At 72.9% G+C, this 56,208-nt stretch carries 54 protein-coding genes; 32 read left to right on the forward strand and 22 right to left on the reverse strand.

The genetic code is table 11. The features are described from left to right. Positions 1–166 precede the first annotated feature (166 nt). Positions 167–538: a DsrE family protein gene (locus ABD335_RS04005; RefSeq protein ID WP_344320633.1), complete on the reverse strand. Its 372-nt coding sequence runs from the start codon at positions 536–538 to the stop codon at positions 167–169. A gap of 320 nt (positions 539–858) precedes the next feature. Here ABD335_RS04005 and ABD335_RS04010 point away from each other — a divergent pair, with 320 nt between their 5' ends. From ABD335_RS04010 to ABD335_RS04045, 8 genes are all read left to right on the forward strand, one after another. Next, a complete protein-coding gene (locus ABD335_RS04010) occupies positions 859–1,167 on the forward strand; it encodes a hypothetical protein (RefSeq protein ID WP_344320634.1) in 309 nt (102 codons plus the stop codon). A gap of 310 nt (positions 1,168–1,477) precedes the next feature. Further along, positions 1,478–2,047, forward strand: a complete 570-nt coding sequence (locus tag ABD335_RS04015) for a heme-binding beta-barrel domain-containing protein (protein ID WP_344320635.1) — start codon at positions 1,478–1,480, stop codon at positions 2,045–2,047. A 494-nt stretch (positions 2,048–2,541) separates the two neighbouring features. After that, positions 2,542–3,186 carry a hypothetical protein gene (locus ABD335_RS04020; protein ID WP_344320636.1) on the forward strand — a complete coding sequence of 215 codons (645 nt, stop codon included), beginning with the start codon at positions 2,542–2,544 and terminating at the stop codon, positions 3,184–3,186. A gap of 16 nt (positions 3,187–3,202) precedes the next feature. After that, positions 3,203–4,873, forward strand: a complete 1,671-nt coding sequence (locus ABD335_RS04025) for an N-6 DNA methylase (protein ID WP_344320637.1) — start codon at positions 3,203–3,205, stop codon at positions 4,871–4,873. Beyond that, positions 4,870–5,502: a restriction endonuclease subunit S gene (locus ABD335_RS04030; protein ID WP_344320638.1), complete on the forward strand. Its 633-nt coding sequence runs from the start codon at positions 4,870–4,872 to the stop codon at positions 5,500–5,502. Before ABD335_RS04025 ends, ABD335_RS04030 begins: the two co-directional genes overlap by 4 nt. 44 nt (positions 5,503–5,546) lie before the next feature. Beyond that, positions 5,547–6,059: a Fur family transcriptional regulator gene (locus tag ABD335_RS04035; RefSeq protein ID WP_344320639.1), complete on the forward strand. Its 513-nt coding sequence runs from the start codon at positions 5,547–5,549 to the stop codon at positions 6,057–6,059. 9 nt (positions 6,060–6,068) lie between these two features. Beyond that, entirely contained in the window at positions 6,069–7,040 is a 972-nt protein-coding gene (gene ygfZ, locus ABD335_RS04040; protein WP_344320640.1) for a CAF17-like 4Fe-4S cluster assembly/insertion protein YgfZ, read from the forward strand. A 1,171-nt stretch (positions 7,041–8,211) separates the two neighbouring features. Next, positions 8,212–8,925 (forward strand): S1 family peptidase, encoded by a 714-nt coding sequence (locus ABD335_RS04045; RefSeq protein WP_344320641.1) that lies wholly within the window; start codon positions 8,212–8,214, stop codon positions 8,923–8,925. Between the two features lie 146 nt (positions 8,926–9,071). Here ABD335_RS04045 and ABD335_RS04050 read toward each other — a convergent pair whose 3' ends face one another. Genes ABD335_RS04050 through ABD335_RS04060 form a run of 3 tightly spaced genes read right to left on the reverse strand, consistent with a single transcriptional unit; the run spans position 9,072 to position 12,730 of the window. Next, complete coding sequence (locus ABD335_RS04050; RefSeq protein ID WP_344320642.1) at positions 9,072–11,405, reverse strand: ABC transporter permease; 2,334 nt, start codon at positions 11,403–11,405, stop codon at positions 9,072–9,074. A 6-nt stretch (positions 11,406–11,411) separates the two neighbouring features. Further along, a complete protein-coding gene (locus ABD335_RS04055; protein ID WP_344320643.1) occupies positions 11,412–12,227 on the reverse strand; it encodes an ABC transporter ATP-binding protein in 816 nt (271 codons plus the stop codon). Further along, complete coding sequence (locus tag ABD335_RS04060) at positions 12,224–12,730, reverse strand: PadR family transcriptional regulator (RefSeq protein ID WP_344320644.1); 507 nt, start codon at positions 12,728–12,730, stop codon at positions 12,224–12,226. Before ABD335_RS04060 ends, ABD335_RS04055 begins: the two co-directional genes overlap by 4 nt. 157 nt (positions 12,731–12,887) lie before the next feature. Here ABD335_RS04060 and ABD335_RS04065 point away from each other — a divergent pair, with 157 nt between their 5' ends. The 5 genes from ABD335_RS04065 to ABD335_RS04085 all read left to right on the forward strand — a co-directional run bounded on the left by ABD335_RS04065 (position 12,888) and on the right by ABD335_RS04085 (position 19,972). Then, positions 12,888–14,165 (forward strand): ABC transporter substrate-binding protein, encoded by a 1,278-nt coding sequence (locus tag ABD335_RS04065; RefSeq protein ID WP_344320645.1) that lies wholly within the window; start codon positions 12,888–12,890, stop codon positions 14,163–14,165. 320 nt (positions 14,166–14,485) lie between these two features. Then, positions 14,486–16,192, forward strand: a complete 1,707-nt coding sequence (locus ABD335_RS04070) for a glycoside hydrolase family 13 protein (RefSeq protein WP_344320646.1) — start codon at positions 14,486–14,488, stop codon at positions 16,190–16,192. 63 nt (positions 16,193–16,255) lie between these two features. Next, on the forward strand, positions 16,256–17,590 hold the full coding sequence (locus ABD335_RS04075; protein ID WP_344320647.1) for an ABC transporter substrate-binding protein: 1,335 nt from the start codon (positions 16,256–16,258) through the stop codon (positions 17,588–17,590). Positions 17,591–17,603: 13 nt separating this feature from the next. After that, positions 17,604–19,004 carry an ABC transporter permease gene (locus tag ABD335_RS04080; RefSeq protein ID WP_344320648.1) on the forward strand — a complete coding sequence of 467 codons (1,401 nt, stop codon included), beginning with the start codon at positions 17,604–17,606 and terminating at the stop codon, positions 19,002–19,004. Further along, positions 19,001–19,972 carry a carbohydrate ABC transporter permease gene (locus ABD335_RS04085; protein WP_344320649.1) on the forward strand — a complete coding sequence of 324 codons (972 nt, stop codon included), beginning with the start codon at positions 19,001–19,003 and terminating at the stop codon, positions 19,970–19,972. Before ABD335_RS04080 ends, ABD335_RS04085 begins: the two co-directional genes overlap by 4 nt. 66 nt (positions 19,973–20,038) lie before the next feature. Here the strand turns inward: ABD335_RS04085 and dtd are convergent, their stop codons facing one another. Next, a complete protein-coding gene (gene dtd, locus ABD335_RS04090; protein WP_344320650.1) occupies positions 20,039–20,464 on the reverse strand; it encodes a D-aminoacyl-tRNA deacylase in 426 nt (141 codons plus the stop codon). A gap of 202 nt (positions 20,465–20,666) precedes the next feature. Between dtd and ABD335_RS04095 the strand changes: the two genes are divergently transcribed. From ABD335_RS04095 to ABD335_RS04105, 3 genes are read left to right on the forward strand one after another with little or no spacing between them, the layout of a single operon-like run. Then, the gene (locus ABD335_RS04095; RefSeq protein ID WP_344320651.1) at positions 20,667–21,323 is read left to right on the forward strand and encodes an RsiG family protein; all 657 of its coding nucleotides are present in this window, start codon (positions 20,667–20,669) and stop codon (positions 21,321–21,323) included. A 43-nt stretch (positions 21,324–21,366) separates the two neighbouring features. Further along, on the forward strand, positions 21,367–22,353 hold the full coding sequence (locus ABD335_RS04100; protein WP_344320652.1) for an asparaginase: 987 nt from the start codon (positions 21,367–21,369) through the stop codon (positions 22,351–22,353). A 24-nt stretch (positions 22,354–22,377) separates the two neighbouring features. Continuing rightward, entirely contained in the window at positions 22,378–23,637 is a 1,260-nt protein-coding gene (locus ABD335_RS04105; RefSeq protein WP_344320653.1) for a GNAT family N-acetyltransferase, read from the forward strand. Positions 23,638–23,670: 33 nt separating this feature from the next. Here the strand turns inward: ABD335_RS04105 and ABD335_RS04110 are convergent, their stop codons facing one another. Continuing rightward, entirely contained in the window at positions 23,671–23,841 is a 171-nt protein-coding gene (locus tag ABD335_RS04110; protein WP_344320654.1) for a hypothetical protein, read from the reverse strand. 236 nt (positions 23,842–24,077) lie between these two features. On the opposite strand from ABD335_RS04110, the gene ABD335_RS04115 reads away from it, so the two are divergent. From ABD335_RS04115 to ABD335_RS04125, 3 genes are all read left to right on the forward strand, one after another. Further along, a complete protein-coding gene (locus ABD335_RS04115; RefSeq protein WP_344320655.1) occupies positions 24,078–24,965 on the forward strand; it encodes a winged helix-turn-helix domain-containing protein in 888 nt (295 codons plus the stop codon). Positions 24,966–25,098: 133 nt separating this feature from the next. Then, positions 25,099–26,262, forward strand: a complete 1,164-nt coding sequence (locus ABD335_RS04120) for a phosphotransferase family protein (protein ID WP_344320656.1) — start codon at positions 25,099–25,101, stop codon at positions 26,260–26,262. A 70-nt stretch (positions 26,263–26,332) separates the two neighbouring features. Then, entirely contained in the window at positions 26,333–27,025 is a 693-nt protein-coding gene (locus tag ABD335_RS04125; protein WP_344320657.1) for an HAD family hydrolase, read from the forward strand. Between the two features lie 30 nt (positions 27,026–27,055). On the opposite strand, the gene ABD335_RS04130 is transcribed toward ABD335_RS04125, so the two are convergent. From ABD335_RS04130 to ABD335_RS04150, 5 genes are all read right to left on the reverse strand, one after another. Then, positions 27,056–29,260 carry an MMPL family transporter gene (locus ABD335_RS04130; RefSeq protein WP_344320658.1) on the reverse strand — a complete coding sequence of 735 codons (2,205 nt, stop codon included), beginning with the start codon at positions 29,258–29,260 and terminating at the stop codon, positions 27,056–27,058. Further along, on the reverse strand, positions 29,257–29,463 hold the full coding sequence (locus ABD335_RS04135) for a DUF5957 family protein (RefSeq protein WP_344320660.1): 207 nt from the start codon (positions 29,461–29,463) through the stop codon (positions 29,257–29,259). Before ABD335_RS04135 ends, ABD335_RS04130 begins: the two co-directional genes overlap by 4 nt. A 71-nt stretch (positions 29,464–29,534) precedes the next feature. Beyond that, positions 29,535–30,308: a cytochrome d ubiquinol oxidase subunit II gene (locus ABD335_RS04140; protein WP_344320661.1), complete on the reverse strand. Its 774-nt coding sequence runs from the start codon at positions 30,306–30,308 to the stop codon at positions 29,535–29,537. A 45-nt stretch (positions 30,309–30,353) separates the two neighbouring features. Continuing rightward, positions 30,354–31,658: a cytochrome ubiquinol oxidase subunit I gene (locus tag ABD335_RS04145; RefSeq protein ID WP_344320662.1), complete on the reverse strand. Its 1,305-nt coding sequence runs from the start codon at positions 31,656–31,658 to the stop codon at positions 30,354–30,356. Positions 31,659–31,821: 163 nt separating this feature from the next. Then, positions 31,822–32,523 carry a response regulator gene (locus ABD335_RS04150; protein WP_344320663.1) on the reverse strand — a complete coding sequence of 234 codons (702 nt, stop codon included), beginning with the start codon at positions 32,521–32,523 and terminating at the stop codon, positions 31,822–31,824. A 408-nt stretch (positions 32,524–32,931) separates the two neighbouring features. Between ABD335_RS04150 and ABD335_RS04155 the strand changes: the two genes are divergently transcribed. Continuing rightward, a complete protein-coding gene (locus tag ABD335_RS04155) occupies positions 32,932–34,194 on the forward strand; it encodes a PP2C family protein-serine/threonine phosphatase (RefSeq protein ID WP_344320664.1) in 1,263 nt (420 codons plus the stop codon). A gap of 40 nt (positions 34,195–34,234) precedes the next feature. Here the strand turns inward: ABD335_RS04155 and ABD335_RS04160 are convergent, their stop codons facing one another. Then, on the reverse strand, positions 34,235–35,473 hold the full coding sequence (locus ABD335_RS04160; protein ID WP_344320665.1) for a sensor histidine kinase: 1,239 nt from the start codon (positions 35,471–35,473) through the stop codon (positions 34,235–34,237). Positions 35,474–35,654: 181 nt separating this feature from the next. On the opposite strand from ABD335_RS04160, the gene ABD335_RS04165 reads away from it, so the two are divergent. From ABD335_RS04165 to ABD335_RS04175, 3 genes are all read left to right on the forward strand, one after another. Beyond that, on the forward strand, positions 35,655–36,074 hold the full coding sequence (locus ABD335_RS04165) for an ankyrin repeat domain-containing protein (protein ID WP_344320666.1): 420 nt from the start codon (positions 35,655–35,657) through the stop codon (positions 36,072–36,074). Between the two features lie 306 nt (positions 36,075–36,380). Beyond that, positions 36,381–36,623, forward strand: a complete 243-nt coding sequence (locus ABD335_RS04170) for a hypothetical protein (RefSeq protein ID WP_344320667.1) — start codon at positions 36,381–36,383, stop codon at positions 36,621–36,623. After that, positions 36,620–36,871, forward strand: coding sequence for a hypothetical protein (locus tag ABD335_RS04175; RefSeq protein ID WP_344320668.1), 252 nt, complete (start codon positions 36,620–36,622; stop codon positions 36,869–36,871). Before ABD335_RS04170 ends, ABD335_RS04175 begins: the two co-directional genes overlap by 4 nt. Positions 36,872–37,045: 174 nt before the next feature. Here the strand turns inward: ABD335_RS04175 and ABD335_RS04180 are convergent, their stop codons facing one another. Next, on the reverse strand, positions 37,046–38,032 hold the full coding sequence (locus ABD335_RS04180; protein ID WP_344320669.1) for a CU044_5270 family protein: 987 nt from the start codon (positions 38,030–38,032) through the stop codon (positions 37,046–37,048). After that, complete coding sequence (locus ABD335_RS04185; RefSeq protein WP_344320670.1) at positions 38,029–38,679, reverse strand: RNA polymerase sigma factor; 651 nt, start codon at positions 38,677–38,679, stop codon at positions 38,029–38,031. Before ABD335_RS04185 ends, ABD335_RS04180 begins: the two co-directional genes overlap by 4 nt. A 283-nt stretch (positions 38,680–38,962) precedes the next feature. Here ABD335_RS04185 and ABD335_RS04190 point away from each other — a divergent pair, with 283 nt between their 5' ends. After that, positions 38,963–40,576: an amidohydrolase gene (locus ABD335_RS04190; protein WP_344320671.1), complete on the forward strand. Its 1,614-nt coding sequence runs from the start codon at positions 38,963–38,965 to the stop codon at positions 40,574–40,576. Between the two features lie 25 nt (positions 40,577–40,601). Here the strand turns inward: ABD335_RS04190 and ABD335_RS04195 are convergent, their stop codons facing one another. From ABD335_RS04195 to ABD335_RS04210, 4 genes are all read right to left on the reverse strand, one after another. After that, a complete protein-coding gene (locus ABD335_RS04195; protein WP_344320672.1) occupies positions 40,602–41,129 on the reverse strand; it encodes a hypothetical protein in 528 nt (175 codons plus the stop codon). A gap of 57 nt (positions 41,130–41,186) precedes the next feature. Then, positions 41,187–41,708: a P-loop nucleotide/nucleoside kinase family protein gene (locus ABD335_RS04200; RefSeq protein ID WP_344320673.1), complete on the reverse strand. Its 522-nt coding sequence runs from the start codon at positions 41,706–41,708 to the stop codon at positions 41,187–41,189. Between the two features lie 134 nt (positions 41,709–41,842). Beyond that, positions 41,843–42,772 carry a LysR family transcriptional regulator gene (locus ABD335_RS04205; protein ID WP_344320674.1) on the reverse strand — a complete coding sequence of 310 codons (930 nt, stop codon included), beginning with the start codon at positions 42,770–42,772 and terminating at the stop codon, positions 41,843–41,845. Between the two features lie 118 nt (positions 42,773–42,890). Beyond that, positions 42,891–43,433, reverse strand: coding sequence for a GNAT family N-acetyltransferase (locus ABD335_RS04210; protein ID WP_344320675.1), 543 nt, complete (start codon positions 43,431–43,433; stop codon positions 42,891–42,893). A gap of 136 nt (positions 43,434–43,569) precedes the next feature. On the opposite strand from ABD335_RS04210, the gene ABD335_RS04215 reads away from it, so the two are divergent. From ABD335_RS04215 to ABD335_RS04230, 4 genes are all read left to right on the forward strand, one after another. Next, positions 43,570–45,576: a flavin monoamine oxidase family protein gene (locus ABD335_RS04215; protein WP_344320676.1), complete on the forward strand. Its 2,007-nt coding sequence runs from the start codon at positions 43,570–43,572 to the stop codon at positions 45,574–45,576. An 88-nt stretch (positions 45,577–45,664) separates the two neighbouring features. Next, positions 45,665–46,078, forward strand: coding sequence for a helix-turn-helix domain-containing protein (locus tag ABD335_RS04220; RefSeq protein WP_344320677.1), 414 nt, complete (start codon positions 45,665–45,667; stop codon positions 46,076–46,078). A 16-nt stretch (positions 46,079–46,094) separates the two neighbouring features. Further along, positions 46,095–46,796 (forward strand): hypothetical protein, encoded by a 702-nt coding sequence (locus ABD335_RS04225; protein ID WP_344320678.1) that lies wholly within the window; start codon positions 46,095–46,097, stop codon positions 46,794–46,796. A gap of 94 nt (positions 46,797–46,890) precedes the next feature. After that, positions 46,891–47,238, forward strand: coding sequence for a DUF2516 family protein (locus ABD335_RS04230; protein WP_344320679.1), 348 nt, complete (start codon positions 46,891–46,893; stop codon positions 47,236–47,238). Between the two features lie 28 nt (positions 47,239–47,266). Here the strand turns inward: ABD335_RS04230 and ABD335_RS04235 are convergent, their stop codons facing one another. Next, positions 47,267–48,505 carry a PP2C family protein-serine/threonine phosphatase gene (locus ABD335_RS04235; RefSeq protein WP_425583544.1) on the reverse strand — a complete coding sequence of 413 codons (1,239 nt, stop codon included), beginning with the start codon at positions 48,503–48,505 and terminating at the stop codon, positions 47,267–47,269. Positions 48,506–48,656: 151 nt separating this feature from the next. Further along, positions 48,657–49,808 carry a C40 family peptidase gene (locus ABD335_RS04240; RefSeq protein WP_344320681.1) on the reverse strand — a complete coding sequence of 384 codons (1,152 nt, stop codon included), beginning with the start codon at positions 49,806–49,808 and terminating at the stop codon, positions 48,657–48,659. 332 nt (positions 49,809–50,140) lie between these two features. Between ABD335_RS04240 and pstS the strand changes: the two genes are divergently transcribed. The 4 genes from pstS (at position 50,141) to pstB (ending at position 54,276) form a co-directional block, all read left to right on the forward strand. Then, complete coding sequence (gene pstS / locus ABD335_RS04245) at positions 50,141–51,268, forward strand: phosphate ABC transporter substrate-binding protein PstS (protein WP_344320682.1); 1,128 nt, start codon at positions 50,141–50,143, stop codon at positions 51,266–51,268. Between the two features lie 141 nt (positions 51,269–51,409). Beyond that, positions 51,410–52,390: a phosphate ABC transporter permease subunit PstC gene (gene pstC, locus ABD335_RS04250; RefSeq protein ID WP_344320683.1), complete on the forward strand. Its 981-nt coding sequence runs from the start codon at positions 51,410–51,412 to the stop codon at positions 52,388–52,390. Next, the gene (gene pstA, locus ABD335_RS04255) at positions 52,390–53,466 is read left to right on the forward strand and encodes a phosphate ABC transporter permease PstA (protein WP_344320684.1); all 1,077 of its coding nucleotides are present in this window, start codon (positions 52,390–52,392) and stop codon (positions 53,464–53,466) included. The genes pstC and pstA overlap by 1 nt, the downstream gene beginning before the upstream one ends. Before the next feature lie 33 nt (positions 53,467–53,499). After that, the gene (pstB, locus tag ABD335_RS04260) at positions 53,500–54,276 is read left to right on the forward strand and encodes a phosphate ABC transporter ATP-binding protein PstB (RefSeq protein WP_344320685.1); all 777 of its coding nucleotides are present in this window, start codon (positions 53,500–53,502) and stop codon (positions 54,274–54,276) included. 161 nt (positions 54,277–54,437) lie between these two features. Here the strand turns inward: pstB and ABD335_RS04265 are convergent, their stop codons facing one another. Next, entirely contained in the window at positions 54,438–55,433 is a 996-nt protein-coding gene (locus ABD335_RS04265) for an inorganic phosphate transporter (protein ID WP_344320686.1), read from the reverse strand. A gap of 5 nt (positions 55,434–55,438) precedes the next feature. Continuing rightward, positions 55,439–56,059, reverse strand: coding sequence for a DUF47 domain-containing protein (locus tag ABD335_RS04270; protein WP_344320687.1), 621 nt, complete (start codon positions 56,057–56,059; stop codon positions 55,439–55,441). Between the last annotated feature and the right edge of the window lie 149 nt (positions 56,060–56,208).

The raw sequence follows: 56,208 nt of genomic DNA on the forward strand, positions 1-56,208 counted from the left end.
CCCGCCGCGGACACACGAAGGCCGCGCCCCCGAGGGTTGGACACCGTCGGGCGCGGCCTTCGCGCGTCGTACCGCCTCGCCGCAACGCCCCGCCGCAACGCCTTTCCGTGCCGCCCCACGGGGCGCGGGGCGGCACGGCGGCGGATCGACGGCGGATCGACGGCGATCAGTAGACGAGCGCCCGCACGTCCTCGCCCATGACCTCGCTGACGAAGACCTGCGCCCCGGCGATGCGCACGCCCTCGATCACGTCCTTCTCCTCGATGCCGCGCCGGGCCGCGCACTGGGTGCACAGCGTGATCCGCCCACCCGCCAGGATGCCGTCGACCAGCTCCGGCAGCGGCGCGGAGTGCGGCAGCTCGAACTCCGCCGCCCGGCCCGGCAGCGCGAACCACGCCGACTCCCCGGTCAGCCAGAGCGAGACCTCCACCCCGCCGGCCACGGCCACCGCGGCCACCGTGAAGGCCTGGGAGCACCGCTCGGGCGCGTCCGCCCCGGCCGTCACCTTGATCACGAGCTTCTTCGAATCGGCTGCCATGCCGACCACGGTAGTCCGCTCCACAATCCGATCGTGATCGGCGGGGGCACAACCTTCCGATCTCCCCTCTTGTCGGTGAGCCGACAAGAAGGGCGAGGAGATCCCCTGTCCGCGTTCCCGCCGCCCCCGGCGGAGCCTCCCGGGTCGCCGCCCCCGCCGCCGGTTCCGCCGCGGGCCGGGTCCCCCGTCCTCCCGGAGACCTCGGAGACCGCCCCGGCTCCCGAGCCCACCGTCCCGGCGCGCCGCCCCGGCCGTGCGGCCCTGCTGCCGGCCTGCGCCGCCCTGCTCGGCATCGTCGCCGGGGTCGCCGTCGCTACACCGTGCAGGCCGACCGCGCCCCCACCCCGCTGCCGCCGCTCTCCCGGGCGGAGCCGTCCTACCCGAAGAAGCCGCTGCCGAAGGACCGGGAGCCCGAACCGCTCACCGCGGAGGAGGACCGCCGGGTCAGGACGGACGGCGACCTGCGCGACCTGCTGCTCCCGGCCCCCGAGGGCGCGCGGGAGGACGAGGGACTGCCCGCGCTCGACGGCGGCTGGGTCCCGGTCGACGACTACACCGGGCTCTACGAGGAGGACGAGCACGACGGCCTGCGGCAGACGGTGATCCTCCAGGCCCGACTCCTGGGCTGACGGACCTCCGTCCTCGCCTCCTCCGACCGGCCCCGTGGCGGGGCGGCGCACCTCACAGCGTCGCCCCGCCACGGGCCGACTAGACTCGTCGGCGGGCCGTCCACGGCCCGTTCGTCCGTGCGTAGCGAGGAGCGCTCCCGTGCTTGAGGCATTCTTCACCGCCCTGCTGGTCCTGGTCTGTGTCGGCGTTCTGGCGTTCATGGGCCTGACCGTGAAGAAGCTCTACCAGGGCCAGCGCTGATCCGCCCCGACGACCGGCCCACCCCCCACCTCCGTCCGTCACGCCCTCGACAGATCGTCTGAGCACCCCATGATCGAGATCCCGTCCGACCTCCACCCGGACCTCGTGCCCCTCGCCTTCCTCCTCGGCAACTGGACGGGCGCGGGCGTCGCCGACTTCCCCGGGCGCGAGCAGTGCAACTTCGGGCAGGAGGTCACCTTCTCCCACGACGGCCGGGACTTCCTGGAGTACGTCTCGCACAGCTGGGAGCTGAACTCCAAGGGCGAGAAGGTCGGCCCGCTGGAGACCGAGACCGGCTACTGGCGGATCGACAAGGACCGCAAGGTCGAGGTCGTCATGATCCGCGACCGGGGCGTCGCCGAGGTCTGGTACGGCGAGATGGCCGAGAAGAAGCCCCAGATCGACCTGGTCACGGACGCCGTCGCCCGGCTCGCCTCCGCCGGGGAGTACAGCGGCGGCAAGCGCCTGTACGGCTACGTCAAGGGCGACCTGATGTGGGTCGGCGAGCTGGCCACCCCCGACCCCGAGCGACCACTGCGCCCGTACATGTCGGCCCACCTGAAGAAGGTCGTCGACCCGCGCGAGTGGGCGAAGGACCTGAAGGACCTCCCGGACGACGGGATCGCCTTCTTCAAGTAGTCGACGAACTCCGGGCACCGCTGTGCCGCCGCCTGCGCGAAGCCGTGCCCCAGGGGTTAACAGTTTCACAGCACCGAGCTCCGCAGACGGTCATGTCACCGACGGCTGCGGGGCTCCTCGTTTTCTGCCGCAGGTCTCCGCCGCCCCTTTCCACCCAGGCACGGAGAAGCCAGGTATCAGGGGAGCCATCCGTCTCCTCATGCCGACGACAAGGGGTTAACAAATAGAGAGCACTGCAATGCTCTTTGACATGCACTGTGCGCCGCCGCTAGCGTTTCCCCGTGGAGTGCTCCACCGGTCTGCGGCGGAGGGCTCTCCCGCATGCGCACAAGACGGCAAAACCCCCGGTCACCAGGCGCGACCGGGGGTTCGAAAAGCCGTGCCCCTGGCGGCTTGCAAGCAGAGGCGGACCAGGGGCGTTCTTCATCACCGTACCACGACCATCCGATTACGTACCGGACTGTGCGAAACAGTCCTGCTCTGGGGGGACCACCATGGCCGAGGAACTGCCCGACTGGACGCTGCGCGCCTTCTCCGAGCCCCGTATGGCCCGCTACCTGCGGGCATCGGGAGGGGACGCCGCCACGGCGGTACGGCTCTACTGGTGGAACGTGGAGGCGTCCGCCGCTCTCTACGGCCCTCTTCACTGCCTTGAGGTGACGTTGCGCAACGCCCTGCACGACCGACTCAAGCAGCGGTACGGAGCGGACTGGTGGGCCGCTTTCTCCCTCAACCCCAACGGCCGGCGCCTGATCGACAAGGCCAGGCGCAAGTGCGAGGAGCGCGGTCTGCGCCCCGTCCCCACGGACAGCGTGGTGGCCGAACTCTCTTTCGGCTTCTGGGCCTCGCTCCTCAGCCGCGGCTACGACCGCCGACTGTGGGTGCCCACCCTCCACCGCGCCTTTCCCCACTACTCCGGCAGGCGTGATGTGCTGTACGACAACCTTTGGTCGCTGGTGCTGCTCCGGAATCGGGTCATGCACCACGAACCCATCCACCACCGCGACCTCGCCGCCGACCATGCCAAGATCTACCGGCTCTTGGGGTACATGAGCCCCGAACTCGTGAAGGAGATCCGGGCACTCGACCGCTTCCCCTCCGTGCTCGCCCGTCGGAACGGGCCGGAGCCCCGTTTCTGACCGGAGGAGGACCGCAATGAACGACCTCGGTGACAGGTTCGTCTCGCGAGCCGAGATCGCCCGGCTCGCCGGAGTGCGCCGGCCGGCTGTCAGCAACTGGGAACGACGCCATCCCGACACCTTCCCCCGACCCGCCTCGGCCGGGGAGGACGGCACGGAACTCTTCCGTGCGGCGGAGGTCGTGGACTGGCTGGACCACCGCGCCATCCCGGCGAACGCCCGCGAGAACGGCGAGCCGGCCGGCACGACCTATGGGGACCGCTTCCGCGCCGGTCTGCAGGGGGGAGCGGAAGCGGCTCCGAAGACACCGGCCCCGGCTCCGGACACGCTGGTGCGCGGCGTGGAACAAGCGCTCGCGCAACACGGGGGCACGGTCTCTCCCGAGCACGTCGAGATGCTGCTGGCCCTCCTCTGCCTGCGTGGCTCCCGGCCCGAAGCGTGGAGGGCGCTGAGCTCGGCCGCCGCCGGCACGACGCCCCCGGAACCCACCGAGCTGTGCCGGCGGATCACATCCGACCTTCCCGTACGGCTCTCCCCCACCACGCTCCAGACCTGGCAGGAGGGCGGCCGTTCCCTCGTCGAAGCGATCCGCCTGATCGACACGCACGGCACGGGGGAGCGGAGCGAGTGCGTCGCGGCCTTCGACCACCTGATCGAGTGGGCTGCCAGGACGGGGCCCGCTCGCACAGCGGGCGAGTTCTTCACGCCACCGTCCATCACCCGCACCGTGACCAGGCTCCTGGCACCTTCCGTCGATGCGGCCGAAGTGCACGACCCTTTCTGCCGTACCGGTGAAATGTTGGCCGCCATCGTCGACACCCGGGGTGTCTCGGGGCGGACACGGCCACTGCGAGTCAGCGGAGCCGGCACTCCGGACTTCTCCCTCCGCCTCGCGCGTCTGGGTATGGACCTGCGCGGGTACGACCCAGCCGATCTGGTGCAGGGGGCGTCGACCCCGTCCGAGTACACGGCCCCACTACGGAGGAAGGTCGACCTCCTGGTGACCAACCCCCCTTTCAACACCCGTGTTCCCGAGTCCCCACGGAACACCGGGCACTGGCGATACGGCCCGCCTCCTCCTCACAGAGCCAACTTCGACTGGCTCCAATATGCGGTGGACTCGCTCTCGGCCGATGGAAGGGCGTGCGTCGTCATGGCCGCCGGCGCCACCTTCTCCAACAGCAGCCGAGAGAGGCAGATCCGGTCCGCCATGGTGACGGACGGCGCGGTGGAGTGTGTGGTCGAACTGCCACCGGGCCTCTTCTTCCCCACAGGGATCGCCGTAACGTTGTGGCTGTTGAGAGCACCGACGGGAAGCTGCGAGGAGGTCCTCTTCATCACCGCCCGCGCCATGGGCACGATGGCCACACGCGCGGTCAGGAGTCTCTCGGAGCAGGAGAGCGACGCCATCGCCCACGAGTACCACGCCTGGCGGGACTCCGGCGGAACAGGCGGAGCGTACCGAGGAAGTCCCGGGTTCAGCCGAGCGGTCGGTCTCGACGAGATACGCGCCAATGACTACGCCCTTACTCCCTCCCGGTATGTTTCCCCCGTCCCCGAGACGGACAGCGCGCCCGCTCGAAAGGACTCCCTCGGCCGCCTGAGCGCGAAACTCGTCCGGCTACACGAGGAAGCTGCCCGGATCGACGCGTTCGTGGAGTCGATATTGCGGAGGCACGACGTATGAACGACCCGGTCGACCGCTCTCCGGCGGAGTGGCGGGAGGTGCCCCTCGGGGACGTTTGCGAATTCCTTCAGGTCGGGCACTCATCGGCCACCGTACGTCCCGACCGGCACGTCACGGAGGGGGTTCCCCTGGTCAGGGCGGGGGACATCGGCAACCGGAGAATTTCCTCCGCCGCCATCAGCCGACTGCCCGGCGACCTCGCCGACGACCTCGGGCAGTACCGCCTCAGGCCCGGGGACGTCCTCTGCACCCGCGCCGGCACGGTGGGGCGTGTCGCCCTCGTTTCGGAGAAGGAGCGCGACTGGTTGTTCAGCACCCACTTGGTGCGCATCCGGACCACGGAAGAACTCCTCATTCCCGAGTACCTGGTGAGCTACCTCGCGTCCCCGATGGCCGCCGCCTGGATCGATGCCCGCTCCACGGGCTCGACCATCCGGCACATCTCCGTTCGGGTCCTGCGCGACCTCCCCGTCCCACTGCCCCCCGTCCGGATCCAGCGGGACATCGGGGAACAACTCGCCGCGCTCGACGAGAAGATCCGGGTCCACACGGAGATCGCCCGGACGACCGCCGAGATCCGCGATGTCCTGGCCGACCTGCTGTTCACCGACCTTGTCGAGCCCCGGTAGCCCGATCCCGCCGCGATTCCCGGCCCTCCTCCTACACTGGCCGTGTGGTGAGCACCGACTGGCAGAGCGACCTACGCAGACGCGGATACCGGCTGACGCCGCAGCGCCAGCTCGTGCTGGAAGCCGTGGACAAGCTGGAGCACTCCACCCCGGACGACATCCTCGCCGAGGTGCGGCGCACGGCGGGGAGCGTGAACATCTCCACCGTCTACCGCACGCTGGAGCTGTTGGAGGAGCTGGGGCTGGTCAGCCACGCCCATCTGGGCCACGGCGCTCCCACCTACCACCTCGCCGACCGGCACGACCACATGCACCTGGTGTGCCGGGACTGCGGCAAGGTGATCGAGGCCGACATCGCGCTGGCCGCCGGTTTCACCGACCGGCTGCGGGAGAAGTTCGGCTTCGACACCGACATGAAGCACTTCGCGATCTTCGGCCGGTGCCGGGAGTGCACCGCCGAGCGCTCCGCCGCGGAGGGAGCCGCCCGGACGGGCTCCGGCGGTACGGAGGGAACGGGCGGGGGAACGGGCGGGAGCGCGGACGACACGGAGCCGTAGGCTGGTCGCATGTCGTACAAGAGCCCTCTGCTGTCGCTCCCCGGAGCCGTCCCCGCCGAGGGGCCGGACGAAGGCGTCGCCGCGCACTACGGCGACCTCTTCCGTGAGCAGCGCACGCTCGCGGACGGCGGCGGACTGGTGGACCTCTCGCACCGCGGCGTGGTCACCGTCTCCGGCGCCGACCGGCTGAGCTGGCTGCACCTGCTGCTCACCCAGCACGTGAGCGAGTTGGAGCCCGGCCGCGCCACGGAGGCGCTGATCCTCTCCCCGCACGGCCACGTCGAGCACGCGCTCTACCTGGTCGACGACGGCTCCACGGTGTGGATGCACGTCGAGCCGGGCACCCAGGAGGCGCTGATCTCGTACCTGGAGAGCATGAAGTTCTTCTACCGGGTCGAGGTGCGGGACGCGACGGCCGAGTACGCCGTGGTCCACCTCCCGGCGGGCTCCATCACCGAGACCCCCGAGGGCGCGGTCGTCCGCGAGACGCCCTACGGGCGGGACGTGTTCCTGCCGCGCGGCGAGCTGGAGTCCTTCGCCGCCGCCCACGGCCCGGTGATCGGCGCGCTGGCCCTGGAGGCGCTGCGCGTGGAGGCGCACCGGCCGCGGCTGGGCCTGGAGACCGACCACCGGACGATCCCGCACGAGGTGGGCTGGATCGGCACGGCCGTCCACCTGAACAAGGGCTGCTACCGGGGCCAGGAGACCGTGGCGCGCGTCCACAACCTGGGGAAGCCGCCGCGCCGGCTGGTCTTCCTCCACCTGGACGGCAGCGAGGTGCACCTGCCCGGCCACGGCACGCCGATCCGGCTGGCCAAGGACGGGGAGGAGGGACGTCAGCTCGGCTTCGTCACCACCTCGGCCCGCCACCACGAGCTGGGCCCGATCGCCCTGGCCCTGGTGAAGCGGAACGTCCCGGTGGACGCCGAGCTGCTGGCGGGCGACACGGCGGCGGCCCAGGAGGTCGTCGTCGAGCCGTAGGCGCCACGTGTCCGTGGGGGCCGATCCGCGCGGGCCGGGAACGGACGCACCCGGACCGTCCGGCCGGCGGCTCCCACGGGGCCGGCAGCGGATCCGGCGTCCCACAGGGCCGGCAGCGGATCCGGCGTCCCGCGGTGCCGGCCGAGGGCCCGGACGACCTCCGGGTGACCAGGCCGATGCCTCCCGGACCGCGCCTGACCACCGTGAACGCGGGACCTCTCACCATGCCCAAGGGTGATCTCCTCCACGGCGCACAGGGCATGATCACCGTGCCGTCGACGGTGGCCGTCGTCGAGCAGCCGTGCACGGGCTGATCCTGTTCGACACGGGCGTCAACCACCGCGTGGCAGACCCCGAAGCCGCCGAGGCGTATGGGGGCCGGGCCCGCGGAGCGCCTACGGCGCCCAGGGATTCACTCGTGCACACGCCGCCGACGCGCGACCGGAGCACCTCGGACATCGCCCGGACGACGTCCGGTACGTGCTCTGCTCCCACCCGCGCCTCGACCGCGCCGGGGGAACGAGCCGCTTCCCGCACGCCGTCCACGCGGTGCGGCACGACGAACCGCGCCCTGCCCGGTGGCCGGAAGAAGTCGCTCACCCACGGACGGCTTCGCGCTCTCGACCGAATCGGCGTCCGGGACCGACCACCGGGCGGTGACGCGATCGCTCGGAGTACGGTCCCCGGTCCCCGCCGAAGACGGGCACGGCCGGCGCCGCGGCTCCTGGCTCCTGGCTCCTGCCGATGGCCGCTCGTCTCGGCTCGTCTCGACGGCGTGGTGCCCCCTCCGTGGAAGGGCGGAAGCGGCACCGCGCGGCGGAGAAAGGGCGCCTCCGCCACGGGTGTTCGCGCTTCGCTCCGGATTCACGCCCGCAACACCGTCGGCGCGCGGAGCGGTGGGGTCTCGCACCCCGCACAGGGACTGGACGGACGACGCCACACCGTGGGTGACGGGGACCTGTTGGCCGTACTGCCGGCGCGAGGGCGTGCCCGTGCTGTGGATCTGCCACGGCCGGGACGAGCCGCCGGTCGAGACCGGGGCCGTGGCCGGGGTGATAACCCCGTGTTATAGCCGATCGGCATTATCCCGACCGGCCCGTTTCCGGGAATCCTGGTGGCTCCCCCACAGAACACACGCGCAACGCCGCGTGTCTTTTCGAAATGAGGAGCCTTGCGCATCACCAGGCTGATCCCCACCCTCATAGCCGCTCTGCTCTCCGTCCTCGCCCTCGCCCCCACGGCCGCCATGGCGAAGGAGCAGCCCGGCAGCGGCGGCCCCCAGCCGATCATCGGCGGCGGATACGCGCAGAGCGCCCCCTGGGCCGCCCGGCTGTTCTCCAACGGCAGGGAGACCTGCAGCGCGTCGATCATCGCCCCCACCTGGATCCTCACCGCCAAGCACTGCGTCGGCGGCGGTGGGTTGTCGTTCCGCATCGGCAGCCTCGACCAGACCAGCGGCGGCACCGTCGCCAACGGCACGCAGGTGTACAACCACGCGTCGTCGGACCTGTCGCTGGTCCGTCTCGACCGCTCCGTCTCGACCACCTACGCGCGGCTCGGGCAGCCGGGCACGGTCTCGGTGGGCCAGAACGTGCAGGTCTACGGCTGGGGCGCGACGTGCCTCGGCAGTGAGGCCACCTGCCAGTCCCGGTACCTGAAGGTCGCGAACGTGACCGTGACCGGCGCGTGCCGCGACGCCTACAACGGCTCGGCGATCTGCGCCCGGCGCGGTGACGGCATCACCGCGGGCGGCGACTCGGGCGGTCCGATGATGGCGAACGGCGCCCAGGTCGGCGTCGCCTCCACCAGCGACCGGCAGACCACCACGGCGTACACGAACGTGACCGCCTACCGCTCCTGGATCCAGTCCATCGCGGGCGTCTGACTCCCTCCCTCCCGGCCGCACGGTTCGGGAGGGAGGACGGGGGCGGGGGGTGACTGCGGGCGTCCCGCCCCGCGCGGCGGCCGGCGTACACGACGCCGGCCGCCGCGCCGTCGTTCCCCATGTCGTTCCTACAGCGCCGTCGTTCCCTACAGCGTCTCGCCGAGGGTGTCGGCGATGCGGCGGCGGGCCGTGCGGGCGGCCGGGACGATCGAGGCCGCGACCGCGACCGCCAGGGCCACCGCGCACACCAGCAGCAGGGTGCCGGGGGACGGGGACTGGGCGATGCCGGCGCCGATGCCGCCGGCTCGGCCCAGGACGTCGATCAGCCAGTCGCCGGCGAGGACGCCGAGCGCCGTGCCGAGCAGCGCGGCGGCCAGCGCGGTGAGGCCGGTGGAGACCACGATCACCCCCGCGATCTGGCGCGGTGTCAGGCCGATCGCCTTGAGCGCCAGCAGGTCGCGTCCGCGGTCGCGCGCCCGCGCGCCGACGGTGGTGGAGAGTTCGGTGAGGCCGATCAGGGCGAGCACCGTGATCAGTCCGACGACGACGCCGCGGATGGCGGAGAGGCCGTCGGCGGGGTTGGCGATCCGGCGGACCTCCAGCCGTCCGTCGGAGGAGGCCACCAGATCGGCGGCGACCCGGTCCGCGTCGGCGCCGTCGCGCAGCACCAGGTGGTGGAAGTCGGGTCGGACCGGGCCGCGTTCACCCAGGTCCAGGTTGTCCAGGGACGTGGAGATCGTCCGGCCGCCGTCCTCGGGCTCGATGCCCCGGCCCACGATGTGGAGGATCTGCGGGCGCCCCTGGACCGTCATCCGCACCCAGTCGCCGACGCGCACGTCGAGCAGGTCCAGCAGCCCCTGGCCGGCCACCGCCTCGTCCGGGCCGGCCGGGAGCCGTCCCTCGGCGAGGGCGAACGGGTAGGGGCGCTCGTCGGTGCCCAGGCCGCGCAGGGTGATGGTGCCGGTCTGGCCCGGGACCAGCGCCGCGACCTCCACGCCCGGATGGACGGCGGTGACGTCCGGGTGGGCGGCCGACAGCCGCTCGGTCTCGGCGCGGCCGTCGGCGTCCTCGCCGGCGGAGGAGCCGTCGCGCACGGTGAGCGCGGCGGGGAGGCCGACCTCCTCGGGGTGGCTCTGGAACCGGTCCAGGGTCGCCCACGCGCCCAGCGCGACCGTGATCATCATCAGCGGCACGGCCAGCCGTCCCACGGCGGCCAGGGAGCGGGCCCGGCCGGTGAAGGCGCCGCGCCGGCCGAGCACCAGGGCGGGCGGCAGGCCCGCGCCCAGCATCCGCCGTTCCACCGACGTCAGCGGGCCCATGCCGCGCGGCGCGGCCGTCCGCGCGACCGGCACCGGCGGCACCCGGCCCGCGCGCCAGGCGGCCAGCGAGGTGGCCAGGGCGATGAACAGCACCGCGCCGACCGCGGTGGCCGGCACCGTCCAGGCGTGGCCGGGCAGCCGCCGCCACAGGTCCACCGCCTCCCCGATCCGGCCGGGGATGCGGGCGCCCAGCAGTTCGGTGACGGCCGCGCCGCAGGCGACCCCGAGGAGGGCGAAGGCCAGGTGCTGGACGAGGAAGACCCGCACGACCTGGGCGGGGGTGAAGCCGATGGCCTTGAGTACGGAGATGTCCCGCAGGTGGCCGTGGATCCGGGTGCCGATCGCCCCGGCCACCGCCAGCGCCGCGGCGAGCAGCGCCCCGAGCCCGAAGAGGCCGAGCAGCAGTCCCAGCAGCCGTCCCTCGCCCTCGGCCTCGGTGCGCGCCTGCTGCCAGCGGGTCACCTCGGTCACCCGGTCGGCGCCGAGCGCGGTGACCGCGCGCTGGACCGCGAAGTCGGTGTCGTCGGGGTCGTCCAGCCGCAGGCCGACGGTCCACCCGGCGCGTTCGGGGGCGGGCGAGGCCAGGCGCAGGCCCTCGGGGAGCAGCCAGCCGACGCCGGGCCGCTCGCCGGGCACGTACCGGGGTTCGGCGGTGTCCGCGACGCCCACGACGCGCAGCCGGCGCTCCGTCCCGCGCTCGCCCCGGACGGTGAGCGTGTCGCCGGTCTCGGCCCACAGGGCGCGGGCCAGCGAGGAGTCCAGGACGATCTCGTCGTCGGCGCCCGGCCTCAGCCAGCGGCCGGCGCCGACCAGCGGGCGGCCCACCCGGGGCGGTTCGGGCCCGGTGGCCCGCAGTTCGACGGCGGCCCGCGCGCCGCCCGTCTCCACGGTGGCGCGGGCGGTGGCGAAGGGGCCGGCGACGTCGGTCACGCCCTCCAGGTCCGCCAGGTCCTCCGGCTGCGCGTCGGCGCGGGTGTGGATCCACACGTGCGCGCCCTCGGACTGGGTGAAGACCCGCTGCCAGGGGTCGGCCGCGTAGGAGAACAGCGCCGCGGCCAGCAGCAGCGAGGCGGTGATACCGGCCGTGGCCAGGACGATGAACAGCGCCTCGCCGCGGTGCGCCCGCAGGTCGGCGTGGGCCCAGCGCAGGGTGGCGCGCACGTCGCGTCAGTCCTTCAGTTCGAGCACGCCGGCCACGCCCGTGCCGCGCCGCCGTGCGCCGTCGTCCGTGTCCAGCACCGCGTCGTCGACGACGCGGCCGTCGAAGAAGCTGATCACCCGGTCCGCGGCGCTGGCCATCCGGGCGTCGTGGGTGACCAGGAGGATGGTCTGGCCGCGCGCGTGGAAGCGGGAGAGCAGCCGCAGCACCTCGCGGGTGCCCTTGCTGTCCAGGCTGCCGGCGGGTTCGTCGGCCAGCAGCAGGTCGGGGTGGTTGACCAGCGCGCGGGCCAGGGCGACGCGCTGCTGCTCGCCGCCGGAGAGCTCGCCGGGCATGCTCCGCTCCTTGCCGGCCAGGCCCAGCTCCTCCAGGAGTTCGGCGCGGTCGGCGCGGGCCCGCTTCGGGCTCCGGCCGGCCAGCAGGGCCGGGAGTTCGACGTTGTCGGCGACGGTCAGGTTGGAGACGAGGTTGAAGAACTGGAAGACGATGCCGATGCGGCGGCGGCGCAGCACCGCCCAGTGGGACTCGCCGTAGGAGTCCAGGCACGTCCCGTCGAACCAGATGCTGCCGCTGTCGGGCTTCTGGAGGCCGCCGAGCAGGTGGAGCAGCGTGGACTTGCCCGCGCCGGAGGGGCCGGTGACGGCGACGAACTCGCCGCGCCCGACGGTCAGGTCCACCCCCCGCACGGCCTTCACCGGGGCGCCCTCGCCGTGGTGGGTCTTGACCAGGCCCTCGGCGCGGACGATGGGGGGCTCGGTCGGTTCGGCGCCGGAGGGGACGGGTCCGGCGTCGGAGGGGGCGCCGGACGCCTCGGCACGGCTCATTCGAACTCCTCCTGGCAGCGCTCCAGCCAGTCCAGGTCGGCCTGGAGGTGCAGCATCGCGCCTTCGATGAGGAGCTGTGCCACCCGGTTGTCCCGGTCCTCGCCGGCGGCCAGCCTGGACAGGGCTCGCATGGTGTTCAGGTACTGGCGGCGCTGTTTGTTGATCAGGGCGATCCGGTCGGCCAGCCCGGTCTGCGGGGCGAGCGCGAGCTTCATGAAGAACTCGTCGCGCACCCGCGGCTCGTCGGTCGGCTCGTCGAACCAGGCCCTCACCGCCTCGCGCCCCGCCTCGGTGAGCCGGTAGATCCTCTTGTTGGGCCGGGTGGACTGGGCGACCTCCTCGCCCTCGATCAGACCGGCCTTCTCCAGCCGCCCCAGGGTGACGTAGATCTGCCCGACGTTCGGCTGAGGGTACGCCGCGCCCAGGAGCTTCTCAAGGGCCTGTTTGAGCTCGTATCCGTGGGCGGGACCGGAGGCGAGGAGAGCCAGGAGCGGCAGACGCACGCGTGCTCTCCTCCTCCCCGCCCCGTCCGGGCCCGGTGCCCGTCGGGCACCTGTCGGCGGCGCCCGGTCGGCGTCTAGTATCGCCCATACCCAACGGGTATATATGGGCCGGACGTCCGGTGCTCGACGGTGAGGCCGGTGCACGGGGGAGGAGCCTATGCGGTGGACGCGTGCCGCGGGGAGGGGTCTCCTGGCCGCCGCCGTGGCCCTGGCGGGGTACGCCGGTCTGGGCGCCCCGTCCGTCGGGCAGGCCGCGCACGGCGGAGGGCGCGGGCCGATCACCCTGGTCACCGCCGGTGATCTGACGGACTACCTCGACCCGGTGCTGGAGGACTGGAACCGCGCGCACCCCGACGAGCCGGTCACCCTGGTGGAGCTGCCGGACTCGGCGGACGAGACGCGGGCCCAGATGGTCACGAGCCTGCGCTCCGGCAGCGGCCGTTTCGACGTGCTCAACATCGACGTGGCGTGGACGTCGGAGTTCGCCGCGGCGGGCTGGATCGCCCCCGTCGAACCGGGCCGCTTCCCCCTGGAGAGCTTCCTGCCGCCGGTGGTGGACACCGCCACCTTCGGCGGGCGCCTCTACGCCGTCCCCTACGTGACCAACGCCGGGCTGCTGTACTACCGCTCGGACGTGCTGGAGGCCGAGGGTGAGGAACCCCCGCGCACCTGGGCCGAGTTGGAGCGGCTGGCGAAGGAGGTCGCGCCGGAGCACGGACTGGAGGGCTACGCGGGGCAGTTCCTGCCGTACGAGGGCCTGACCGCCAACGCCACCGAGGCGGTGCACTCGGCCGGCGGCTCCCTCCTCGGCGACGAGGGCGCGACGGTCACCGCGGACTCCGCCGCGACCGAGGAGGGGTTGCGCTTCCTCGTCGACGGGGTGCGGGAGGGGTGGATTCCCCAGGAGGCGCTGGGCTGGAAGGAGGAGGAGTCGCGGCTGGCGTTCCAGGAGGGCCGGCTGCTGTTCCTGCGGAACTGGCCGTACGTGTACGCCCAGGCGAACGGCGAGGACTCGAAGGTCGCCGGGCGGTTCGGGGCGGTGCCGCTGCCGGGGCCCGACGGTCCGGGCGTCAGCGTGCTGGGCGGCTCCAACCTGGCGGTCAACGTCCGTTCCGAGCACCCCGACACGGCCAACGACCTCATCGCGTACCTCACCGGCGAGCCGGTGCAGCGCCGGGTGCTCACCGAGGGTTCGCTGCCGCCGGTGCGGGCCGACCTGTACTCCGATCCGGAGCTGGTCCGCGCCTTCCCGTACCTGCCGACGCTGCGCAGGAGCGTCCTGACGGCCGAACCGCGTCCCAAGAGCCCGCGGTACGACCAGGTGAGCCTGGTCGTGCAGGCCGTGGTGCACGACGCGATGGCGGGGCGTCAGACGCCGGGCCGGGCCGTCGCGCGGCTGGCGCGCGAGTTGGAGTCCGTCGCGCGCGAGGACTGACCTCCCGTCTCCTTCTCCAATCTCCTTTCCCTAGTTGCGTGTTAGGTAACCCCAAGCCTCCGCGCGCCCACCCCTGACGGACATCTCCGGGCATAACAGGGCGGCTTCTCGCACATTCGTTGACACTGCGATGTCACCGCTACTTAACATGCATGCATAACGGCGGTGAACATGACGGACGTCGCTCCCTGCGCGACGAGCGCGGTTCGACGCCGCTCGTCAGCGTTCGTGCCGTTCGTCGCTGTTCGTTGCCGCTTGTTGCCGTTCACAGCCATTCGTCACAGGGCCAGTCCCGAGAGCAGGAAGACGGGAACCGAGGGATGCTCACAGCCACGACCCACCACGGCGTCTCACCCCGCCCCACCCGGGCCGGCGCGGCGTTCGGCACGGCACGGGACTGGTGGCGGGACGCGGTCGTCTACCAGGTCTACGTCCGCAGCTTCCTCGACAGCACCGGGGACGGCATCGGCGATCTGGCCGGAGTCCGCGCCGGGCTGCCGTACCTGCGGAAGCTGGGCGTGGACGGCATCTGGCTCAGCCCCTTCTACCCCTCCCCGCAGCACGACCACGGCTACGACGTCGCCGACTACTGCGACGTGGACCCGGTCTACGGCGACCTGGCGGAGTTCGACCGGCTCGTGGCCGCCGCCCACCGGCTGGGCCTGAAGGTCGTCCTCGACATCGTCCCCAACCACTGCTCCAGCGAACACCCCTGGTTCCGCGCCGCGCTGGCGGAGGGGCCCGGCGGGGAGCACCGCGCCCGCTTCCACTTCGCCGACGGCCGCGGCCCGAACGGGGAGCTGCCGCCCAACAACTGGCGCGCGATGTTCGGCGGCCCCGCCTGGTCCCGCGTCACCGAGCCCGACGGCACCCCCGGCCAGTGGTACCTGCACCTGTTCACGCCCGAGCAGCCCGACCTCAACTGGCGGAACCCCGCCGTCGCCGAACACTTCGACCGGGTGCTGCGGTTCTGGCTCGACCGGGGCGTGGACGGCTTCCGCGTCGACGTCGCCGCCGGCCTGTTCAAACACCCCGACCTGCCCGACTCCCCCGACCCCGGGGCCGACGAGCGCTCCCGCGACTCGGTCAACCCGCTGGCCTGGAACCAGCCCGAGGTGCACGAGGTGTGGCGCCGCTGGCGCGCGCTGTGCGACGAGTACGCCGACCGCGACGGCCAGGACCGGCTGCTGGTCGGCGAGGTCTCCGTGCCCACCGCCCGCGAGCACGCCAAGTACGTCCGCCCCGACGAGCTGCACCAGGCGTTCTTCTTCCACCTGCTCAGCGCCCCCTGGGACGTGGACGCCTTCCGCAAGGTGATCGACGAGGCCCTGACCGACATCGCGGGCACCGGCTCCACCGTCACCTGGGTCCTCAACAACCACGACCAGGTCAGGACCGTCACCCGGTACGCGGGAGAGGGCAGCGGCGACGCCAACCCCGGCCTCGGTGCCGCCCGCGCCCGCGCCGCCGCCCTGCTGATGCTCGCCCTGCCCGGCGCCGCCTACGTCTACCAGGGCGAGGAGCTGGGCCTGCCCGAGGTGGTGGACCTGCCCGACGAGGTGCTCACCGACCCCATCTTCCGCCGCACCGGCAGCCGCCGCCGCATCCGCGACGGCTGCCGCGTCCCGCTGCCGTGGTCCGGCCAGGCGTCGCCCTTCGGCTTCACCTCGGGCGCGGAGGAGGCCCGTCCGTGGCTGCCCCAGCCCGACTGGTTCGCCGAACACGCCACGGACCGGGCCCTGGCCGACACCCGCTCGTCCTGGCACCTCTACCGCGACGGGCTCCAGCTCCGCCGCGCGCTGCCCCAGCTCGGCGAGGGGACGCTGCGCTGGCTGGACGCCGAGCCCGGGGTCCTGGCCTTCGAACGCGGCGACGGCCTGGTCTGCGCGGTCAACTTCGGCACCGCCCCCGCCCCCGCCCCGGTGCCCGGCACCCCCCTGCTGTCCAGCGGCGAGTGCCCGGACGGTGTGCTCCCCGGCTCCACCGCCGCCTGGTGGGTCACCGACACCGTGCCCGGCCCCCGCTGACCCCCCGGTCCTCTCCACCTCCCGCCCTCCGGCCGCCCGGCCGGCCCAACCGAAGGGACACCCATGACCAGAAGGACCAGACGACACACCGCCACCGCCGGCGTGGCCGGCGCGCTCCTCCTCGCCCTGACCGCCACGGCCTGCGGCGGCGACGTCCCGGCCGCCTCCGGAAGCCAGGAGCTGAAGGGCGAGACGGTCACGGTCGCCGGCGTGTGGACCGGAGTCGAGCAGAAGAACTTCAAGAAGGTCATGGACGCCTTCGCGGAGAAGACCGGCGCCGAGATGCGGTTCGTCTCCACCGGCGACAACGTCTCCACCGTCGTCGGCAGCAAGATCCAGGGCGGCAACGCCCCCGACGTGGTGTTCGTCCCCCAGGTCGGCGTCCTGGAGCAGTTCGCCGAGAAGGGCTGGCTCAAGCCGCTGTCGAAGGAGGTCGACGACCTGGCCCGGGAGCACTTCGCCCCGGTGTGGAAGGAGTACGGCACGGTCGACGACACCTTCTACGGCCTGTACTTCAAGGCGTCCCACAAGTCGACCGTCTGGTACAGCCCGGAGGCGTTCGAGCAGGCGGGCGTCACCCCGCCGAAGGACTACGACGGGATGCTGAAGGCGGGCCGCACCCTCTCCGACTCCGGCCTGGCCGCGTTCTCCGTCGCGGGCGAGGCCGGCTGGCCGCTCACCGACTGGTTCGAGAACGTCTACCTCTCCCAGGCCGGCCCGGAGATGTACGACAAGCTCGCCGCCCACGAGATCCCCTGGACCGACCCGTCCGTCGTCAAGGCCCTCACCACCCTCGGCGAACTCTTCGGCGACAAGGAGCTGGTGGAGGGCGGCGGCTCCGGGGCGCTGCGCACCGACTTCCCCGAGTCCGTCGAGAAGGTCTTCGGCGACGACCCGAAGGCCGGCATGGTCTACGAGGGCGACTTCGTCGCGGGCCTGATCTCCGGTCAGTTCGGCAAGAAGGTCGGCGAGGACGCCAAGTTCTTCCCGTTCCCGGCCGTGGACGGCGGCGAGCCGCCGGTGGTCGGCGGCGGTGACGCCGCCGTGGTGCTGAAGGACGGCGAGAACGCCGACGCCGGCATGGAGTTCGTGGAGTTCCTGGCCACGCCCGAGGCCGCGGAGGTGTGGGCCCAGGCGGGCGGCTTCCTCTCCCCCAACGAGTCCCTGAGCCTGGACGCCTACCAGGACGAGACCACCCGCGAGACCGCCAAGTCCCTGGTGGAGGCCGGTGACGGCGTGCGGTTCGACATGTCCGACCAGGCCCCCGCCGCCTTCGGCGGCACCCAGGGCGCCGGCGAATGGAAGATCCTCCAGGACTTCCTGCGCGACCCCTCCGACCCGGAGGCCACCGCCGAGAAGCTGGAGGCCGCCGCGGCCAAGGCCTGGAAGAAGAGCTGAGGCGGAGGAGGCCATGTCCGCCACAGCTCCCGCCGTGCCGCCCGCGCAAGCGGGCGGCACCCCGCCGGCGCCGCCCCCGTCCGGCGCCCCCACCCGTGCCGACACCCCGCGTCGGCGCGCGCAGCGGCGCCGCCGGCTCGTCGCGGCCCTCTTCCTGCTGCCCGCCCTGCTGCTGCTCGGCGCGCTGGTCGTCTACCCGATCCTGTTCTCGGTCGGCCGCAGCCTCTTCGACGCCTCCGGCACCCGGTTCGTCGGCGCCGAGAACTACGTCGAGATGTTCCGCGACCCCACGACCCTCAAGGCGATCCGCAACACCGCGGTCTGGGTCGTGGTCGCGCCCGCCCTGCTGACCGGGCTCGGACTGATCCTGGCCGTGCTCACCGAGAAGGTGCGCTGGGCCACCGCGTTCAAGCTGCTGATGTTCATGCCGATGGCGATCTCCTTCCTCGCCGCCGGCATCATCTTCCGGATCACCTACGAGCAGGACCCCGAGCGCGGCGTCCTCAACGCCGTCGCCGTCGGCGTCCACGACGTCTTCGCCGACCGTCCCGCCTATCCCGGCGCCCGCGCCCGCGAGGACGCCGGGGACACCCCGGTCGCCGAGGGGAAGGACGGCTCGTACGGCACCGCCGCGGACCTGTCCCCCGGCGACACCGTCTCCCTGGGCATCGTCGGCGTACCGCCCAAGGAGGTGCCCGCCGACGCGCGGCCCGCCGCCCGCGCCCCGAAGGCCGGTGACGGTGTCCTCGCCGGCACCGTCCACCTCGACTTCACCCCCGGCGGAGGCGGCGAACCGGGCCGGATCGACTCCGGCGAACGCGGACTGCCCGGCATGAAGGTCCAGGCGGTGCGCGACGGGAAGGTGGTCGGCGAGACCACCACCGCCGCCGACGGCTCGTTCCGCCTCACCGGCCTGGAGGGCGGCTCGTACGCCGTGCGGCTGCCGGCGTCCAACTTCGCCGAGCCCTACGGCGGCGTCTCCTGGCTGGGCCCGGCCCTGGTCACCCCGGCCATCATCGGCGCCTACCTGTGGATCTGGACGGGCTTCTCGATGGTGCTCATCGGCGCCGGGCTCTCCGCGATGCCCCGGGACGTGCTGGAGGCCGCGCGGATGGACGGCGCGAACGAGTGGCAGATCTTCCGCAGGATCACCGTGCCGCTGCTCGCGCCCGTGCTGACCGTGGTCTTCGTGACCCTGGTGATCAACGTGATGAAGGTCTTCGACCTCGTCTACATCATCGCCCCCGGTCCGGTGCTCCAGGACGCCAACGTGCTGGCCATGCAGATGTGGCTGGTCTCCTTCGGCGGCGGCAACGACCAGGGCCTGGGCAGCGCCCTCGGCGTCCTGCTGCTGCTCCTGGTGGTCCCGGCCATGATCTTCAACATCCGACGCTTCCGCAGGAGCCGGTCATGACCACACACGACACCGTCGAGAAGGGGACGGTCACACGAACTCCGGCGCCCGCGGCGGCGGACGCGGGCGCCGGGCCCACCTCCCCCGGCTCCTCCGCCGACCGGCCGGCCCGGCCGGGCCGGCCGGTCGGCGCCCGGCTCACCCGGTGGCTGGGCAGGGGCGCGGTCCAGGCGTTCCTCGCCGTGATCGCCCTGATCTGGATCACCCCCGCCCTGGGCCTGTTCCTGTCCTCGCTCCGCACCGAGGAGGACAACGCCGACAGCGGCTGGTGGACGGCCCTGACCGAGCCGAGCCGGCTGTCGATCGACAACTACACGGCCCTGCTGGAGAACTCCGGCATCACCCAGGCCCTGTGGAACACCGTGCTGATCTCGGTGCCCACCACCGTCGCGGTCGTGGTCGTCGCCGCCCTGGCCGGCTACGCGTTCGCCTGGCTGGAGTTCCCCGGCCGCGACGCGCTCTTCCTGGTGGTGGTCGGCCTGCTGGTGGTGCCGGTCCAGATCGGCCTGCTGCCGGTGGCGAGGATGTTCGGCGCGGTGGGGCTGTTCGGCACGATCCCCGGCGTGGTGCTGTTCCACATCGCCTACGGTCTGCCGTTCGCGATCTTCCTGCTGCGCAACTACTTCGCCGAGATCCCGCGGGAGATGCTGGAGGCCGCGCGGATGGACGGCGGCGGCGAGTGGCGGATCTTCACGCAGCTCGTCCTGCCGGTGGGCAGGCCCGCGGTCGCGAGCCTGGCCATCTTCCAGTTCCTGTGGGTGTGGAACGACATGCTGGTCGCGCTGATCTTCGCCGACAGCGACTCGCAGCCGCTGACCGTCGCCCTCCAGTCGGAGATGCGGCAGTTCGGGAGCAACATCGAGATCCTGGCGCCCGGCGCGTTCCTCTCTCTGACCGTCCCGCTCGTGGTCTTCTTCGCCTTCCAGAAGCACTTCGTGCAGGGCGTCATGGCGGGCTCGGTGAAGTGATCCGGGCAGCGGCCCCGAACCGGGTCCCGGCCGACCGACGGGGGCGGCCGGGACCCACGTCCCGCCTCACACCTCCAACAGCACCGTGAACGGGCCGTCGTTCACGAGCGAGACCTGCATCTTCGCCCCGAACCGGCCCGTCTCCACGTGCGCGCCCAGCGCCCGCAGCCGGGCGCACACCTCGTCGACCAGGGGCTCGGCAACCGGACCGGGCGCGGCGGCGTTCCAGGTGGGGCGGCGGCCCTTGCGGGCGTCACCGTAGAGGGTGAACTGGCTGACCACCAGCAGCGGCGCCCCGGTGTCCGAGCAGGACTTCTCGCCCTCCAGGACGCGCAGGCTCCACAGCTTGCGCGCGAGCCTCTCGGCCTTCTCCGGGGTGTCGTCGTGGGTGACGCCGACCAGGACGCACAGGCCCTCCCCCACGATCTCGCCGACGGTCTCCCCCTCGACGACGACCCTGGCCCCGTTCACTCTCTGCACCACAGCTCGCATGCCGACCATCATGCCGCGCCCCACCGCGCCCCGTGTGCTCCCGTCGACAGCCGCCGGACGGGTGGCCCACGCTGCACGGAGGGTGCCCGCGGTGGCACGATGCGTGCAGCACGGTGCGCACGGTGGCCAACGCGGCGTATCCGTGACGGACCGTGGCGTTCCGTCGCGAGCCACGGCGTAAGGGGATGAGGGGCACACGAACATGAGCACTGCCGGAACCGGGCGGACGCCCGGAACCGTTCCGACGGCCCGTACGGCACAGCCCTCCGGGCCGGACACACCCGAGACACAGGACGCGCCGTCCGCGCCGTCCGCACCGGCGGAGCCGCCGGAGCCGTACGGCGCGCTCCCGGCGGTCCTGCACGACACCGAGCCGCCGGAGCTGACCGGCCTGCGCCTGCCCCAACTGCGCGAACTGCGCCGGCAGGCGCAGCAGGAGGAGGCGGACCTCAGCTACGTACGGCGGCTGCTCCAGGGCCGGATCGACATCCTCCGCGCCGAACTGGCCCGCCGCAGCGACGCGGACGCCCCCCTCATCGACCGGCTCGCGGAGATCCTCGCCGACGCCCCCGCGCCCGGCGGGGTGCCTTCCCGGTCCGCCCGCCATGTGACGCTTCGCACACCGCGCAGCGAGGAGTACCGGAGGCTGGCCGAGGAGATGCTCGCCGAGGTCGAGCTCTCCGACCTCACCGCCCGCACCGACGCCGAACTGCACGCCGCCATGGCGCGATTGGACCAGTACGAGCACCAGATCTCCCGGCGCCGCCGGGCGCTCCAGGAGACGGCGAACGGGTGCAGCGCGGAGATCGCCCGCAGGTACCGTGAAGGCGAAGCACGCGTGGACGACCTGCTTCCCTGACCCCGGGGGCGGTCGTCCCCCCACACCCAGGGAAGGCCGCCCCATGACCACCCTCGTGTCCGCCGCCGGTTCCGGCGCGTCCGCCGACACCACGCCCCCGGTCCTCGCCGAGGTCGTCCGCTCCGGTTTCACCGAGGGCCGGCACCGCGGTTCACTGGTGGTCCTCGACCGGGACGGCGGCGTGGAGTGGGCGCTGGGCGACGCGACCGCGCCGGTCTTCCCCCGCTCGTGCAACAAGCCGATGCAGGCGGCGGCCGTGCTGCGCGCCGGGGTGGAGCTGTCGGGCGAACGCCTGGCGCTGGCCGCGGCCAGCCACTCCGGCGAGCCGTTCCACCTGGAACTGGTGAAGGCGATGCTCGCCGAGCACGGCCTGATCGAGGACGACCTGGGCTGCCCGCCCGACCTGCCGATGGACCGCGAGGAGCACGAGCGGTGCCTGGCGGCGGGTGCGCGGCCCTCCCGGATCGCGATGAACTGCTCGGGCAAGCACACCGCGATGCTCGCCGCCTGCGCCGTGAACGGCTGGTCGCGCGCCGACTACCTCGACCCCGGCCACCCCCTCCAGGCGCTGGTCCGCGAGGGGGTCGAGGCCGCGACGGGCGAGCCGGTCGCGCACACCGGCATCGACGGCTGCGGCGCGCCGCTGTTCGCCTTCTCCCTCACCGGCCTGGCCCGCGCCTTCCGCGCCCACGTGCTGGCCGAGCCCGGCACCCCCGAGCGCCGGGTCGCGGACGCCATGCGCGCCCACCCCGAGTACGTCGCGGGCACCCGCCGCATCGACACCTGGCTGATGCGCGAGGTGCCGGGCACGCTGGCGAAGGTGGGCGCCGAGGCCGTCCAGGCGGTGGCGCTGCCCGACGGCCGCGCCCTGGCGTTCAAGATCGAGGACGGCGGGCAGCGGGCGCTCGGCCCGATCCTGGCCCGTGTCCTGGAGCGGATGGGCGTCGACTCCCCGGTCCTGGCGAGGATCGCCGACGCCCCGCTGCTGGGCGGCGGCGAGCGGGTCGGGGAAATTCGGGCGACGTTCTGAGCCCCGCGGCCTAGCGTGCCCTCCATGCGCCACGACGACCTCGACATCCGCGCCCTGACCGACGACGACTACCCGCGGTGGGTGCGTGCCCTGGCCACCGGATTCCTGCGCTCCGACGAGATCACCGAGGAGGAGATCAGGGGCCGGCGGGGCGGAGTGGACCTGGACCGCACCCACGGGGCGTTCGACGGCGAGCGCTGCGTCGCCACCTTCCGCACGCTGCCGCAGCGCCTCACCGTTCCCGGCGGGGCCTCGGTGGCCTCCTGCGCCGTCACCAACGTCACCGTCTCCGCCACCCACCGCCGCCGCGGGCTGCTGACGCGGATGATGACGGGCGCGCTGGCCGAGGGGAAGGAGCGCGGGGAGGTCTGCTCCACGCTGGACTCCGCCGAGTACCCGATCTACGGCCGCTTCGGCTACGGCCCGGCCGCCTGGTTCACCACCTGGCGGGTGGACGTCGGCCGCGCCGGGCTGGACCGGCGCCGGTCCGGTCCGGAGGAGAAGGGCGCCCGGATCGACCTGGCCGACGACGCCGAGGTGCGCGTCGAGGGGGCCGCCCTCCACGAGCGGGTGCGCGCCCTGCCCGACCGGCAGGGGATGATCGACCGCACCGAGCGCTGGTGGAAGTTGAACACCGGCGCGCTCGTCTTCCCCGGCAGCGGCTGGAAGCCGGCCTTCCATGTCCTCCACCGCGACGCCGACGGACAGGTCCAGGGCCTGGCGACGTACACCGCGGACGACCACTGGGAGGCCAAGATGCCGCACGTCGGCCTCCACGTCCGCGACCTGATCGCCGCCACGCCCGAGGCCGAGCGGGACCTGTGGCGCTACCTGCTGTCCATCGACTGGGTCACCACGGTCCACACCGGCCGCCGCGCCCCCGACGACCTGCTTCCGGACCTGCTGCCGGACGCGCGCGCCGCTCGGGTCGACACCCACGCGGACTTCCTGTGGCTGCGCCCGCTGGACGTTCCGGCGCTGCTCGAAGCCCGCGCCTATCCGGTCTCCGGCTCCCTGGTGCTGGACCTCCACGACCCGATGGGCCTGGCGGGCGGGCGCTTCCTGCTGGACGCCTCTCCCGAGGGCGCCCGGTGCGTGCCCACCACGCGCTCGGCCGACCTGTCGATGGGGGTGGGCGCGCTGAGTTCGCTGTACCTGGGCGACCGGTCGGCCTCGCGGCTGCGGGCGCTGGGGCAGGTGGTCGAGGAGCGGCCGGGCGCCGCGGCCCTGGCGGACCTCCTGCTGCGCACGGCCCGCCGGCCCTGGTGCCCGGACGAGTTCTGACGCCTTCCGGGGCGTCCGCGGAGGGCGGGCGCCCTACGCCATCGGCAGGATCAGCAGTGTCAGGACCAGGGCGCCGATGGAGCTGTAGGTCGCGTTCCTCTCGTGGTAGCCGACGGTCAGCATGATCACGCCGAAGACGCCGATCAGCCCGTAGCGGGACTCCACGAGCTGTTCGAGGGCGGCGAGAGCGAGAGCGAAGGGCATGGCAGTCCCTCCTTCGGGGAGCTCGTCGGGACGAGTGGTGGCGGCCGGGCCACGCCCTGCGCCGTGGTTCGGGAACGGCGCACAAGTTGCGGGGACCTTGCAACCAACTGGAAGACAGGTCTTCCAACTTTCCAAAGTTGGTGACCAACTTGGTTAAGTTCTTCCCGTTGGAATGAAATTTCAAAACCGCTGGAGGCCAACTCCCGCTCAATGGCCAGAAGTTGTACGGTCACAGCGTGAACCTCGACAGCCCCGCCCCAAACGGAACGCGACCTTCGGCACGGGACCGCGTGGCCGACGCCCTGCGCGACCGCATCCTCTCGGGAGATCTCCGCCCGGGCGCCAAGCTGCCCACCCAGCACGAGTTGGCGGAGGAGTTCGACACCAACCGCACCGCCGTCCGCCAGGCCCTGGACACCCTCCGGCGCGAGGGCCTGCTCACCGGCACCGGCCGCGGCGCCCCGCCCACGGTCGCCGAGCGCGCCCTGTCCCACGACGCCCCGCGCAAGGCGGACATCGAACTCGCCGACCGGCTCTACGAGGCGTTCCGCGCCGAACACGTCACGATCGACGTCTTCTCCCTGACCACGGAGACCCTCAACACCGCCCTGGCCCCCTCGACGATCGCCATCAGCAGGGGCGAACTCTCCCCGCGGTCGATCGCGGTGCGGGTCCTGCTGCCCAGCGCCGACGCCCGCCTGGCGCTCCCCCGGCTGGTCTCGGACCCGGAGGGGAGGGACCCGCGCCCCCTGGAGCGGCTGCACGAGCTGATGCACACCTACGTCAGCGCCCTGAAGGGCCACTTGGAGACGCTGCGGATGCGCGACCTCGTGGCCGAGGTCGCGGTCGAGATCCGCACGGTGCCCCTCACCCCCACCCACAAGGTGTACCTGCTCAACGGCACCGAGGCCCTCTTCGGGTACTACAAGGTGAAGCCCCGGACGGTGCGGTACAAGGGGGAGGAGATGGACATCCACGACGTGGTGAGCATCAGCACCCCGCTCTTCCACCACGCCCAGGGGCCCGACCTCCACGGTGAGCACGGCACCGCCTTCGTCGCGGAGACCCGGCAGTGGTTCGACTCGCTCTGGTCGAGCATCGCGCAGCCCCTGGAGCTCGGCTGACGGCCGACCGGTCGCCCCGCCGTGTGAAATCCGCGTCACGACGTGACGGAACCCGGTTCCGAGGCGGAGAAGGGCTGCTAACCTCGGCCTCCCCGCCCCACCCCCACCGGCTCGAACGTTCGGGACTCCGCCGTTGTCTCCTCGCTCCTGGGTTCCCGCCCGGCTGATCCGCCGGGAGTTCGAACGGCACATCCGCCGCGGCGGCACGGTCGTCCACGGCCACCACAACCGGAACCTCGTGGTGGAACTGGCCCATCCGCTCGCCCTGTTCGTGGGGGTCGAGAAGGGGCGCCCGGGCAAGTTCCGCACCCCCTTGAGAACGGTCGAGGTCGTCCCCCGCCTCTGGGACGAGAACGCGGTCCTCGACGCGGTGCGCCCGTACGTGCCCGACGTCCCCCGCTGTCTGCGGGTCGTCGGCGACACGGCCCTGCACACCTACGCGGAAGGCGCTCCCCTGTCCCGGCGCGCACCGCACGGCACCCCCGTCGGCGAGCGGACCCTCGAACGCATCGCGGCGATTTTCGGCCAACTGAGCGCTGTTCCGGCGTCCGCGCTGCCCGAGCGCCCCCGGGACTGGCCCGAGGACGGCGAGAGCGGGGACTTCCTGCGCCGTCTGGTCGACTTCGTCGAGAAGCGCGTACACCGGCCCAACCGCCGGGAGTTCGGGCGGCTCTTCGACGACCTCGGCATCCCGCGCCACGCCATGGACCGCTTCCGCGCCGAGGCGGACGGCCTGCGTCCCCGACCGTTCGGGCTGCTGCACACCGACCTCCACCGCGACAACCTGATCGAGTCGCCCGCCGGGGAACTCTCCGTCATCGACTGGGAGATCGCCCTCTACGGCGACCCGCTCCACGATCTCGCGACCCATCTGGTGCGGATGGGATACGTCTCCGACGAGCGCGAACGCCTCACCGAGCTGTGGCGCCGGGAGATGCGTGCCCGGGGGCAGGGCGACCGGCTGGCGGGGATGAAGAGGGACCTCGACCTCTACGTCGACTTCGAGATCGGCCAGTCGGTCTACCCGGACACCCTCAGGGCCGCCCTGGCGCTGCCGCCGGACGCGGACGACGCCGCGTTCGCGCGCGCCACCGACCGCGTCCACCGGGCCCTGAGGAACGCCCGGGGTCCCCTCCGGCTCACCGCCCTCGCCTCCCGGGACACCGTCCAGGAGGCCCTGCGCGCCTGGCACACCGACCGCGGGAGGTCCGGCGGCCCCCCGAACCCCGCCCTCGACGGACGGACGCGCGGCACCGCGCGGGAGGAGCCGGAACCGCGCGTTCCCCAGGGGTGTTGAACAACCCCGCCGCGCGCGGGGATAGTTGGGTGATGAATCCGAGCTCGACGGACATACCGCTGTGACCGGCATGGCGGACCTCGTCGGGGCCGCGCGCTGCGTCCTCCTCGACTTCGACGGTCCCGTCTGCCGCCTGTTCGCGGGGCATCCCTCGGCCCTCATCGCCGAGAAGCTGAAGGAGCTGATCGAGGAGGAGGACGGGGGCGAGCTGCTCACCCCCGACCTCCGCGGGACCCGTGACACCCACGTCGTCCTGCGGGCCGTGGCCGCGCGTCGGCCCGAGGGCGAACTGGCCGAACGGCTGGAGGCGTTGATGACCGAGGAGGAGGTCCACGCCGCCGCCACCGCCCGCCCCACCCCGTACGCCGACCCGCTGATCCGGACGCTGGTGGCCACGGGCCGCCGGGTCGCCATCGCCACCAACAACTCGCCGCGCGCGGTGGAGCGTTACCTCGCCGGCCGCCGGCTCTCCTCCTGCTTCGCCGGCCACGTCCACGGCCGCACCCCGGACCTGCGGCTGCTCAAGCCGCATCCGCACTGCGTGCTCCGGGCGCTGGAGTCCACCGGGACCGAGGCCCGTGACGCGCTGATGATCGGGGACACGCCGAGCGACCTGGCCGCCGCGCGCGAGGCCGGTGTCCCGTTCGTCGGTTACGCGTGCAACGCCGACCGGGCCGGGACGCTCCGCGACGCGGGAGCCGAGCACGTCGTGACGTCCCTGCAGGACGTCCTGGCCGCGGTGAGCGCCCCCGCCCACGGGTGAACCGCGCGGCGGGGGCGCTCGTCGGCGGCGTCAGCGGCGCTCCACCTCCACCGTCGGCAGGACGCGGCGCAGCGGGCGCGGAAGCCACCAGGCGCGACGGCCGAGGAGCTGCATGACCGCCGGGACGATCAGACAGCGGATGACCACGGCGTCCAGGGCGATGGCCACCGCCAGGCCCAGGCCGAACTGCTGGAGCATCCGGTCCGGGCTGAGGACGAACGCGGCGAAGACCACGATCATGATGGCCGCCGCGGCCGTGATGACCCGGCCGGTGTGGGCCAGGCCCTCCCGGACGGCGAGGGCGGGATCGCCGGTGTTCCGCCACTCCTCGTGGATGCGGGAGAGCAGGAAGACCTCGTAGTCCATCGACAGGCCGAAGACGATCGCGAAGATCATCACGGGGATGAACGCCTCGATCGGGCCCGGCTCGGGACCGAGGAGGCCGTGCTGGAAGACCAGCGTGATCGCGCCCAGCGAGGCCCCGATGCTCAGCAGGTTCAGCACGGCCGCCTTCAGCGGGATCGCCACCGAGCGGAAGACCAGCATCAGCAGCAGCGCCGACAGGCCCACCACCAGGGCGACGAACAGGGGCATGCGGCCTTCGACGGTCGCCGCGAAGTCCTCCGTGGCGGCGGTCGGCCCGCCCACCAGGAAGCGGGCGTCGGTGGACTCCTCCAGCGGCGGCAGGACGTCCCCGCGCAGCGCCGCGACCAGCTCGGAGGTCTCCTCGTCCTGCGGCGCCGACTCCGGGAAGGCGATCACCGTGGCGGTGGACGGGTCCCGCGTCGGGATCGGCGGCGTCACGGCCGCGACGCCCGGGGTCCCGGCGAGGACGTCGCGCAGTTCGTCCGCCGCGCCGTCGGCCCGCCCGTCCCCACCGGTGTGGGCGACCACCACCAGCGGACCGTTGAAGCCGGGGCCGAAGCCGTCGGCCAGCAGGTCGTACGCGGCGCGGCCGGTGGTGGAGGCGGGGTCGTTGCCCGCGTCGGCGAAGCCCAGCCGCATGTCCAGCGCGGGCGCGGACAGGGCGCCCAGCGCGGCCACCGACACCAGCAGCGCGGCCCACGGTCGCCGCTGCACGCCCCGCGCCCAGCGGCGCCAGCCGGCGCCCTCCTCCGAGGTGCGGCCCCCGGCCTCCCGGCGGGCCCGCTTCCGCTCCACCCCGCGCCGGAGACGGCCGCCGAAGATCCCCAGCAGCGCGGGGAGCAGCGTCAGCGAGGCCACCATCGTCACCAGCACGGTCAGGGCGACCGCCAGCGCCACGCCCTGGAGCGAGCCCAGCCCGAGGGCCACCAGACCCAGCAGGGCGACGATCACCGTGCAGCCGGCGAAGAAGACGGTGCGGCCGGCCGCGTCCAGCGCGGTGCGGGTGGCGCTCCCGCCGTCGGCGCCGCGCAGGAGTTCGCCCCGGTAGCGGGAGAAGACCAGCAGGGCGTAGTCGATGCCGACGCCCAGGCCCACCAGCATCATCACCGGCGGGGTGAAGTCGGCGACGGAGGCCAGGTGGGAGGCGAGCACGATCAGTCCGAGGGCGCCGCCCACCGCGAACAGCGCGGTGACCACGGGCAGGGCCGCGGCGACCAGCGATCCGAAGAGGAGGACCAGGATCACCAGCGCCCCGAGGATGCCCGCGCCCTCGGCCGCGCCGCCCTCGCCCTCCTGGGCGGCCCGGACGGCGTCGCCGCCCAGCTCCACCCGGAGCCCGTCGCCCTCCGCCTCGTTCGCGGTGTCGACGATCTCCCGGGTGGCCTCGACGGGGACGTTCTCCGCCGACTCGTCGAGCGTGACGGTGGCGTAGGCGACCGTGCCGTCCGCCGAGACCGCGTGGTCGTTCCCGTCCCCGTACGGGCTCCGGGCCCCGGTGACGTGCGGCAGGTCGGCGACCTCGGCCAGCATCGCGCCGACGCGCTCCTCGTGGCCGGCCGAGCGCACCCCGTCCTCGTCGTGGAGGACGATCGTCACCTCGGCACCCGCCTGCGCGGAGCCGTGCTCCCGCAGGAGTTCGGCGGCCTCCTGGGACTCGGTGCCGGGCAGCGAGAAGTCGTTGTGGTAGTCGTTCCCGACGACTCCGGCCAACGCCTGCACGCCGACCAGCAGCGCCGCCCACAGGGCCAGTGCCCACCACCGTCGGCGGTGGGCGAACGCCGCGGTCCGCTCGAAGACGCTCGCGCGGCGGGAGGCCGGCGCGGTCGCGGTCCCGGTGGGTCCGGTCCCGGTGGGTTCCGTCGACGTCATCGGGCACCTCCCCGACCGCGGCGGAGCAGGAAGGGGCCGGCGACGGCCCCGACCACCGCCAGGTGGAAGGGCAGGAGTTTGAGCGCGAGGGGCATCGACGCGTCGAGGACGAGCTCGGCGGTGACGCCGACGGCCACGGTGATCAACTCGCCGAGGACGAAGCCGCAGACGATACCGCCGAGCGCGGCGAGCACGGTTTTCATGGCAGGTCCGCCTCCACGGGGCACGGGGACGCCGGGGTCGGAAGGGGTCATCGGTGCCTCCCGGATCGGGTTCACAGGTAGGAGGGGCCGGTGACCCGGCCCCCGAAGGTCCGCCACAGCCACACCTGGGCGGCGATCAGCAGCGGGGTGACGGCCAGCAGCGCCGACACCAGCAGCCCGAGCACGGGCCCCTGGGCAGCGGTGTCGACCAGGGGCAGCCGGGCGCCGGCGGCGAGCGGCGGCGCGGCCATCGCCAGGGAGGTCAGCGCGAAGGCGCGCGGGCCGGCGGGTCCCGCGTGCGGCCGGGCGCGCTCGTACGGCGGGCCCGTCAACCGCAGCGCGGCGAAGGCCAGTCCGTGGACGGCGAAGAGGAGGGCCACGCCCACGGCGGTGAGCACGGCGGCCGGACCGTCGGCCGGTTCGGTGGGGTCGCCGGTCAGCAGTCCGGCCAGCAGCCACCCCCAGGACAGGGCGGCGACCCAGCTTCCGACGGTGACCATGCCGTCGCAGAGGGCCTGCCAGGCGCCGTGCGCCACGCGCCCGCGCCACCACAGGCCCGCGTCGCGCACGATCCAGCCGGTCAGCAGCGGGACCAGGACGACGAGCTGTCCGCTGAACAGATCGCCCTCCAGCGCCGGGAAGCAGCCGATGAACACCCCGGCGGCGGCGATCAGCCACACCTCGTTGCCCAGGAAGAACGGCGCGATGGCGGCCAGCACGAGCCGCCGTTCGCGCCCGTCGCGCCCCAGATGGGGCAGCACCATGCCGACGCCGAGGTCGGCGCCGCCGAGCACGAGGTAGCCGACGGTGAAGAAGCCCAGCAGGGCCGCGGCGAGGATGTCCATGGACGGGCTCCGGTCGAGTGCGGGTCGGTCGGTGCGGAGGGCGGGTCAGTACGAGGGCACGGGATCGGGGGACGGTTCGCCGTCCGGCGCCCGCTCGTCCCGCCCCAGCGCGACGTCCCCCGGGCCGCGACGGGCGGTGCGCAGCAGCAGCCACCAGTTGACGACCAGGAGCAGGGCGAAGAGCGTGACGAAGACGGCGAGCGAGGTGCGCATGGCGCCGGTCGAGACGTCCGCGAGGGCGTCCTCGGTCCTCAACAGCTCGTGGACCACCCACGGCTGCCGTCCCACCTCCCGGAAGACCCAGCCGGCGGTCATCGCGACGTAGGGCAGCGGCACCATCGCCATCAGCAGCAGGTGCCACGGCCGGAAGCGCTCCACGGCCCGGCGGGAGAGCGCCGGCAGGACCGAGCCGAGGGAGACGTAGAGCATCAGCGCGAAGACCGCGAGCATCAGCAGCGCGGCACCGCGCGTCAGGGCCTCGGGCGGCACGTGGTCGCCGGGCCCGAACCGCTCGACCAGCTCGGCCTGGAGCCGCGCGATCTCGGCGGTCTCCGCCTTCCACACGGCGTCCTTCATCGGCTGGAAGGTCGCGAGCGTGGAGAGCTGGACGCCGCCGAAGGCCGCCGTGAACAGCAGCGCGGGCGGCGCGGTGAAGACCGCGATCCGCAGCGACCGCCGGAACAGGGCGGTGTCCTCACCGGTGGTGCGGCGCCGGAAGAGGTGGTACGCGCTGATCCCGGCCACGAAGAACGCCGCCGTCACCACCGCCCCGCCCGCCACGTGGCCGAAGGCGAGCAGCGTGCTGGGGTTGGTCAGGACGGCGCCGGCGTCGGTCAGTTCGATGCCGTGCCCGGTCTCGGTGTGGCCGACGGGATGGTTGAGGAAGCCGTTGGTGACCAGGATCCAGTACGCCGACAGGTACGCGGTGCCGGTGACGACCCACAGCAGGGCGCAGTGGACGCGGGGGCCGAACCGGTGCCAGCCGAAGATCCACAGCCCCAGGAAGGTGGACTCCACGAAGAACGCGACGACCGTCTCCATCGCCAGCGAGGCGCCGAAGACGTTCCCCGCGTAGTGCCCGAGCCCGCTCCACGCCAGCCCGAACTGGAACTCCATCACGATGCCGGTGACGATCCCGACCGCGTAGTTGACGACGTAGAGCTGTCCCCAGAAGCGCACCATGCGCGCGGACGCGGCGCCCTGCCGGCTCCTCCGGCGCAGTACCGCCCACGTCTGGACGGCGGTGACGAACGTCGCCAGGCCCAGCGTCAGGGAGACGAACAGGAAGTGCGCGGCGGCGGTGAGGGCGAACTGCCACCGCGCCAGGTCGAGTGCTTCGGAACCGTCCACGCCCCCACCGTCGGACCACGGTCGGGTCCCGCGCGTCGGCCCACGGTGGTCAACCGCGGTACCACCCGGGTCGCGGCCGGGCGCCGGGGCGTACGACGCGGGTTGCGGACGGGCCCGCGCGGCCCCTAGGGGACCGGCGGGCGCTTCCCCGACTCCGGGCGCGTCAGTCCAGCCAGCCGGGCGTGATCATCCCCGACTCGTAGGCGAGGATCACCAACTGCGCCCGGTCCCGCACGCCGAGCTTGGTCATGACGCGGCTGACGTGGGTCTTGGCGGTGGCCGGGCTGAGCACCAGCCGCCGCGCGATCTCGTCGTTGGACAGCCCCTCGCCCACCAGCGCCATGACCTCCCGCTCGCGCTCGGTGAGGGCGTTGAGCCGGGGAGAGGGGTCGGGCCGCCTGACCCGACCGGCGAACTCCGCGATCAGCCGCCGGGTCACCGCCGGGGCGATCAGCGCGTCGCCGCGCGCCACCACGCGGACGGCGTGCAGCAGTTCCATCGGCTCGGTGTCCTTGAGGAGGAAGCCGGAAGCGCCCGAGCGCAGCGCGCCGTAGACGTAGTCGTCCACGTCGAAGGTGGTCAGGATGACCACCCGGACCCGGTCGAGCCGCTCCTCGGAGACGATCCGCCGGGTGGCCTCCAGGCCGTCCAGCTCCGGCATGCGGATGTCCATCAGCACCACGTCGGGCCGGAGCTCGCGGGCCAGCGCGACGGCGCGCAGGCCGTTCCCGGCCTCCCCGACGACCTCGATGTCGTCCTCGCCGTCGAGGATCGTCCGGAAGCCGGCCCGTACGAGGGTCTGGTCGTCGGCGAGGACGACGCGCACGCGCCGCCCGTCGTGGTCTCCGGATGGGTGCTCGGCCATGGGGACGAGCCTATGCCGGACGGCCCCGCGGGGAAGCCCCGGCGGAGGGGCCGCCTCCGCCCTCTCCCCGGCGGGTGGGCGGCGTGGAACCCGTCACACCGCCCGCGCCGGCCGGTGTGGGGGACGGGCCGGCACCGCCTCGCCGTACGATCGCCCGAACAGTGCGCGATCGGACCACATCCACGCCAACCATGTGAAACCGAACGGCCGCCCGGCGGCGCGTGTGATCTTCCCCGTTCCTTCACACGCGTCGGCCCGTCTGTGCGAGGATGCCGGTTCTGTGGCATGTGGATCACGCGCGACCCACTGCCCCGATCCCGCAGAAGGTAGTGTTCGAAACGTACGATCCGGCACATGCCGCAGGGGCGGGGGCCGGATTCCGGCCCGGATCTCAGGAGGGGAGGGAGCATGATCGAGACCAACCGCGACATCGACTACGCGGCCCTGTTCAACGCCATTCCCACCCCTCTGTCGGTGCTCAACCCCGAGTTGGTCGTCGTGGAGGCCAACCAGGCGTACCTGGACATCACCGGGCGCACCCGGGAGGAAGTGCTCAACCGCCCCCTGTTCGAGGTCTTCCCCCAGAACCCGGACGACCCCGAGGCCGACGGGCTGGAGAACCTCCGCGCCTCCTTCCAGCGCGTCCTCGACACCGGCAAGCCGGACACCATACTCCTCCAGCGGTACGACATCCCCGTGCGCGGCGAGGAGGGGCGGTACGAGGAGCGGTACTGGAGCCCCCTCAACACCCCGGTCCTCGCCCCGGACGGCTCGGTGGCCCTGATCATCAACCGCGTCGAGGACGCCACGGCGTACGTGCGCGACAGCCTCGTCAGAAGCGGCGGCCTCACCCTCCGTTCCTCGGACCCGATGACGGGCCGTGAGCTCGCCGAGGCCGAACTCTACGCCCGCGCGCGGGAGTTGTACGAGCACAACCAGCGGCTGCAACAGGCCCACGCCCGCGAGCACCAGGTGGCCCTCACTCTCCAGAAGGCCATGCTCCCCACCCACATGCCGCTCAAGCACCGCCACGCGGCCGTCCGCTACCGGCCGGCCGCGGGGTCGCTGAACGTGTGCGGGGACTGGTACGACCTGATCAACCTCAGCAACGACCGCTTCGCCGTCGCCGTGGGCGACGTCGTCGGCCGGGGGCTGGAGGCCGCCAGCGTGATGGGGCAGCTCCGCAGCGCCCTCAGCGCCTCCATGCGGGTGGCCGACGGCCCGGCCCAGGCCCTGTACGGCCTCGACCTGTACGCCCGCTCCCTGGACGGCGCCCTGGCCACCACCACGGTCAAGATCGACATCGACACCCACACGCACACCCTGACCTACAGCAGCGCGGGCCACCCGCCGCCGATGCTGTGCCACCCCGACAAGCACGTCGAGTACCTGGACCAGGCCACCGACGTCCCCCTGGCCGCCCGGAGCAGGCCCTCCCACCGTCCGCAGGCGATCACCGCCTACACCCCCGGTTCGGTCCTCATCCTCTACACCGACGGGCTCGTCGAGCGCCGCGGGGAGTCGATCGACGCCGGGTTGGAGCGGCTCGCCGAGAGCCTGGCCCGCCACAGCGACCTGGACCCCGAGGAGATCGCCGACAACCTCCTGGAGGACCAGGGGATGAACGACGGCAACCCCGACGACGTCGCCCTGGTCGTCATCAGGCTCTGAGGCGCCGGCCGGTTCCGCGGGTTCCGCGGGCCCGCGGACGTCACTCCTCGCCGTCGCCGAGCGGCAGTCGGGCCTCCACCCGGAAGCCCCGGACCGGACCCCGGCCCTCCTGCCCCTCCTCTCCCCCCTCCGCGTCCTCCCGCACGTTCCCCGCGGTCAGTTCGCCGCCCAGCGCCCGGGCCCGTTCCGCCATTCCGGCGATGCCGCTGCCCGTGTCCGCCCCGGCCTCCGGGCCCTCCTCCGGTACGCCGCGCCCGTCGTCCTCGATCCGCACCCGGATGTCGTCGCCCTCGTGGCGGACCGTGACGACCGCCCGCCGCGCGTCCGCGTGGCGGGCCACGTTCGTCAGGGACTCCTGCACGATCCGGTACGCCGCGTGGCCGACCCGCCGCGGCACCAGCCGCCCCCGCCGCCCCTCGACCACCAGCCGCACGTCCAGCCCGCCGGCGCGCGCCCGCTCCACCAGGTCCCGCACCTCCTCCAGGCCGGGCGCGGGCGCGGTGGGCGCCGCCTCCTCGTCCGCCTGCCGCAGCACCCCCAGCGTGGTGCGCAGCTCGCGCAGGGCGTCCTTGCTGCCGGCGCGGACGGCCTCCAGCGCGGCCACCAACTCCGCGGTCCCCTCCGGATGTCGGGCGTACCGGTGCAGCGCGGCGCCGGACTGCACGTTGATCATCGACAGGCTGTGGCCGATCACGTCGTGCAGCTCGCGGGCGATCCGCAACCGCTCCTCCGTCGCGGACTGCCGCGCCCGCACCTCCTTCTCGCGCTCGGCGGCGATCGCCCGCCGCTCGACCTCCCGCAGGTACGCCTGCCGGTTGCGCTGGGCGTGCCCGAAGGCGATCACGCCGAACAGCCAGCCGGTGAGCAACACCATCGCGGCGTCGTCCACATGGCGCTCGTCGCCCGGCCGGGGCACCAACTCGCCGTAGCCGATGGCCAGCATGGTGAGCACGGCGAGCGTGACGGCCGCCGCGAGCCGGCCCTCGGCGGCGACGGTGTAGAGCGCGACGACGTAGGCGATCATCGGCAGCGGGCTGTCGTACGGGCCGATCGGGTAGTAGAGCCCCGCCGCCAGCAGGACGACCACCGCCACCGCCACCGGCCGCTCGCGCCGCCGGTACAACGCCCCGCAGCAGACGGCGATCAGCGCCCAGTCGAGGACCATGGCCGTCCACGGCCGGTCGATCCGGACCATCCGGTACGCGTTGACCCCGATCAGGACCACCGCGACGGCGGCGGCCACGAGGGGGACGGGACGGCGGACGGCGGGCGGTCGCATGGGACGAAGGGTACGCAAGGTCGCCGCGGACTCCCCCGCGAGACGCCCGCCGTCCGCGCGGAGGGCCCGGCGGAGGAGGAGGTGATCGTCGTCCGGCGACGAGCGCGGCGGCATCGGCGCGATCCCGGGGCATACGTACGCTGAAGGCGTCCAGTGGCGAGACGAAACGAGGAGGCACCCGATGTCCGACGCTCCGACCCCCGCGAGCGAGGAACCCGCCCACGATCCGGAGGTCCTCCAGCTCGCGGCCAAGGTCTTCGACCTCGCCCGGGACGGTGACACGGACACCCTCGCCGCGTACGTGGACGCGGGTGTCCCGGTCAACCTGACCAACGACAAGGGCGATTCACTGCTGATGCTCGCCGCCTACTACGGCCGCACCCCCACCGTGCGCGCCCTGATCGAGCGCGGCGCCGACCCCAACCGGATCAACGACCGCGGCCAGAGCCCCCTGGCGGGAGCGGTCTTCAAGGACGAGGAGGAGATGGTGCGGATGCTGCTGGAGGCGGGCGCCGACCCGTCCGCCGGCAACCCGTCCGCCATCGACACGGCCCGGATGTTCGGCCGGGACTCGCTGCTGAAGCTGCTCGGCGCGGCGTGACGGCCGGCCGGTCGGGCGGGTCCGAGGAGACGCCGCCCGACCGGCCCCTTCCCGTCCGCTCCCGTCCCGCTCCCCTCCGCCCTCGTCCCACGCCGGGTACGGCGTCTCCTCCCCGACCGGAGCCGCTCCGGACACGCCTCCCGGGCCGTCACGGCCACGGGCGCGCGACGAGCCCCTCCGTGCCCACCGTCCCGCCGCGGCGGGATCGCGGCGAAAACCCTGCCGACTCTGGCGTCGGAACGCGACGATCTGGATACAGAAAGTGATAGTCGCCCGTCAGAGGGGCATCACGGAGTACGGAGCACGATGGAATCCCGAACCCAGCACCCGTCGGCGGTCTTCGCCGACAGCGAGGACTTCGCCCGCGCCACCAGGGGCGCGGGCACCGGCACGACGGCGGAGATCCTGCTCGGCCTCGACGACGGGGGGTTCTGGTGGACGCCGACGCCCGTACGCACCGCGGTCGCCCCGGTCTTCGTCCCGACCGTGCCGCTCTCCGAGCTGCCGGAGGAGGCCCTGGACGCGCTGAGGACGTGGGCGACGCGATGACCACGGAAGGGGCTCGGGAGCGGGATGCCCTCCCCCGCGTCGAGGTCGGTTCGGTGGCCCGGGACCTGCGGGACGGCCGGGTGGGGGAGGTGATGGACCTCCACCCCGGGCGGGTCTGGCTGCGCCCGCTGGGCGGCGGGCGGGAGTGGGACGCGAGGCCGGACGAGGTCCGGCCGCTCACCCCGCGCGAACAGCTCAGCGCCCGCCTCGCCGCCGCCAACGCCCGCAGCCGCCGCGACCTGCCGTGAGCGTTCCCGCCGTACGGGTCGGTCGGCCGGGGATCGGGGCGCCGGCGCGGTCCACCGCCGTCCTCGCCGCCGTCCGGGCGCGGCCTCGCCGAACAACGGACCGTGCCTCCGGCGGCTTGTCCACAAGCCGCCGGAGGCACGGTTCCGCGCGCTGCCGCTCCACGTCCCGACGGGTCAGACGGTCCGGTCGTCGGAGGGGCGGGCCGGGGTCCGGCCGGGCTCGTCGACCACGCCGACGCCGAGCACGGCCGTCTCCTCCGAACCGAGGTAGGTGAGTTCGGTCCTGTCGAAGACCCAGACCACCTCGCCCCCGCGGGCGTCCTCGAAGACCAGGCCCACCCCGCGCCGTCCGGCGGCGTCCCGCGCGTCGTGGTCCACGGTGGCGCCGGGGATCTCCGCCGCGGCCCGGTAGAGCGCCGCGTTCACCTCGGGCAGGAGGGTGGCGGTCGGGAGCATGGCCTCGATCGTCTCCAGGACCGCCTCGTCACGGCTCGGCCCCTGGCCCGCGGTGTCGGCGTAGAGCTTCTCCAGCAGCGTGTCGGGGTCGGTGGGCAGCTTCTCCAGTTCCCGGTAGACGGTCCGGTTCGGGTCGGCCTCCAGCCTGATGTCGTGGCCCTCCTCGGAGGCGGGACCGTCCTTCGAGGGTCCGGAGAGGACGTCCAGCCGGGCGAGGCCGTCGCGTTCGCCGTCCACGGCGTGCCAGTCCTCGCGCCGGATGCGGTCGGTGCCCTCGTCCCCGACCTCGCGGGTGCCCTGGGTCCGGACGTAGACGTACTGGTCGTCGCGGACCTCGGCGGGCTTCCGGGCGGACGCCGCGGTGGCGACGCGGTCCAGCAGCCGCACGGCCTCCTGCCGCTCGCCGCCGGCGACGGTGGTGCCGGCCGCCGGGGGCGCACCGCCGTCGGACGCCCCGCCGACCGTCACTCCGGCGGCCACGGCGGCCGCGACCAGCGCCGGTACCGCGATCAGGGCCAGGCGGCGCCCGGGGCGGGGGCGGGCGGGCGCGGCCGGCGCGGCGGCATGGTGGATCTCTCGCATCAGGTGCTCCTTCAGGAGGCGGTGCCGGCCGGGAGGGAGGTCCGGAGCGCCGGGGGGCGGCAGCAGCCGGGCCAGTTCCTCGCGCTCGGCCAGTTCGGGGCTCCGCCGGGGAGTGGCGTTCATCGCGTCCTCTCTCGTGTCGACCGGGCCGCTTCGGTGCGGCCGCCCTGTACCTGTCCGCGGCCGGCGGGTGGTTCCGGTTCTCCGGTCGCCTGCCGTGGGGTCGCCTCCCGTGGGCGCTCCAACTCGGCGTCCGTCAGCCCGCGCAGCCGGGCCCGGGCCCGGGAGAGCCGGGAGCGCACCGTGCCGACCTTCACGCCCAGGGCCTCGGCCGCCGCCGCGTAGTCCAGCCCGGACCACACGCACAGCACGAACACCTCGCGCTCGGTCCGGCGCAGCCGGGCCAGGGCCCTTCGGGCCGCCGCCAGCCGCTCGGAGTCGGCCATCCGGCCGACCAGTTCGTCGGCGAAGTCGGGCACCACCTCCTTCGCCGGCAGCCGGGCGAGCGCGGCGCGGTGCCGCCGCGCCGCGCGTGCGGTGTTGCGCATGACGTTGGTGGCGATGCCCAGCAGCCAGGGACGCAGGCTCTCCCCGTCGGGACGCACCGTCTCCCGCAGCCGCCAGCCCTCCAGGAACGTCAGCGACACCACGTCCTCGGCCGCCGACCAGTCCCCCGTCACACGGACCGCGTAGCGGTGGACGACCGTCGCGTACTCGTCGAAGAGCTCCCCGAACGCGGCCGGATCACCGGCCCGCACGCGGGCTCGCAAGGAAAGTTCCACACCCTCCCCTGTCCGACCGCGCCCCCCGGTTCCCGTGCCGGGGCCACACCTACCGGGCGGGCGTGGCGAGTCGGTGACCGGCGGACGAACGGACGACCGGGGCTTCCCGCGGGTCGCGGGCGGTGCCACCATGACGATCACGACCGCACGGCCGAAGGGCCCGACACCACCGAGGCCACCGAGACCACCGACACCGCCCACACCGCGCGACCGGCCGGGCGCCCCGCGCCGGACGTCACCGAGAGGACCGAGGGGAAGGAAGGCCGGCGCCATGCCGCAGCGGCTCCACGTGAACGGAAAGGTCTTCACCGGGCGCGGCGAGGACGACTTCGTGTCGGCCTTCGCCGTGGCGGACGGACGCGTCGTGTGGGTCGGGGAGACGGCCGACGCCCCGACGGACGAGCACGTCGAGCGCGTCGACCTGGAGGGCCGCACCGTCCTGCCCGGCTTCGTCGACGTGCACACCCACCCGTCCCTGGTCGCCGGGAACCTGGGGGCGGTGGCCTGCACCCCGCCCCACGTCGGCAACATCGAGGAGATGGTCGAGGCGCTGCGCCGGTCCCCGAGGGCCGGGCGGGGCGAGGACGTGTGGATCGAGGGGTGGGGCTACGACGAGTCCAAGCTCGCCGAGGGCAGGACCCCGACCGCCGCGGACCTGGACCGGGTCTCGACCACCCAGCCGGTGTACGTGCGGCGCTCGGACTGCCACTCGGGCGTCTGCAACACCCGCGCCCTCGAACTCGCGGGCATCACCCGGGACACCCCGGACCCGCCGGGGGCGCGGTTCGGCCGCCGCGAGGACGGCGAACCCGACGGCGTCCTGATGGAGTTGGCCGCCAACGACGCGGTGCTCGCCGCCAAGGAGACGCGGGACCACGCGCACGCCGTGCGCGAACTCGCCGGGACCGCCGCCCACTACGACGAGCGCGGCATCGTCGCCGTGACCGACATGATGGCCCGGCGGGAACCGTACGACCACCTCGACCTCTACCGCGGCGCCCGGGAGTCGGGCATGCGGCAGCGGGTCGTCCTCTACTACGACTGGGCGGCGCTGACGGCCGCCTCCGACGGCACCCCGCCCGACCTGCCCGCCTCCGCCCGCACGGGCGACGTGCGGGTCGGCGGCCTGAAGCTGTTCATGGACGGCTCGATCTCCAACCGCACCGCCTGGACGGCCGACCCCTACCCCGGCTCCGACGACCACGGGATGCGCACGCTCACCGACGAGGCGATCCGCGCCGCCCACGCCTACGCCCGCCGCAACGGGCTCCAACTGGTCTTCCACGCCATGGGCGACCGGGCGATCGGGCACGTGATCGACCTCTTCGCCGACGAGGAGCCCTGGCTGGAGGGCGTCCCGTCGGTGCGGATCGACCACGCCACCCTGATGACGGACGAGCACGTGCGGCGGATCGGGGCGGCCCGCATGGACTTCGGGGTCGTCACCCAGATCGTGTTCTTCTTCGCCGAGCACGACAGCTACGTGCGGAACCTGTCGCCCGAGCGGTACCGGCGCGCCTACCCGCTGCGGAGCCTGTACGCCGGGCTCGACCGGCTGGCGCTGTCGTCGGACGCCCCGGCCACCACCTGGGCCGACCCGGACGACGTCTTCACCTCCGTCCAGGCCGCCGTCACCCGCCGGGCGTACAACGGCGCGGACATCGTCGCGGAGCAGGCGCTCACCGTGCCGCAGGCGCTGCTGCTCTACACCGGGCGCGCCCGCCGGCTCGCGGACCTTCCGGGTGTGGGGCTGATCGCGCCGGGGTACGACGCGAGCTTCGTCGTCCTGGACCGGGACGTGTTCACCGTGCCCGTCGAGGAGATCGACCGGGTGCGGGTGGCCGAGACCCACATCCGCGGCGAGGAGGTCCACCGGCGCGGATGAGGCGCGGTCGGGACAGCGGGCGGTCTCAGCCGGAGAACACCGCGTCGAGGAGGTCGCCGGCCCTGTCGAACGCCTTGGACCACCACGGCTCCTCCCACCGGCCGAAGGCGGCGGCGAGCGCGTACCCGACGGCGGCGTCCCGGGCCGACACCGAGGCGCCCCCGCTCCACTCCGCCGGCGCCCGCCGGCCGTCGGAGCGGAAGTGCCCGAGGCGGTGCCCGTCCCTGGTCAGCAGCGATCGCCCGCGGCGCAGGCGGCGCGGCTTCAGCCGGTACCGGCTCCCCCGGTGGGTGACGCGCACCGCGCGGCGGCGCGGGCCCCGGCCCGGGGAGACGGAGGCGGGCTCGCCGTCGACGGTCACGGCGAGGCGGCCGGCGCGGCGGACGCCGATGGCGACGCGGCCCCCGCGCTCCGCCCCGGGGGCCCGGTGGACCGTGACGGGAGGCACCGCCGGACCCTCGACCTCGACCCTTCCCGTCCCGAGGTACGACCGGACGCGGATCTCGCCGAAGAGGGCGTCCTCGACGGCGTCGGACGCGGGACCGTACGGCACGAGGGCGCTCCTCCCGTGTCTCTTCCCCGGGCCGGGCCGGACGCGGACCGGCCGGGCTCACCCCACGCGGCCGGCGACCGTCCGGGCGACGCGGTCCGGCGGGAGGCGCGTGGTGTCGACGACCTCGGCCTCCCGCCGCAGCCACGGCAGCGCCTCCCGGTAGGCGGCGAGGCGGTCCAGGCGCCACTGCCCGGCGCCCGCGCTCTCGGGCTTGGTGTCGGTCTCGATGCGGTGGACGAGGGCGGCGTCGTCGGCGTGCAGCAGGACGTGGTGGACGGGAATCCCGGCGGCGGCCAGACCGTCGCGGATCTCCGTCCAGTACCGCTCCACGAGCACGGTCTGCGGGACGACGAGGGTGCCGCCGAGGTAGTCCAGGAGCTGCCCGATCGTCTCCACGACCAGGCCGCGCCAGGGCGGCCACTGCTGGAAGTCGTCGACCGGCACCGAGTCCAGGACGTGCCGCAGCATGGAGCCGACCTGCTCGGAGTCGAAGATCCGTGCCTCGGGCAGCAGCGCGACCAGTTCGCCGGCGGTGGTGGTCTTGCCCGCGCCGAAGGTGCCGTTCAACCAGATGACCATGCGCCGAGCCTAGGGAACGGCGACGATCGCCGTCCGTTCCGTTTCGGCCAGGTCCGTCGCCGACCGTGGCCGGAATCCGGGCGTGTCGCCGTCTCCGGCCGGGTGCGGCCCCTTCCCCGCCCGTCGCCCGTCCTTTACGCCGATGCCCCGGCCGGGATCGTCGGCCCGGGGAGGGCCTTGCGCAGCCGGTCCAGGAAGGCTCGGGCCGCGGGGGCGGCCGGGCCGTCCGTGCGCCAGGCCAGGGCGATCCGGCCGCGCAGCCGGGGCCGGACGATCTCCAACACCCGCAGCCGGTCGGTGTGTTCGGCCGCCGAGGCCGCCGGCAGCACGGCCACGCCCAGGCCGCGCGCGGCGAGTTCGGCGAGGACGTGGGGCGCGGCGGCCTCGAAGCCGACGCGGGGCCGGGCCCCGGCCTCGGCGAAGGCCCGGTCGAGGACGCCGCGCAGCCCGGTGCCGCGCGGGAGGCTGATCAGCGTCCGGTCGCCGAGGGCGGCCAACGTGACGGTCGCGCGGTCCGCTCGGGAGGCGAGCGGGTCGTCCGGGGGGACGGCCGCGACCAGCGGCTCGTCGATCACCACTTGGAGCGAGACGCCCGGCGGCGGCTCCTCGCCGGTGAGCCCGATCACCGCGACGTCCAGTTCGCCGCGGTGCAGGGCGGCGAGCATCCGGTCCGAGACGTCCTCGGTGAGGGTGATCTCGACCCGCGGATGGTCGTCGTGGAAGTCGGCCAGCACGGAGACCACGTCCAGGTCGTGCGTGGCCGCGGCGGAGAACAGCCCGACCGTGACGTGGCCGCGCAGCAGCCCGGTGTACTCCTCCACGACGTGGCGCACGCCCTCGACGGCGGCGAGCGCGGCCCGCGCGTACGGCAGCACCGCCTCGCCCGCCTCCGTGGGGCGCACCGACCGGCCGGAGCGGTCCAGCAGCGGCTGGCCCAGCTCCTTCTCCAGTTGCCGTATCTGCGCGCTCACGCCGGGCTGGGCGACGTGCAGACGTGCGGCGGCGCGGGTGAAGCCGGCCTCCTCCACCACGGTGACCAGATACTGCAACTGCCGGAGTTCCATAACCGGTGATGCTAGTCGCCACAGAGGCGAGACGTCGGGCTTATGTCCGGGCGGCGCCCGTCCCGAAGGCGTGGGGGAATCCCCCGCGGACCGGTTCCCCTCCGCCCCGCCCGAACCGTCAGGCCGGCCGGCGCAGGGTCAGCCACGCCGTGACCGTCCCGTCCTGGTGCCGTTCCGGTTCGGCGCCCGCCGCCGTGAGCATGCGCCGGGTGGCGGCGTTGGCCGTACTCGTCCGGGCGAACAGGCGGGCGGCGCCGCTCTCGCGGGCCGTCTCGACGAGACGGGCGAACACCGCCGTGCCCACTCCCCGGCCCCGGTAGGAGCGTCCGAGCCACAGCCCCGCCTCGACGGTGTCCGGCTCCGGGCCCGGGACCAGCCGGGCCGCTCCCGCGACCGTCTCCTCCACCCGTCCCGTCTCGCCCGTCTCCGCCACGACGACGGCGTACACGTCCTCCGCCGGCTCGGGACCCAGCGAGCGCGACCGGTGGAAGCGCAGGAACGCCTCCCGGCGCGGCTCCGTCCACCCGGCGGGCCCGTCCTCCTCGGTCGGCGGCATCACCTCGCGGGGGTCGGCCTCGGCGACGGCCGTGGCCAACAGCGCGGACAGCAGCTCCTCGTCCAGGGGGCGCAGGGTGACGAGGTCGGGGATCGCGGTCTCCATGGGGGCACCATGCCCCACGCGCCCACCCCCGAATCAACGGCTTTTCGCGCCGAACGGGCGTGCCGTATGGGGGAATTCGACGGTCCCTCCCGTGTGCCGACGGTCCGGCGGGGCGGCGCGGCCGTAGGCAGAGCCCATGCACCAGGACCACACCTCCGACGCGCCTCTGTCGCGGCGGCGGTTCACCGCGGGTGCCGGGACGGTCGCCGCCGTCGCCGGACTCGGTGTCACCGCCCCCGCGCCCCCGGCCCGTTCCGCCCCCGACACGCCCGCCGCCGCGGGCGCCGCCGACTGGGAGACCTGTCTGGCGGTGGCCCGCGCCATCCTCCTGCTGGACGAGAACGACAACGAACTGGTCCCGCGGTACGCCAAGGTCCTCCACCACGAGGGCCTGCCCCGCGCCGTCCCCGGCACCGCCCGGCCGCCCAAGAAGGTGCTGGTCGTCGGGGCGGGGCCGGCCGGGCTGGCCGCCGCGGTGCTGCTCGACCAGGCCGGACACCACGTCACCGTCATCGAGGCCAACGGCAATCGGGTGGGCGGTCGCGTGAAGACCTTCCGCTCCGGCGGCCACGAGCGCGCCGGGCAGCCCTTCGCCGACCCCCGGCAGTACGCGGAGGCCGGGGCCATGCGCATCCCCGGCCACCACAAGCTGACCATGGGCCTGATCGACCGGCTCGGGCTGAAGCGCCGCCGCTTCCACCACGTGGACGTGGACGACCGGGGCCGGCCCGCGCACCGCTCGTGGATCGACGTCAACGGCATCCGGGTCCGCCGCGCCGACTACCTGCGGTCGCCGCGGGCCGTGAATCGTTCCTTCGGCGTGCCCGACGCGTACGTGGACGTCCCCGCCCCGACGATCCTGCTCCGCGCCCTGGACCCGATCCGCGACGAGTACAGCACGGTCGGCTCCGACGGCCGGCGCCTGGACAAGCCGCTGCCGGAGCGCCTGGCGGGCTGGGCGCGGATCGTCCAGCGGTTCGGCCACTGGTCGATGCACCGCTTCCTGGCCGAGCACGCGGCGCTCGACGAGCGCACGATCGACCTGATCGGCACCCTGGAGAACCTCACCGCCCGGCTCCCGCTCTCCTTCCTCCACAGCTTCGTCGGCTGGTCCCTGGTCAGCCCCGGCCCCACCTACTGGGAGCTGGAGGGCGGCACCGCCACGCTGACCGACGCGCTGTTGGAGCGGATCCACCACCGGGTGCGGCTCGACCGCCGCGCGACCCGCATCGAGTACCGCGGGGACGGGGAGGGCGACCGCGACGACACCCCGCACATCGGCCCCGACGGACCGCGGGTGTGGATCGACACCGTCTCCGAGGGCCGCGACGGCACGGTGGTGCGCGAGCAGTTCACCGGCGACTGCGCCGTCGTCACCGTGCCCTTCCCCGCGCTGCGGCACGTGCAGATCGCCCCGTCGCTGTCGTACGGCAAGCGCCGGGCCGTCGCGGAGCTGCACTACGACAGCGCCACCAAGGTGCTGCTGGAGTTCAGCCGCCGCTGGTGGGAGTTCGACGAGGCCGACTGGCGGCGCGAGCTGGAGAAGGTGCGGCCGGGGCTGTACGACGACTACCGCACGGGCCGCGCGCCCGACGACGGCAGCCTGCTGGGCGCGCACCCGTCCGTGCCGCGCGGCCACGTCTCCGAGGCCCGGCGCGTGCGCTACGCCGCGTACCGCTGGGTCTCCCGGGACCAGCCGGAGGCGGCGGGCGTCACCGGCGGCGGCTCGGTGTGCGACAACCCCAACCGGTTCGTGCTCCTCCCCTCGCACCGCGTGGAGGGCAGCGAGGGCGGGGTCGTCCTGGCCTCCTACGGCTGGGCCGACGACGCGCGGCGCTGGGACGCCTTGGACGACGAGGACCGCTACCCGTACGCCCTGCGCGGCCTCCAGCAGGTGTACGGGCAGCGCGTGGAGGTCTTCCACACCGGGGTCGGGCGGACCCAGAGCTGGCAGCGGGACCCGTACGCGGGCGGCGAGGCGGCCGTCCCGCTGCCCGGCCAGCACACCGAGCTCTTCCCGCACGCCGGCACCCGGGAGGGCCCGCTGTTCTTCGCCGGCGACCACACCTCGATCAGGACCGCCTGGATCGAGGGCGCCCTGGAGTCGGCCGTCCGGGCGGCGCTGGAGGTGCACCTGGCGTGAGGGGCGGTCCGGTCCCCGAACCGGGCAGGCATAACACTCCTGCAAGCACTTGCTTGCAAAAGTTAGCAGAACAAGGCACCGTGGAGGCATGGCTTCACTGCATGTCGGCAATCTCGGCGAGTTCCTGCGGGAGCAGCGGCGCAACGCGCAGCTCTCCCTGCGGCAGCTCGCCGACGCCGCCGGGGTGTCGAATCCGTACCTCAGCCAGATCGAACGGGGGTTGCGCAAGCCCAGCGCGGAGATCCTCCAGCAGCTCGCCAAGGCGCTGCGGATATCCGCCGAGACGCTCTACGTCCGGGCCGGGATCCTCGACGAGAGGGACCAGGCCGGGCTGGAGGTGCGCAGCGCGATCCTGGCCGACACGTCGATCAACGAGCAGCAGAAGCAGGTGCTGCTGCAGATCTACGGGTCGTTCCGCAAGGAGAACGGACACACCGACGACGCTTCCAGCGCGGAGGCCGAGGACGCCCCCTCCACCGAAGCGAAGCCCACGAGCCCATGACCAGGAGGGACCCTCAATGCCCACCACCACCAAGACCAACGACATCCGCAAGGTCCTGACCAGCCCCACCCCGCTGTACTTCGCCGCCGGGCTGATCGACAAGCTCCGCGAGACGGCACCCGAGCGCCTGGCCGCCGTACGGGAGAAGGCGGCGGACCCCAAGGCCGTACAGGAGCGCCTCGCCCAGCAGGCGAAGCAGACCCAGTCGAAGCTGACCGCGGCGCTGTCCGGCATCGACACCGACCTCAAGAAGCTCCGCGACCAGGCCCAGCACCTGGCCCTCCAGGGCGTCGGACTCGCCGCCGAGTACGCCGTCAAGGCGCGCGAGGGGTACGGCGAGCTGGCCGAGCGCGGACGCGATGCGGTGCAGACCTGGCGCGGGGAGAAGAACGGCGCCGGCAAGGACCTGAGCAGGGCCCGCGGGCGCAGCGAGGTCGTCGTCGTGGAAGAGGAGGAGAAGAAGCCCCAGGCCAGGGCGGCGGCCGCCCGGAGGACCACGGCCCGCAGCAGGACCACCCAGACCGGCGCCGCGAAGAAGGCGGCGGCCCGGAAGACCGCCACGCCGCGCAAGACCACCGCCGGCGCCCCGGCCACCGCGAGGAAGACCGCCGCGCCCCCCACGCCCAAGGCCGTCGCGAAGAAGGAGACGGCCGCGAAGAAGGCCGCCAAGCAGACGCCGCGGCAGGAGGCGTCGAAGCAGGAGACGTCGGAGTCGTGAAACGGGCCGGGGCCGGGCACACCCTTCGTGTCCGGCCCCTCGGCCGGTAGCGTGGAGAGCCGATGACCGGCTCACGGACGGGATGGTGGCCAACGTGCTGTTGGAAGGTTTCTACGGACTGATGTCCTGGGTCCGCCTGGGCCTGCTCGTCTTCGCCGTCTTCTGCTTCGTCGACGCGGTCCTGCGGCGCGAGGACGCCTACCGGGCCGCGGACAAGAACACCAAGCAGTTCTGGCTGATCATCCTCGGTCTGACCGCCGCCGCGAACCTGCTCGTCCCCGGCTTCTTCCTGCTGGTCATCGCCGGCCTGATCGCGAACATCGTGTACATGGTGGACGTGCGGCCCGCGCTCATCCGGATCGGCGAGGGCGGCCGGGGCGGCGGCTTCCGCCGCGGCAGCAGCAGCGACGGACCCTACGGGCCGTACAACGGCGGACGCTGACCGCTTCCGGGCGGACGGGCGGCGGGGGTCAGCCCCGGTCGAGCAGCAGTACCGCCACGTCGTCCGTCAGCTCGTCGCCGTTGAGGTCCCGCACCTCCGCCAGCACGGCGTCCAGCAGTTCCTCGCCGCGCAGCCCGGCCGCCATCCGCTGTGCGACGACCCCGAGCATGCCGTCCTGGCCGAGCCGTCGGTCGCCCTGGCCGATCCGGCCCTCGATCAGCCCGTCCGTGTACATCATCAGGTTCCACGTCCCGCCCAGCTCCACCTGCATGCGGGGCCAGCGGGCGTTCGGCAGCACCCCCAGCGCCGGGCCGCCGCAGTCCTCGTCGGGCAGCAGCCGCGGACCGCGCCCGCCCCCCGCGACCAGCGGCGCGGGGTGACCGGCCAGGCACACCCCGGCCCGCCGCCCGTCCGGGGCGATGTCCACCGTGCACAGGGTGGCGAAGATCTCCTCGCTGGAGCGCTCGTGCTCCAGCACCCGCTGGAGGGTGCCCAGCAGCTCGTCGCCGCAGAGCCCGGCGAAGGTCAGCGCCCGCCAGGCGATCCGCAGCTCCACCCCCAGCGCCGCCTCGTCCGGGCCGTGCCCGCACACGTCGCCGATCATCGCGTGGACGGTGCCGTCGGCGGTGCGCACGGTGTCGTAGAAGTCACCGCCCAGCAGGGCCCGTGACCGTCCCGGCCGGTAGCGGGCGGCGAACCGCAGCTCCGAGCCGTCCAGCAGCGGCGTCGGCAGCAGTCCGCGCTCCAGCCGGGCGTTCTCCTGGGCCCGCAGCCGCGACTCGGTGAGCTGCCGCTGCGCCAGGTCCGCCCGCTTGCGCTCGACCGCGTACCGGATGGCCCGGCTCAGCAGCCGCCCGTCCAGCTCGCCGCGGAAGAGGAAGTCCTGCGCCCCGACCCGTACGGCCTCGGCCGCGCGCTCGGCGTCGTCCTCGGCGGTGAGCGCCAGCACCGCGTGGCGGGGCGCCAGCCGCAGCACCCTGCGCAGGATGGCCAGCTCGTCCCCCTCCCCGCCCCTGGCCGCCGCGCCGTCGGACAGGGCGAGGTCGAGCAGGATGCAGTGGACGTCGTCGGTGAGCAGCCGCTCGGCCTCGGTGAGGTTGCGGGCGGTACGGACCCGCACCCGCTCCCCCGAGGCGTCGAGCATCTCGGGGATCGCCAGGGAGCCGGCCGGATCGTCCTCGATGACCAGCAGGGTCAGGCTGCCGGAGACCGCCTCCGGCTCGGTCGACTGCCGCGGCAGCGCCGCGGTCGCCGGCTCGTTGCCCATCGATACGGGCATGTCCGAAGTCCTCTTCCCTCCCCCCGAGGGCACACAGGCGTCCGGGTGAGGACGCCCCGGGCGACCTTATCGGTCCCCGCAGGGTGCGCGGAATGCTTTGTGGCATATGCCAAACGGCCGGGGCGGCCGGCCGGCGCGCCTACTCGTCCGGCCGTACCACCCCCAGGATCGGCAGCGAACCCGCTCCGGCCAGGGTGATCTGCCGCCCGGTCCGGGGGGCGTGGACCATCATCCCGTCGCCCACGTACATCCCGACGTGGCCGGCGTCCTTCTTGTAGACGATCAGGTCGCCGGGGCGCATGTCGGTGATCTCCACCTTCGGCAGTCGCCGCCACTGCTCCTGCGAGGTCCGCGGGATGCGCATGCCGGCCGCCTCCCAGGCGCGCAGCATCAGGCCCGAGCAGTCGAAGGTGTCGGGGCCCTCGGCGCCCCACTCGTAGTCCTTGCCGATCTGCGCCATGGCGTACGCGATGGCCTTCTTCCCGCGCGCCGAGGCCCTGCCGTCGATCTCGTCGAGCACGCCGGTGTCCAGCCACCTCGCCTGGCGCGCCCAGGCCGCCTCGTCCTCCAGCTCCCTCAGGCGCTCCAGCTCCTCGGCCGCGAGCCGGGACTCCAGCTCCTCGGCCTTCTCCAGCTCGGCCTCGACCCTCTTCTTCGCCGCCGCCTTCTTCTTGCGGTCGGACTCCAGCTTCGCCCACCGGCCGGTGGCCTCGTCCGCGTACTCGTCGAGGTTCTTCCGGGCGTTCCGCAGCTTCCCCAGCAGGCCCTCGGTCGCCCGCTCGCCCTTGCGGAGCAGGCCGAGGTCGCGCAGGAAGTCCTCCGGGTCGTCCTCCAGGACCAGCCGCGCCTCGGGCGGCAGTCCGCTGCCGCGGTACTGGGCGCGGGCCATCGCGCCGGCCCGGTCCGTCAGGTCCGCCAGCTGCCCCCGGGTCCGTGCGATGGCCTGGGCCAGCCGCACGATCTCGGACCGCTGCTTCTCGGCCCGTTCACTGGCCGCGTTGTACTCCTCGGTGGCCGATTCCGCCCTGTCGTGGAGCTTCTCGATCTTCTTGCGGATCTCGTCCAGCCGGGCGGTGCTCTCCTCGTCGGCGGGCTCCTCGCCGGCGGAGGGCCCGTCGGGCGCCCCGGCTCCCGGCGTCTCCTTCGGCCCGGGACCGCCCGGGTCCGCGTACGCGCTCCCCGCGGGCCCCACCAGCAGCGCGAGCTGCGCGCACACGAGCGCGCACGCGACCGCGGCTCCCGTCAGCGCCCCACGGCGGGCCTCCCGAGCGCCCTCCCCCTGCCGTCCCACGCGTCTCCCTTCCACGCCGTGCCTACCCGTGCGTAACGAGTCACCGCCGGGGATAGTGCCACGACCACACGCCCCGGCAACAGACCGCGCGCGCACCTGCGCGGGGCGCACGCCCCCCGTACGGGGGAAAGCCACGCAACTGTGCCGTCCGCCGAGGTTCACCTCGCGTTCACTCTCGGCCGTCGGGCGCTTCACCTGTCCTGCCTAATTTCGGCCTTACGGGGTGCGCGTCCGGTCGCCGGCGGATGCGGACCGCTCCACATCCTGAAGACGTCCCGGTTACTCATCGCTTGCCGACCCCACCGGCGGGCCCCAGGAAGGAACTGAACGAAGTGAAGCTTCAGCCCACCCACCGGCTTCGCGCGATCGCTGTCGGCGCCGTCGCGGTCTCCAGCGCCCTGGTGCTGACCGCCTGTGGTTCGGACGACAACACCGGGGGCACGAACGCGGGCGGCGGCACCAAGGCCGCGAGCAACATCAAGTGCGACGGCGAGGGCAACCTGCTCGCCTCCGGTTCCAGTGCCCAGAAGAACGCGATGGACATCTGGATCAAGAACTACCAGGCGGCCTGCGAGGGCGTCGGCATCAACTACAAGCCCACCGGCTCCGGCGCGGGCATCCAGGAGTTCCTCCAGGGCAAGACCGGCTTCGCGGGCTCCGACTCCGCCCTGGACGAGCAGGAGATCGAGCAGTCCAAGAAGATCTGCAAGAACGGCCAGGGCATCAACCTGCCGATGGTCGGCGGCCCGGTGGCCGTCGGATACAACCTCCCCGGCGTGGAGAACCTGGTCCTGGACGCCGACACCATCGCCAAGATCTTCGACTCGAAGATCACCCGGTGGGACGACGAGGCGATCAAGAAGCTGAACCCGGACGTCGACCTGCCGTCCACCAAGATCCAGGCGTTCCACCGCTCCGACGAGTCCGGCACCACCGACAACTTCACCGAGTACCTGCACGCCGCCGCCCCCGAGTCCTGGAAGTACGAGCCCTCCAAGGCCTGGGCCGGCAAGGGCGGCCAGTCGGCCGACGGCTCCTCCGGCGTCGCCACGAACGTCAAGAACAACGAGGGCGCCATCGGCTACTTCGAGCTCTCCTACGCCACCGGCAACAGCATCCCGACCGTGGACCTGGACACCGGCGCCGGCAAGCCGGTCGAGGCCACCGTCGAGAACGCCTCCAAGGCCATCGCCGAGGGCAAGATCGTCGGCGAGGGCAAGGACATGGCCATGGAGCTGAACTACGCCACCGACGCCGAGGGTGCCTACCCGATCGTCCTGGTGACCTACGAGATCGTCTGCGACACGGGCAACAACAAGGAGTCCCTGGACCTGACCAAGTCCTTCCTGAGCTACACGGCCAGCGAGGACGGCCAGCAGTCCCTCGCCGAGGCCGGCTACGCCCCGATCCCCGACGAGATCATCACCAAGGTCCGCTCGACCATCGACTCCCTCGCCTGACGCCCGAGGCGGCCGGCCCCGCACCGACAGCGGGTCCGGCCGCCCGGCCGCGTCCGCCGACCCGTCCCCCATCCGCACGCGATCAACCCATCCGGTGCACCGCCGCCAGGGGATGACCCCCCTCATCAGACCGGAGACACCATGGACATAGCACCCACCGCATCCGTTCCCCCGCCCAAGGCGCCACCCGGAAACTCGGCCGCCCGGCCGGGCGACCGGATCTTCCTGGGCCTCTCCAAGGGGTCCGGCATCACCCTGCTGGTGATCATGGCCGCCATCGCGGTCTTCCTCACCTGGCGGGCCGTGGTCGCCATCGCCCAGAACGAGGGCAACTTCCTCACCACCTTCGAGTGGAATCCCAACGCCGACCCGCCGGTCTTCGGCATCGCGGTCCTGGCGTACGGCACGGTCGTCAGCTCGATCATCGCGATGGTGCTGGCGGTCCCGGTGGCCGTCGGCATCGCCCTGTTCATCTCGCACTACGCCCCGCGCAGGCTGGCCGCGCCGCTGGGGTACGTCGTCGACCTGCTCGCCGCGGTCCCCAGCATCATCTACGGTCTGTGGGGCGCCCTGTTCCTGGTGCCGCACCTGACCGGCCTGTACGAGTGGCTCGACGAGTACCTCGGCTGGACCGGCGTCTTCGCCTACGACGGCGGCGCCGCGCGCTCGCTGTTCACCGCCGGCATCCTCCTGGCGATCATGATTCTGCCGATCGTCACCAACGTCAGCCGCGAGGTCTTCAAGCAGTCCCCGAAGATGCAGGAGGAGGCCGCGCTCGCGCTCGGCGCCACCCGGTGGGAGGTCGTCAAGATGGCCGTCCTGCCGTTCGGCCGTTCCGGCGTGATCAGCGCCTCGATGCTCGGCCTGGGCCGCGCCCTCGGCGAGACGATGGCGGTGGCCACCGTCCTCTCCCCGAGCTTCCTGATCAACGTCAGCCTGCTCAACCCGGGCGGCGGCACCTTCGCACAGAACATCGCCGCGGGCTTCAAGGAGGCCGGCGACCTGGGCCGTGACGCCCTGATCGCCTCCGGTCTCGTCCTGTTCGTCATCACCCTGCTGGTGAACGGCGCCGCCCGCATGATCATTGCCCGCCGCAAGGAGTACTCGGGGGCGAACGCCTGATGAGCAACGCAGTCATGGAAAAGCCCCCGGTCGCCACGCCGCTCCCCGGAGGCACGCTCAAGCAGCCCCGCCTCCCGCGCTGGGCTCCCGCCGGCCTGGCGGTGCTCTCCGCGGGCATCGGCGTCGGCATCGGCCTGGCGGCCGGACTGGCCAGCCGCGTCCAGTGGGGCCTGATCGCCGCGATCCTCTACATCGTGGCCACCTACGTCCTCGCCTCGATCGTCGAGGGCAGGCGTCAGGCGAAGGACCGGCTCGTCACCAGCCTGGTGTGGGTCAGCTTCCTGGTCGCCGTGGTCCCGCTCGCCTCCCTGATCTGGGAGACGATCGCCCGCGGTGTCGAGGTGCTGGACGTCTACTTCCTCACCCACTCCATGAACGGCGTGATCACCCTCCAGCCCGGCGGAGGCATCTACCACGCCATCATCGGCACCGTGCAGCAGGTCGGCCTCGCCACGCTGATCGCGGCGCCCATCGGCCTGTTGACCGCGATCTACCTCGTCGAGTACGGGACCGGCAGGCTCGCCAAGGCCGTCACCTTCTTCGTCGACGTCATGACCGGCATCCCCTCGATCGTCGCCGGTCTGTTCATCCTGTCCTTCTGGATCATCATCCTGGACTTCGGCTACTCCGGCTTCGCCGGCGCCATGGCGCTGGCCATCCTGATGATGCCGATCGTCGTGCGCTCCACCGAGGAGATGCTCAAGCTCGTCCCGAACGAGCTGCGCGAGGCGTCCCTGGCCCTGGGCGTGCCGAAGTGGCGCACCATCCTCAAGGTGGTGCTGCCCACCGCGATCGGCGGCATCACCACGGGCGTGATGCTCGCCGTCGCCCGCATCGCCGGCGAGAGCGCACCGATCCTGCTGCTGGTGTTCGGGTCCCAGGCGATCAACAACAACCCCTTCGAAGGCGCCCAGTCGTCCCTGCCGTACTACATCTACGAGCAGTGGGCCAACGGCAACGAGGCCTCCTACGACCGTGCCTGGGCCGCCGCCCTCGTCCTGATCGCCTTCGTGATGATCCTGAACCTGGTGGCCCGCGGCATAGCCCGCTGGAAGGCCCCGAAGACCGGCCGCTGACCCGGCCACCCGAGCAGAAGAGAAGTGATTCCCATGGCCAAGCGCATCGACGTCAGCGGCCTCACCGCCTACTACGGTTCCCACAAGGCCATCGAGGACATCTCGATGTCCATCGAGCCCCGCTCCGTGACGGCCTTCATCGGCCCGTCCGGCTGCGGCAAGTCCACCTTCCTGCGCACCCTCAACCGCATGCACGAGGTCACCCCCGGCGGGCGCGTCGAGGGCAAGGTGATGCTCGACCACGAGGACCTGTACGCGAGCGGGGTCGACCCGGTCTCCGTGCGCCGCACCATCGGCATGGTCTTCCAGCGGCCGAACCCGTTCCCGACCATGTCGATCTACGACAACGTGGCGGCGGGTCTGAGGCTCAACGGCTCCTACAAGAAGTCCGAGCTGGACGACATCGTCGAGAAGTCCCTGAAGGGCGCCAACCTCTGGAACGAGGTCAAGGACCGTCTGAACCGGCCCGGCTCCGGCCTCTCCGGCGGTCAGCAGCAGCGTCTGTGCATCGCCCGCGCCATCGCGGTCGAGCCGCAGGTGCTGCTGATGGACGAGCCGTGCTCGGCGCTCGACCCGATCTCCACCCTCGCCATCGAGGACCTGATCGGCGAGTTGAAGGAGCGCTTCACGATCGTCATCGTCACCCACAACATGCAGCAGGCCGCGCGCGTCTCGGACCGCACCGCGTTCTTCAACCTGGCCGCGGTCGGCCAGCCCGGCAAGCTGGTCGAGATCGACGACACCGAGCGCATCTTCTCCAACCCCTCGGTGCAGGCCACCGAGGACTACATCTCGGGCCGCTTCGGCTGATCCGCCCGGCCCGTCACGACCGTCTGCGGTGCTGCATGGCGGTGCCACCGCAAGACGAAACGCCCGCCCCCCGGCTCCCGGGGGGCGGGCACATCACGTTCTCGGGCCCGTACGGCTCGGCGCCCGTGCCCGTCACCGGCACGACCGAACCGGCGCGCGGCTCAGCCCATCGCCAGCTTGACCACCCAGTAGCACACCGCCGCCACCAGCGCGGCCGCCGGCATGGTGATGAACCAGCCCAGGACGATGTTCTTGGCGACGCCCCACCGCACGGCGCTCACCCGCTTCGTGGCGCCCACGCCCATGATCGCGGAGGTGATCACGTGCGTGGTGGAGATCGGCGCGTGGAACATGAACGACGCCGTGTACATCACCGACGCCGCCGTCGTCTCCGCGGCGAAGCCCTGCGGCGGGTCCAGTTCGATGATCCGGCGTCCCAGCGTCCGCATGATCCGCCAACCGCCGGCGTACGTGCCCAGGGAGAGCATCAGCGCGCAGGAGACCTTGACCCAGGCCGGAATCTGGCCGTGGTCCTGGACGTCCGCGATCACCAGGGCCATCACCACGATGCCCATCGTCTTCTGCGCGTCCTGCAGGCCGTGTCCGAGGGCCATCCCCGCCGCCGAGACCGTCTGCGCTATGCGGAAACCGCGCTTGGCCTTGTGCGGGTTGGCCCTGCGGAACATCCACAGGATGACCGCCATCACCAGGTAGCCGAGCACGAGCCCGACCAGCGGCGAGACGAACATCGGGATGACGATCTTCTCGAACACCCCGGACCAGTACACCGCGATGCCCCCCGCCAGCGCCGCGCCCACCATGCCGCCGAAGAGGGCGTGCGAGGAGGAGGACGGCAGGCCGAAGTACCAGGTGATCAGGTTCCAGGTGATCGCGCCGACCAGCGCCGCGAACAGGATGCCCATCCCGCTGTCGCCGTGCGGGGTCTCGATCAGCCCCTCGCTGACGGTCTTGGCCACGCCGCTGCCCAGGAAGGCACCGGCCATGTTCATCACCGCGGCCATCAGCAGCGCCGCCCGGGGCGTGAGCGCCCGCGTGGAGACGGACGTGGCGATGGCGTTCGCGGAGTCGTGGAAGCCGTTGGTGTAGGTGAAGAAGAGCGCGACCGCGACGGTCACGACGAGCGCAAAGGTGTCCACGTGGTTCAGGACTCCTTGACGACGATGGTCTCCACCGTGTTCGCCACGTGCTCGAAGGCGTCGGCCGCCTCTTCCAGAACGTCCACGATCTGCTTGAGCTTGAGGACCTCGATGGCGTCGTACTTGCCGTTGAACAGGTGGGCGAGCAGCTTGCGGTGGATCTGGTCGGCCTGGTTCTCCAGCCGGTTGACCTCGATCCAGTACTCGGTGAGGTTGTCCATCGTCCGCAGGTTCGGCATGGCCTCCGCGGTCAGCTCGGCCGCGCGCGCCAGGACCTCGATCTGCTGCTCCACGCCCTTGGGCAGCTCCTCGATCTGGTAGAGGACGACCAGGTCGACGGCCTCCTCCATGAAGTCCATGATGTCGTCGAGCGACGACGCGAGCCGGTAGATGTCCTCGCGGTCGAACGGCGTGATGAAGGAGGAGTTCAGCTGGTGGAAGATGGCGTGGGTGGCGTCGTCACCGGCGTGCTCGGCCGCGCGCATGCGCTCCGAGATCTCGGACCGTGCCGATGTTTCAGCCCCGAGCAGTTCCATCAGGAGCTTCGAACCGGTGACGATGTTGTCCGCGGAGGCGGCGAACATGTCATAGAAGCTCGTCTCCCTGGGGGTCAGACGAAAGCGCACTGGGATTCCTCGGGGTGCCTCGTTGTCGGTCTCGATGATGCTAGGTACATCATCCGGTCACAGCGAACCGGCGTTCTTCAGTGTCACCCATCGAACCGTGCCCTCCGTACCGGGGCTCATGCCTCGCGGCTCCCCAGAACGGAACATTC

Source organism: Streptomyces macrosporus, assembly GCF_039533145.1.
Taxonomy (GTDB): Bacteria; Actinomycetota; Actinomycetes; order Streptomycetales; family Streptomycetaceae; genus Streptomyces; species Streptomyces macrosporus.

Coding starts and splice junctions, on each gene's coding strand:
- ABD335_RS04225 (WP_344320678.1), top strand. CDS start 46,095: ATGCCCACCACCACCAAGACCAACGACATCCGCAAGGTCCTGACCAGC.
- ABD335_RS04105 (WP_344320653.1), top strand. CDS start 22,378: ATGCGCCACGACGACCTCGACATCCGCGCCCTGACCGACGACGACTAC.
- ABD335_RS04085 (WP_344320649.1), top strand. CDS start 19,001: ATGACCACACACGACACCGTCGAGAAGGGGACGGTCACACGAACTCCG.
- ABD335_RS04015 (WP_344320635.1), top strand. CDS start 1,478: ATGATCGAGATCCCGTCCGACCTCCACCCGGACCTCGTGCCCCTCGCC.
- ABD335_RS04055 (WP_344320643.1), bottom strand. CDS start 12,227: ATGAGCCGTGCCGAGGCGTCCGGCGCCCCCTCCGACGCCGGACCCGTC.
- ABD335_RS04210 (WP_344320675.1), bottom strand. CDS start 43,433: ATGGAGACCGCGATCCCCGACCTCGTCACCCTGCGCCCCCTGGACGAG.
- ABD335_RS04175 (WP_344320668.1), top strand. CDS start 36,620: ATGACCACGGAAGGGGCTCGGGAGCGGGATGCCCTCCCCCGCGTCGAG.
- ABD335_RS04205 (WP_344320674.1), bottom strand. CDS start 42,772: ATGGAACTCCGGCAGTTGCAGTATCTGGTCACCGTGGTGGAGGAGGCC.
- ABD335_RS04110 (WP_344320654.1), bottom strand. CDS start 23,841: ATGCCCTTCGCTCTCGCTCTCGCCGCCCTCGAACAGCTCGTGGAGTCC.
- pstA (WP_344320684.1), top strand. CDS start 52,390: ATGAGCAACGCAGTCATGGAAAAGCCCCCGGTCGCCACGCCGCTCCCC.
- ABD335_RS04005 (WP_344320633.1), bottom strand. CDS start 538: ATGGCAGCCGATTCGAAGAAGCTCGTGATCAAGGTGACGGCCGGGGCG.
- ygfZ (WP_344320640.1), top strand. CDS start 6,069: ATGTCGTACAAGAGCCCTCTGCTGTCGCTCCCCGGAGCCGTCCCCGCC.
- ABD335_RS04095 (WP_344320651.1), top strand. CDS start 20,667: ATGAGCACTGCCGGAACCGGGCGGACGCCCGGAACCGTTCCGACGGCC.
- ABD335_RS04200 (WP_344320673.1), bottom strand. CDS start 41,708: ATGGTCATCTGGTTGAACGGCACCTTCGGCGCGGGCAAGACCACCACC.
- pstC (WP_344320683.1), top strand. CDS start 51,410: ATGGACATAGCACCCACCGCATCCGTTCCCCCGCCCAAGGCGCCACCC.
- ABD335_RS04220 (WP_344320677.1), top strand. CDS start 45,665: ATGGCTTCACTGCATGTCGGCAATCTCGGCGAGTTCCTGCGGGAGCAG.
- ABD335_RS04170 (WP_344320667.1), top strand. CDS start 36,381: ATGGAATCCCGAACCCAGCACCCGTCGGCGGTCTTCGCCGACAGCGAG.
- ABD335_RS04160 (WP_344320665.1), bottom strand. CDS start 35,473: ATGCGACCGCCCGCCGTCCGCCGTCCCGTCCCCCTCGTGGCCGCCGCC.
- ABD335_RS04080 (WP_344320648.1), top strand. CDS start 17,604: ATGTCCGCCACAGCTCCCGCCGTGCCGCCCGCGCAAGCGGGCGGCACC.
- ABD335_RS04165 (WP_344320666.1), top strand. CDS start 35,655: ATGTCCGACGCTCCGACCCCCGCGAGCGAGGAACCCGCCCACGATCCG.
- ABD335_RS04140 (WP_344320661.1), bottom strand. CDS start 30,308: ATGGACATCCTCGCCGCGGCCCTGCTGGGCTTCTTCACCGTCGGCTAC.
- ABD335_RS04065 (WP_344320645.1), top strand. CDS start 12,888: ATGCGGTGGACGCGTGCCGCGGGGAGGGGTCTCCTGGCCGCCGCCGTG.
- ABD335_RS04135 (WP_344320660.1), bottom strand. CDS start 29,463: ATGAAAACCGTGCTCGCCGCGCTCGGCGGTATCGTCTGCGGCTTCGTC.
- dtd (WP_344320650.1), bottom strand. CDS start 20,464: ATGCGAGCTGTGGTGCAGAGAGTGAACGGGGCCAGGGTCGTCGTCGAG.
- ABD335_RS04025 (WP_344320637.1), top strand. CDS start 3,203: ATGAACGACCTCGGTGACAGGTTCGTCTCGCGAGCCGAGATCGCCCGG.
- ABD335_RS04125 (WP_344320657.1), top strand. CDS start 26,333: ATGGCGGACCTCGTCGGGGCCGCGCGCTGCGTCCTCCTCGACTTCGAC.
- ABD335_RS04150 (WP_344320663.1), bottom strand. CDS start 32,523: ATGGCCGAGCACCCATCCGGAGACCACGACGGGCGGCGCGTGCGCGTC.
- ABD335_RS04075 (WP_344320647.1), top strand. CDS start 16,256: ATGACCAGAAGGACCAGACGACACACCGCCACCGCCGGCGTGGCCGGC.
- pstB (WP_344320685.1), top strand. CDS start 53,500: ATGGCCAAGCGCATCGACGTCAGCGGCCTCACCGCCTACTACGGTTCC.
- ABD335_RS04155 (WP_344320664.1), top strand. CDS start 32,932: ATGATCGAGACCAACCGCGACATCGACTACGCGGCCCTGTTCAACGCC.
- ABD335_RS04180 (WP_344320669.1), bottom strand. CDS start 38,032: ATGAACGCCACTCCCCGGCGGAGCCCCGAACTGGCCGAGCGCGAGGAA.
- ABD335_RS04215 (WP_344320676.1), top strand. CDS start 43,570: ATGCACCAGGACCACACCTCCGACGCGCCTCTGTCGCGGCGGCGGTTC.
- ABD335_RS04020 (WP_344320636.1), top strand. CDS start 2,542: ATGGCCGAGGAACTGCCCGACTGGACGCTGCGCGCCTTCTCCGAGCCC.
- ABD335_RS04130 (WP_344320658.1), bottom strand. CDS start 29,260: ATGACGTCGACGGAACCCACCGGGACCGGACCCACCGGGACCGCGACC.
- ABD335_RS04235 (WP_425583544.1), bottom strand. CDS start 48,505: ATGGGCAACGAGCCGGCGACCGCGGCGCTGCCGCGGCAGTCGACCGAG.
- ABD335_RS04190 (WP_344320671.1), top strand. CDS start 38,963: ATGCCGCAGCGGCTCCACGTGAACGGAAAGGTCTTCACCGGGCGCGGC.
- ABD335_RS04100 (WP_344320652.1), top strand. CDS start 21,367: ATGACCACCCTCGTGTCCGCCGCCGGTTCCGGCGCGTCCGCCGACACC.
- ABD335_RS04070 (WP_344320646.1), top strand. CDS start 14,486: ATGCTCACAGCCACGACCCACCACGGCGTCTCACCCCGCCCCACCCGG.
- ABD335_RS04030 (WP_344320638.1), top strand. CDS start 4,870: ATGAACGACCCGGTCGACCGCTCTCCGGCGGAGTGGCGGGAGGTGCCC.